The following is a 57,671-nucleotide window of genomic DNA, read 5'->3' as shown; positions in this document are numbered from 1 at the left end:
AGGACCTGCGCACCAAGGACCTCACCGATGACCAGCTCACTCATCTGCGTGACTACATCGAAGCCAACCTGAAGGTGGAGGGTGACCTGCGCCGCGAGGTACAGGCCGACATCCGTCGCAAAATCGAGATCGGCTGCTACCAGGGCCTGCGGCACCGCCGCGGTCTGCCGGTGCGCGGCCAACGGACTAAGACCAATGCGCGGACCCGCAAAGGCCCCAAGCGCACCATCGCAGGCAAGAAGAAGGCCAGGTAGAACCCGATGCCACCAGCAAAAAAGGGGCAATCTGCGTCCGCTAAGAAGGGCCAGAAGACCCGCCGCAGGGAAAAGAAGAACGTCCCGCACGGCGCCGCGCACATCAAGAGCACGTTCAACAACACGATCGTGACGATCACCGACCCGCAGGGCAACGTCATCGCCTGGGCGTCGTCGGGTCACGTCGGGTTCAAGGGATCCCGTAAGTCGACTCCGTTCGCCGCTCAGCTGGCTGCCGAGAACGCCGCGCGCAAAGCCCAGGAGCACGGTGTGAAAAAGGTCGACGTGTTCGTCAAGGGCCCCGGCTCCGGCCGCGAGACCGCGATCCGTTCGCTGCAGGCTGCCGGCCTTGAGGTCGGCGCGATCTCCGACGTCACCCCCCAGCCGCACAACGGCGTCCGTCCGCCCAAGCGCAGAAGGGTCTAGAAAACATGGCTCGTTACACAGGACCCGTCACTCGCAAGTCGCGTCGGCTGGGCACCGACCTCGTCGGTGGCGACCAGTCGTATGAGAAGCGGCCTTACCCGCCCGGCCAGCATGGCCGCGCCCGGGTCAAGGACAGCGAGTACCGCCAGCAGCTGCAGGAGAAGCAGAAGGCTCGCTTCACCTACGGCGTGATGGAAAAGCAGTTCCGCCGCTATTACGAAGAGGCCGTTCGTCACTCGGGCAAGACCGGTGAGGAACTGCTGCGCATCCTGGAAAGCCGGCTTGACAACGTCGTGTACCGCGCCGGGCTGGCGCGCACCCGCCGGATGGCCCGTCAGCTGGTCAGCCACGGCCACTTCACCGTCAACGGCGTGCACGTCAACGTCCCCAGCTACCGGGTGTCGCAGTACGACATCATCGACGTCCGGGACAACTCGCTGAACACGGTGCCGTTCCAGATCGCGCGGGAGACCGCCGGTGACCGCCCGATCCCGAGCTGGATCCAGGTCGTCGGTGAGCGCCAGCGCATCCTGATCCACCAATTGCCCGAGCGTGCTCAGATCGATGTGCCGCTCACCGAGCAGCTGATCGTCGAGTACTACTCGAAGTAACCAGACTTCCCGCACCATCCGGGGCGGGATACCTGAGCGGCATCAAATAGCGGGTGCCGAGAAGGAGAAGAAGAAACACCATGCTGATTTCTCAGCGGCCCACCCTGTCCGAGGACATTCTCACCGACAACCGGTCCCAGTTCGTCATCGAGCCGTTGGAGCCCGGATTCGGCTACACCCTGGGCAATTCGCTGCGGCGCACGCTGCTGTCGTCGATCCCCGGCGCGGCCGTCACCAGCATTCGCATCGACGGCGTGCTGCACGAGTTCACCACCGTGCCCGGCGTCAAAGAGGATGTCACCGACATCATCCTGAACCTCAAGGGCCTGGTCGTCTCGTCCGAGGAGGACGAGCCCGTCACCATGTACCTGCGTAAGCAGGGCCCGGGCGAGGTCACCGCGGGCGACATCGTGCCTCCCGCGGGTGTCACCGTGCACAACCCCGGCATGCACATCGCGACCCTGAACGACAAGGGCAAGCTCGAGGTCGAGCTCGTCGTCGAGCGGGGCCGCGGTTACGTCCCGGCCGTGCAGAACCGCGCGTCGGGCGCCGAAATCGGCCGCATCCCAGTCGATTCCATCTACTCGCCGGTGCTCAAGGTGACCTACAAGGTGGACGCCACCCGGGTCGAGCAGCGCACCGACTTCGACAAGCTGATCCTGGACGTGGAGACCAAGAGCTCGATCACCCCGCGCGACGCGCTGGCTTCCGCCGGTAAGACGCTGGTCGAATTGTTCGGTCTGGCACGCGAACTCAACGTCGAAGCCGAAGGCATCGAGATCGGGCCGTCACCGGCCGAGGCCGACCACATCGCGTCGTTCGCGCTGCCCATCGACGACCTGGACCTGACCGTGCGGTCCTACAACTGCCTCAAGCGCGAGGGTGTGCACACCGTCGGCGAGCTGGTCTCGCGCACCGAGTCCGACCTGCTCGACATCCGCAACTTCGGCCAGAAGTCCATCGACGAGGTCAAGGTCAAGCTGCACCAGCTCGGTCTGTCGCTCAAGGACAGCCCGCCCAGCTTCGACCCGTCCGAGGTCGCCGGCTACGACGTCGCCACCGGTACCTGGTCCACCGAGGGCGCCTACGACGACCAGGACTACGCCGAAACCGAACAGCTCTAATTTCGCTTTGCACATCTAGACAGGAGCGCCTCCAATGCCTAAGCCCACCAAGGGCCCTCGCCTCGGCGGGTCGTCTTCGCACCAGAAGGCGATTTTGGCCAACCTGGCCACGTCGTTGTTCGAACACGGCCGGATCAAGACCACCGAGCCGAAGGCCCGGGCATTGCGGCCGTACGCGGAGAAGCTGATCACCCACGCCAAGAAAGGCACGCTGCACAACCGGCGTGAGGTGCTCAAGAAGATTCGCGACAAGGATGTGGTGCACGCCCTGTTCGCCGAGATCGGGCCGTTCTTCGCCGACCGCAACGGCGGCTACACCCGCATCATCAAGGTCGAGGCACGCAAGGGCGACAATGCCCCGATGGCCGTGATCGAGCTGGTGCGGGAGAAGACGGTGACGTCCGAGGCGGATCGGGCGCGCCGGGTGAAGGCGTCGCAGAAGGATGCCCCGGTGGCAGCTGCGGCGGCGCCGCAGGCGACCGTCGAGCCGGAAGCCGCTGAAGGTCCGACGGCTGAAGAGGCTGCTGAGGCGCCCGAAGAGACCACGGAGGCTGCTGAGGCCACTGAAGAAGCCGCCGGAGAGGCTCCGGAAGAGGCCCCCGAGAATTAGCGGGGACGTCCGTCTGCGGCTCGACATCGCCTATGACGGAACCGATTTCGCGGGCTGGGCGGCACAAGCCGGACAGCGAACGGTCGCCGGTGTTCTCGATGAGGCGCTGACGACCGTTTTCCGTGCGCCGATCCGGCTGCGGGCGGCCGGTCGCACCGACGCCGGAGTGCACGCCACCGGCCAGGTGGCCCACGCCGACGTGCCCATCGAGGCGTTGCCGAACGCCTACTCACGCGCGCAGCGCGCCGGCGATCCGGAATTCGTGCCGCTGCTGCGCCGACTGGGCAGATTTCTGCCCAGCGACGTCCGGGTCGTCGACATCGCCCGTGCGCCAAGCGGATTCGACGCCCGGTTTTCGGCGCTGCGCCGCCACTACGCCTACCGGTTGTCGACGGCTCCCTACGGTGTGCGGCCGCAGCTGGCGCGTTACATTACCGCGTGGCCGCGAACCCTGGACCTATCCGCGATGAACTCAGCCTCTCAAGACTTGTTGGGACTGCACGATTTCGCGGCGTTCTGCCGTCATCGCGACGGCGCCACCACCATCCGGGAGCTGCAGCGGCTGGACTGGTCGGGCGACGGCGACCTGATTACCGCACACGTCAGCGCCGACGCGTTCTGCTGGTCAATGGTGCGCTCACTGGTCGGAGCGCTGCTGGCCGTCGGCGAGCACCGGCGCACCGCGGCTTGGTGTCGCGAATTGCTCAGTGCGCCAGCACGATCCAGCGACTTCGCGGCCGCACCGGCGCGTGGACTGACCATGATCGGAGTTGACTACCCGCCCGATGATCAGCTCGCCTCCCGCACCTTGATCACGCGCGACCTGCGCTCGCGCTAGCCCGCACAGGGCGGCCGGGCCATCACGGTGAGACGAACCCCGTAGCGGGGACTGGTACCGGCCGGGCCGGCGCCGGCGCCCGCCAGCGGCATGCCGCCCAGCAGGTTACCGGGCACGCCCGCCTCCGGTGGCTCGATGACATTGCTGACGCGCAGGGGCGCCGCGAGCGGACGTACCGCCGGGCCGGCTTCTGCCCACGGGGTGGGCACCGACAACTTGCCGATCGCGGGCGCGCTACCCATGGCGGCCGAGACATGCCCGCCACTCAGCAGCGCTCCCAAGTCGTTAGCGGACGCGGCCGCGGCCGCGCCCGCCCCGGCGGCCGCCGACGGGATGAGACCCTGCAGTGCGTTCGCCGACGACAGGGCGCTGTTGGCCATACCCAAACCGAAGTAGGGCAGCCCGATCGTGTCGTAGAGAAAGGATTCGAACGGTTCGTACCAGGTCAGCCATCGCTCTAGCGGTCTCTTCGGCGTCGACGACGTGCCGCTGCTCATCGGCCGCGAGACCGGCGAAGCCATGCCTCGCAGCGCTTGCGGCACTTGGGAAATCACCCGTCCCAAGTTGCTCTGCGCCGCGCCGGCGGCCGCGCCGGCGGCCGCGGTGGCGGCCGGGTTGGCGATCGGGGGCGGCTCGGCGAACGGCGCCACCGTGGCGGCGGTCGCCGACGCGCCGGCGTACTGGTACATGGCCGCCACATCCTGGGCCCACATTTCGCCGTACCTGGCCTCGACGGCCGCGATGGCCGCCGTGTTTTGGCCGAGCACGTTGGTGGCAACCAGCGACATCAGCTGCGCGCGGTTGGCCGCGACAAGCGGCGGGGGTACGACGGCGGCGAAGGCGGTCTCGTAGGCGGTGGCCGCTAGGCGTGCGTGGGTGGCAGCCTGTTCAGCCTGGACCGCAGTGGCACGCAGCCACGCCGCGTACGGTGCGACCGCGTCGGCCATCGATGTCGACGCGGGGCCCACCCAGTCGTCGCGGTGCAGCCTGGTGACTACGGTGTGGAAATCGCCTGCGGTCGAACGTAATTCGGCGGCCAGTCCGTTCCAGGCCGATGCGGCGGCCAACATCGATGAGGCGCCAGGACCGGAATACATCCGGGTGGAGTGAATCTCGGGGGGTAGCGCTCCAAAATCGAAATGCATTGCAGCAGATTCCTTAACCTAGTGCCGGGCTATCCACCGGCCGGCGGCCGGGGTACCACGCTGACGGGGAAGCCGTATTGGCGATGGGCATAGTGCGTCGCGGGAGCCCCGCGCCGCGTTGGTATCCCGCGAAGCAGCCCGCTCGCATCACCCTTCGGGGCGGCGGCGAACACGGAGCGTGAAACCGTCGTGATGTTCGCCTTGGGTGCTGACGGCGGGCCCGTCCAACTCGGCGGCGTCGACATCAGGCCGACCCGGGCCGCCGTGCCGATACCTGCCGACACCGCGATCGGCCCAGGCCCTTGGCCGGCGCGCACCAGACTCGGCAGTGCTGTGGCGGCTGCCGGTGCCGGCGCCGGGGGGAAGATCATGGCCTGCGCTACCTGCCCGGCATTCAGGACAAAGCCCGTCGCGTCGTAAAACAACGACTCGAAGGTCGACAGGGCTTCCCAGGCTGTGGTCGAAAGAAGCGGGAAATGCTCGCCGAGAGTGTGGTTTCTCGACGGCGGCGTGGTCGGCGGGGGCGGTGGCGCGAACGGCGTCAACTGCGCAGCGATCGCCGAGGAGCCGGCATAGCCGTACATGGCGGCGGCGTCCTGGGCCCAGAACTCCGCGTACTGGGCCTCGGTTGCCGCGATTGCCGGTGTGTTCTGACCGAAGAAGTTGGTGGCGATCAGGGCCATCAACAGTGCCCGGTTGGCCGCGATTACCGGCGGCGGCACCGTCATCGCGAACGCTGTCTCATACGCCGCGGCCGCCGCCCTGGCGTGCAGGCCGGTCTGCTCGCACCGTGCCGCCGTCGCACCGAGCCACGCGACATATGGCGCGACCGCGGCGACCATCGACGCCGACGAGGGCCCGGACCAGGCCGAGCTGACCAGCCCCGAAATCACCGACTGGCAGCCGTTTGCCGCCGAAGCGACTTCCGCGGCCAGCCCTTCCCAGGCTGCCGCGGCGGCCAGCAGCGGGCCCGAACCCGCGCCCGAATACATGCGGCCGGAATTGACCTCGGGTGGCATTGCTCCGAAGTTCATTGCCGGGAGAATGTGTGGCTTTTCGGTTGCGCCGATGGCAATAGCGGAAATTCGACTATTGCGCCCAATGTCAATTCTCTTTACACGGAGGGGGTTACCGGGCGTCGTCGCCGCATCTAGCTGGCATTTCAATTGATCTGCGGCGCAACTCATTTGGGCCGGGACGGCCGTGAATGCACCATGGCGGGTCGGCATGTCAACCGTCATCGAAACCGTCCTGAGCAAAGCGGAATTGTTCGACTACCGACAACAAGCATGCCTACTGCGATAGTATGAATAAGAAATAATCCATACCGTCAATAGTTGTCAATTGTTATGAGCGTTACATACGCCCCGAAAATGTGTCGTGCGTCAAACTACCCGGCGGACGGCGGCCGGGTCATCACCGTCAGACGTACGCCGTAGCGCGGACCCGCACCGGCTGCGCTTCTGCCCGAACCGCCAACCGGCATGCCGCCCACCACGTTTCCGGCCGGAGCGAACTCGGCCGGTTCGACCACATCGCTGACGTACTGGGTGTCCGGCATGGGAGTCGCTGCCGGGCTCGCGCCGGCCCAGGTGGGGGGTACGGACAATTTGCCGCCGATGTTGGCCGCGCTTCCCGTCGCCGCGGCGACGGGCCCGCTGCTGACTACCTGGGCGGCGCCGGTCGCGCCGACTGCGGCGGCGGCGGCCTCGGGTGCGGCAGCCGCCGGCAGCATCCCCATGGTCTTGGCGGTTGAGGCGAAGAAGCTGGCGATGCCGGCGCCGAAGAACGGCAGCCCGAGCGTGTCGTAGAAGAAGTTCGCAAACGGCGCATACCACTCGAGGAACTTCTCGATTGGCCCGAAGGGGTCGACCATCGGCGAGGTGAGGCCGCGCAACACGCCCGGTACCTCAGAGAGCAGCCGGGACAGCGTGGACTGCGTCGCGCCGGCGGTGCTGGCCGCGGCATGGGCGACCGCGCCGGCCTGGGTGGCCAACGCGCTGGGGCTACTGGTCTGCGGCGGGGGAGCATAGGGCGTCACCGTCGCCGCGGCCGCCGAAGCTGCGGCGTAGCTGTACATGGCTACGGCGTCCTGCGCCCACATTTCGCCGTAATGGGCTTCGGTGGCCGCGATGGCGGCGGTGTTGAGGCCCAAGAGATTGGTATTGACCAGTGACGTCAGCTGGGCGCGGTTGGCCGCGATCAGCGGCGGTGGCACCGTTGCTGCGAAGGCGGTCTCGTACGCCGCCGCGGCCAGACGCGCCTTGCTCGCCGATTGTTCGGCTTGGGCGGCGGTAGCGCGCAGCCATGCCACATACGGCGCCACCGAGTCGGCCATGGCCGCCGACGAGGGGCCCACCCACTCCTCGGAGCGCAGCGTATCGATCACGCCCTCGTATGCCGTTGTCGCCGAGTTCAATTCGGCGGCCAGGCCACTCCAGGATGACGCGGCGGTCAACATCGATGTCGATCCCGGCCCGGAATACATTCGCATGGAGTTGATCTCCGGTGGCAACGCTCCGAAATCCATTGTTTTTCTCCTCTTTCAGCCCGCAGCCGGCGGCCGTGACATCACCCGGAAGCGGCGGCCGTAGCGGCGCCGGGCGAAGGTGTTCGGGCGGCCCCCGCCCGTCAGCGGCGCCCCTGGAAGCAGGGGCCCTGGTCCATTGGTGGCGGCGGCGGGCAGGACTGTCTCCGAAATCTCCGCGGTCGCACCGGTTAACGTCGCCGGCGTTGCGCTCCAGCTCGGCGGTACCGACATCGGGCCGATCTTCTCCGCCTCGCCCAAACCCGCCGAAACCGGGCCCGACACCGCACTCACCAGACTCGGCGCCAGCCCAACGGCCGCACCGCCGGCACCGGCCGCGGCCGGCGCGGAGTCCGGGATCACTTGTTGGGCAAACAGAGTGGCCAGCTGAACGATGCCGATGCCGAAATACGACAAACCCCAAGTGTTTACCAGGGTGTTCCACACGCTGGTCGGAATTATGGGAAACCACGGCGGTTTGACCGGGGCCAGCGGTGTCAGCTTGACGACCAGCTGCGCGGCGTTTTCGGGGTTGGTGGTGTCCGGTGGCGGCGCGAAGGGAGTCAAGACCGAGGCGGCCGCCGAGGCGCCGGCGTATTCGTACATGGCTGCGGCGTCTTGGGCCCAGAACGCGGCGTATTCGGCTTCGGTGGCTGCGATCGCCGGCGTGTTCTGCCCGAAGAAGTTCGTTGCGACCAGGGCCATCAACAGAACTCGATTTGCGGTGATGAGCGGCGGTGGCACCGTCATCGTGAACGCGGCTTCGTAGGCCGCGGCCGCGGCCCTGGCCTGCATGCCCGTCTGCTCGGCTTGGCCGGCCATCGCGTTCAGCCACGCCACATACGGCGTGACGGCGCCGATCATGGACGCCGACGCGGGCCCCTGCCACGGCATCCCGGTCAGCTCGGACAGCACCGAGCTGTAGCCCGTCGCCGTGGCGCTGAGGTCATGTGCCAGCCCGTCCCAGGCGGCTGCGGCCGCCATCAGGGGACCCGAGCCAACACCGGCATACATGCGGCCGGAGTTGATCTCGGGCGGTAACGCCCCGAAGAAGTTAGGGTCGATCGGCATGGCAATAGGGGACAAAGCTTTCGTGAGCAGGGAAAACATCTCAGGCACAAAGACGGCCTAAGGAAATAATAGCCTAATGCAACATTAATTGCAGGCTATTGTATTCCCGCGACTACACGTGGGCCGGAAGCAAATGCTCGGCGTCTCGATCCGTGGACAGGCACAGTGAGCAGATATGTGCCTCGTGGCTTTGGCAGATCAACATGTCGGGCCGCTCGAAATTGTGCGAGCAGACATGGCAGTTCAACTGCTCGGCCGAGGGATTGCCGTGCTCGTCGTACATGGGCAGATCGATGCCGTCGTGGGTGCGCCGCAGGTAGTACTTACCTTTGGTGACGATTGCCAGGATGGGCGGCATCACCAACGCGATGACGATCGCCACCAACGGCGAATAGGGCCGTAGCGCGGCACCTAGGCCGCCGAAAAAGGCGAGGATGGACAGGCCCGCCGCCAGCAGCATCGAGCCGAAGCCGACCGGGTTGATGGCATAGAGCATGCCCCGGCGGAATTCGGGGGTGCGCGGCGACAGCCCGAGCAGGTACTTGTTGAAGACGATGTCGGAGGCCACCGTCACCACCCAGGCCATGCCGCAGTTGGCGTAGAAACCGAGAATGGTGTTGAGGAAGTCAAACATGTTGGCTTCCATCAGGATCAGCGCGATGCCGAGGTTCACTCCCAGGAACACCACCCGCCCCGGGTAGTGCTTGGTGACGCGGGTGAACGAGTTGGTCCACGCCAGCGAGCCCGAATAGGCGTTGGTCACATTGATTTTGATCTGGCTGAGCACCACCAGAACCACCGCCAGGGTGAGCGCCAGCCAACCCGGCATGAAGTTGCGGTAAATCTGCATGAACTGGTGCACCGGCACATTGGCGAATGCGCTGGCGCCGGCGACGTTGGAGATCAGATACACCGCCAGGAACAGCCCGATGACTTGTTTGAGCGCACCGAAAATCACCCAGCCGGGTCCGGCGAGCACCATCCACGTCCACCACTTGCGCGAATTCTCCGGCGTGCGCGGCGGCATGAAACGCAGATAGTCGATCTGCTCGGCGATTTGAGCGATCAGTGAGAGGCAGACGCCCGCGGCCAGCAGGACAGAGCCGACCGTGACGCCGCCCCTGCCGTCCTTACCGGCGTAGGAAAAGAACTGCGAGATCGAATCGGGATGGCTGATCACCAAGTAGGCGAACGGCGCCACCATCAGGGCCAGCCACAGCGGGGTGGTCCAAAGCTGAAGCTGGGAAAGCACTTTCATGCCGTACATCACCAGCGGAAAGATCAGCAGCGTCGAGCAGGCATAGCCCAGCCACAGTGGAACGTGCAGACCCAGGTTGAGGCCCTGGGCCATGATCGAACCCTCGAGGGCAAAGAAGATGAAGGTGAACGTCGCAAAGATCACGTTGGTTACCACCGACCCGTAGTAGCCGAAACCGCTGCCGCGGGTGATCAGATCCAAGTCGATGTTGTAGCGGGCCGCGTAGTAGGCCAGGGGAAAGCCGGTGGCCAACACCACCAGGGCGAAGATCCCGATGCCCCACAGGGCGTTGGCGGTGCCCCAGCTGATGCCGACGTTGGCGCCGATGGCGAAGTCCGCAAGGTAGGCGATGCCGCCGAGCGCGGAGATGCCCACCACCGCCGGTGACCATCGCCGGTAGCTGCGGGGTGCGAAGCGCAGGGTGTAGTCCTCGAGTGTCTCACCGGCGGCCTTCGTGGTGGGCAGCTCGGTCGCGTCCTCGAGCTGTGTCTCGATGGCTTGCATCAATCCTCCCGAACGCGCGAACCTGTCAAGTGACTGCGAAAACCCTTGGGAATTCCTGGAACTGGTCAGCATCGTTGGTGAGGTCGGCAAATCCTAACCTCGCATGTGGCGGCCTGCCAATTTTCGCTAGAGCTTGCCGACGACGAAACTCGCGGCCTCATTGGTCAGGCCGGGCACGTAGCCCATGTGTGCCTTCCACTGATTGCCGTCCGAACAGATGGGATCGCCCTCGTTGCACAGGTTGTCGATCTTGCCCGCGAATTGCGGGCTGAGCGCGGTCAGCAGGCCGCCGGCCCGGCCGGACGGATTCCCGAAAAGGGTGACCGCGGCGACGTGTTGCGCGGCTTCGGGCGGTAATGGCTGGGTGAAGCCGAGCCCGGGTAACGGTGCCGCGGTGACGATGTCGATGACCGCGGCGCCCTGGGAGTATCCGCCGAGTACGAGCTTGGTGTCGGGGCAGTTGTTGGCCATCTGCTGGACGTGGTCGCTGGCGTCGTTGGCGCCCTCGGCCGCGGCCAGGAAGTCTTTGTTCGCCGGGTAGTTCACCCCGTACGCGCCGACGTTGCGGCCGGTCTGCTGATGCAGTGAGTTGATCAGGGCCTGGCCCACCCGGCCGACGCCGGGCGGCTCACCGGTTCCCCGGGCGAACACCACCTCGATGTCCGGGCAGCCGGCCGCCGATGCTTTAGGGGCCAGCGGCGTTGCCAGTAACAACGCGGCCGCCGCGATTGCGACGGCCGCCAGACTGGCGAGGCGGTGTGCCGAACATCGTGCGCCACTGGGGATGGATCTCATGGCGCAATGTTACGGGCTTACTGACGGTGCGTCAGTGGACCTGCACGACGTTGGTGCTGGGCACCTGCGCGCCGGGCACTTGCTGAATGGGCACCTGCTGGCCGGGTATCTGCGGGCCGGGGCCCGGCGCCAGTTGTGGACCCGGCGCCTGCGGGACCGTACCCGGGATCTGCACGATGGGGGCGCCCATCAACTTCGTCGCGACGAAACTGGCCGCCTGCGTGGTGTACACGGGCACATAGCCGTCGGTGTGCCCGCTCCACTCGTTGCCGGGGCCGGCGTGACAGATCGGGTCGCTGGGGTTGCACAGGTCAATTGCCTTGGAGCCCAACAGTGCGCTCTGGGTGGTCAGCGATCCGCCGCTGCGGTTGGCCACATTTCCGAAAACCGCTACCGCCGCGATGTTGTCCGCGTATTCGGGCGGCAGCGGGCTGCCAAAACTGATGCCGCCCAACGGAACTCCGGCCACGATGTCGATGACGTCGGCCCCCTGCGAGTAGCCGCCCAGGACGATCTTGGTGTTGGGGCAGGACGCGGCCATGGACTTGATGTGAGAGATGGCGTCGTTGGCGCCGTCGCCGGTGTGCAGCTGCAGGCGGCTGGCGGCGTAGTTCACCGCGTACACGCCGATGTTCTTGCCGGTCTGCTGGCGCAGCGAGTCGACGAAGGCGTCGCCGACGCGGCCGATGCCGGGCGGCTCGCTGGTACCCCGGGCGAAGGTGACTTCGGCGTCCGGGCAGTCGGTGGCGGAGGCGATCGGAGCGGCGGCCTTGACGGCGATCGGGGTGGCTAACAGAGCGCCGGCGGCGACCACCCCGATGGCAGCGCGGCGCAAGAGGTCATAATTCACCCCGAAATTTTACCCGCGCCCAGGCGGCGTGAAACCTTGCAGCCTGTGGATGAACAGTGCGGAAAGCCCCGGTCGGCGGCCTACGGTAGGCGCAACGACGTACATGTCTGGGGGGCCGATGACAGCCTGGCTGCACGCGAGCGGCTATCGATTTCTGGTTCGGCGTCTCGAGCGGGCATTGCTGCACAAGGATCTGGTCACTGTCGACGAACCCCTGCGCAGGCCGTTGGCGCTGGGGTGCGTGGTGACAGCCGTCGCGGTGGCAGGGTGCGCGTTTGTTGGGTTGCTGCGGCCGCAGCCCGTGCTCGGTGATGCACAAATCGCGATGGGCCGCGAATCCGGTGCGCTTTACGTGCGGGTGGGCGATACGTGGCATCCGGTTTTGAACCTGGCCTCGGCGCGACTGATCGCGGCGACGCCGGCCAATCCGCGCCCGGTTGCCGAATCGGCATTGAACCGCGCCAAACATGGCCCGCTGCTTGGGATTCCGGGTGCCCCCGCAGTCCTCGCGGCACCGTTGGCGGCGGCCGAATCGATCTGGACGATCTGTGATTCGGACCGCGGTGCGGCGACGACGGTGATCGTCGGTCCCGGTTCCGTGCCGTCGCTGGCCGCTGGGCAGGCCGCGCTGGTTACCGCCGGCGCCGGTTCGCCGGCCCAGCTGCTCTACCGCGGCCGGCGCGCGGTGGTAGAACTCGGCGATCCTTCGGTGCTGCGCGCGTTGCGGCTGGAGGGGCGGGTCCCGCAAGTCGTCTCGCCGGCTTTGCTCAACGCCGTGCCGGAGGCACCGCCGATCGTCGTCCCCCGGATCCGCGGCGCGGGCGGACCCGGGCCGGCCGGGCTGCGATTCGCCGTGGGCAGTGTGCTGAGGATCACACGCACCGGCGGCGACGAGTACTACGCCGTGCTGGCCGGTGGGGTGCAGCGCATCGGCCAGGTCGCCGCCGATCTGCTGCGGTTCAGTGACTCGCGCGGCAGCGCGACCGTCAACACGCTGGCCCCCGATGTGATCGGTGCGGTGCCGATCGTCGACAGCCTGCCGGTGTCCACCTTCCCGGATCGGGCGCCGGTCGTCGTGGATGGCGCCACGGTGTGCGCGTCGTGGACCGCCGCGTCAGGGCCGGTCGATATTTCGGTGGGCATTTCGGTGGGCATTTCGGTGGGCAGGGACCTGCCGGTGCCGGCCGGGCAGGCCCCCGCGAGCCTGGCACAGGCCGACGGGCGCGGCCCCGCGCTGGATGCGTTCTATCTGTCACCGGGACGCAGTGCCTACGTGTCGGATGGCGCCCGCGGGCACACGCGCTATCTGGTCACCGATAGCGGTGTGCGGTTCGCCATCGGCGACGAGGAGGCGGCACATGACCTCGGATTGCCCGCGGTCGCGGTGCCGGCGCCGTGGCCGGTGCTGGCGTTGCTGCCGTCGGGACCGGAACTGGACCGGCGGCGGGCGTCAGTCGCGCGTGATGTCGGGCTGCCTTAGCCGGCGCGACACCGCGCCGCTGACGATCGCCACCACCAGGACCACCAGACAGATCACTGCCCCACCCAACGCCGTGTTTCGAGATCCGTCGTCGGCCGGCGTGGAGGTGGGCGATGCGGAGATGGGTGCCGGAACATCGTGTGGCTGCTGGGGTTTCGGACCGGGGTCGGTGCTGACCGCCGCCAGGATGTCGACAGTGCCACAGCCCACCAGCGGATCCCAACCCGCGGATGGGTGGTGGGCGGTCGACTCGATGCGCTGCATCACCTGCCGCGCGGTCAACGACGGGAACCGTGACCGGATCAGCGCGGCCAGCCCGCTCACCACCGGCGCGGCATAACTCGTTCCGGACAATGGTGCCGAACCCTGTTGTCCGGCCGAACTATTCACGATGCCGTCGCCGACGGGGCTCAGCGAAGTCACGCGCTCGCCGGTCGCGGCGACATCCACCCACGGGCCGGCCAGCGTGAAGGCCGATGGCGTGCCGTCGGCGTTGACGGACCCGACGGTCAGCACGTAGTCGTCATACCAGGCCGGACTGACCGCAACCGTCACGGTGTCGCGGGTTGCGTCGGAGGGCTGGGCCGGACACTGTGCGCTGCCCACGGAATTACCGGCGGCGGTCACTACGACGGTGTTCTTGACTTCGACGGCATAGGCCAGCGCGGCGCCCAGCGCGCGGTCGTCGAGCGCATCGGTGGCGGGGACACAGGCAACCGAGGAAATGTTGATCACCGACGCGCCCAGGTCAGCGGCGGTCCGGACGGCTCTGGCCATGGTGTCGACGTCGCCGACCCCCGAGCCGGCCCGGTCGCCGGCTGGGCCGAATTTCGTGCTCGACTGACGAATGCTTATCACGGTGACATCGGGCGCCAGGCCGCTGAATTTGTCCGAGGCGGGATCGGCTGCGGCAGCAATGATTCCAGCGACCAGCGTGCCGTGCGCGTCGCAATCCTGGGTACCGTCGCCGGCCGACACGTAGTCGCCGCCGGGCACCAGGTTGGGCAGCCGGCGGTGTCGTGAGACCCCGGTGTCGATGACTGCCACCCGTTGGCCCGCGCCGCGGGTGAGTTCCCAGATCTGCGGCAGGTCGAGATCGGCCAGTTGTGCGGGCAGTTCGGGTTGGGCGGCATCGGTAGTGGCGGCCGTACACACCTCGCGTTGCACGGTTGGGCGTTGCGGTGCCGGGCGTGCCGGGGCGGGCAGCCGCTTTTCGTCGATCGGCGGTGGCGAGACCGCGCGCGCCGACGGCGTCGCGCATTGGGACAGCACGGTCAGGGCCGCAACCACCAGCAGTCGCAGCAGATTTGAGGTCTTCGTCCTCATATCAGGTCCAGCCCGAAAACCGCGCTGAAGACCCCGCACACCCAGCAGGTCAGCGGGACTACCGCAACCAGCGCCAGACATTCCAGTATCTCGACGCCGCGGCGTGCGACCGGGGAGAGCGGCATGGTGGGAGCGACGAAACCGAGGTAGAACGCCGCTGCGGCCAGCACCGCGGTCACCGCCGTAATCCACGGCCCGTGTTTGACCCAGCCGGTCATGGCGGCGGCGAAAGTCGCTGCGCCAGTGGCAATCCCGGCGGCGGCAAACGTGAGTGCCCGGTTCGGCGGGCCCGAGCGTGCACGCAACAGCAGTAGCGCGGCTGTGACGGTCGATTCCGCGACGGCGTGGCGATCGGCTAGCGCGGCGGCGATGGCGCCGATGGCTGCCGACGCCGCGCAGCCGGCGAGCAGACCGGTCAGCCAGGCTTCGGCGCCGCGGGCCTTGGCGCCTAGCAGATCCGCGGTGGGCAGTGCGTCCTCTCGTGGTGAAAGCCCGGCCATTTTGATCGATATCCGCGGCGATAACTCCATCACGCCCACCGCCGTCAGCGTGGCAAGGCAACCGATGGTGCCCGGTGGTGCGGCGGCGAGCACGCCGATCAGCGTGGCGAAGGCGACGACCGCCGCAGCACAGGTGATCGCCGTCAATGTGATTGCGCTGCCACCGGTTAGGCGCATTACGGCTACGGAGGTCGCGGCTACCGTCGTCGCGGTCAGCAACAGGTGCGCAGACCCCGGGCAGCCGGGCACGGTGAACCAGCCGGCAACGGCGGCGAACACGATCGCAACGAGCCCGAGCGTCAGTGCGGCCAGCTGGTCTCGATATGCCCGACGGGCAAACGCCGCGCCCGCTATTGCACCGACTGAGGCTGCCGCTGCGACACCTGCCGTCGCCTTGTCGCCCGGCCCGTTCGTGACCAGCACCAGGACGCCGACGATGCTCAGGCACAACGCGGCGATCGCGCCGGTGCGGCGGGTCGTGCGGCGGTCTACCGCGCTGGATAGCGCGGCCGACACCGCTTCGGCCGTGTCGTCGCAGTGGCGGACGGGTGGCTCGGCGGCTGCCTGGCTCAAGACCAGTACGGCGCCGTCACGAATCCCGTTCTGCGCCAGGGTCGTCGAATTCGGCAGCGCTGGTGCCCCGAGGAGTGACAGCTGGTAGCGCGACGCGCTACTTGGGGTGCCCAGGATGTCGATGATCGACGGGATCAGCGTGGCGACGGGTATCCCGGCGGGTAGTGACAGGTCGAGTGCAGTGGTGCCGGCATGAACGGCGACGCGCCGCAACCCGGGTTCTGATGTGGACATCATTGGGACGTTAACCAGTTCTCCTCCGGCCGGTATTCGCCTGTGCACAAGCGACTTGCGGCTCGATGCCGGGCTGTTTACCGTCGCCCAACTGTGAACACCGCCATCGAGATTGCCGCGCCACCCGAGGTGCCGGCATCGGCGACGTCGGGACTCATGGCGCGGGCGGTGCCGGTGCTCATATCCGTTGCGGGACTGGGCGTCATGGCCGCGGCGGCACTGTCCGGGTCCCCCATCGCCCGCAATCCGCTCTTCCTGGCGTTTCCACTGCTGATGGCGGTCTCGGCGGTTGCGACCGGGGTGACCGGACGAGGGCGTAACCGGGGTGCTGAGATCGGATCTGCCCGTGGCGATTACCTTGCCTACCTGAGCCGCCTGCGCGACACCGTTACCGAAACAGCCGCGGCGCAACGCTTGTCGCTACACCGGGCTCATCCAGATCCGGAAACCCTGTGGACCATAGTGGGCGGCTCGCGGATGTGGGAGCGGCGGCCGACCGGCCCGGACTTCGGACGTATCCGCGTTGGACTCGGAAGTGTGTCGCTTGCAACGCCTTTGGTGGCCCCGCAGATCCCGCCGGAGCGCCGCGTGGATCCGGTCAACCGTGCGGCACTGCAGCGCTTTCTGCGCGCGCACGCGGCGCTTGCCGACGCGCCCGTCTCGATACCGCTGTGGCAAGCCGGGACCATAACGCTCGACGGCGAGGTGGGCCGGGTTCGGGGGCTGCTCCGCGCCATGGTCTGCCAACTGGCCGTATGGCACCCCCCGGACCAAGTGCGGATCACCGCCGCTGTCGGCGAGGCGAACCGGGCTGACTGGGATTGGCTGAAATGGTTGCCGCACAACCAGGTCCAAGACGCCACGCATGTGGTGATGATCGTGGACGGCGCCGCGGCCCCGATGGCAGATGCGGTCACGCTGCGGGTGGGTGCCGGCCGCGGGCCGATCGCGGTCAGATGCGATGGGCGCGAGCTGATATTGCCGAACCCGGATTGCCTGGGACTTGCCGAGGCGACGGTGTGTGCGCGCCGCTTGGCCGCGCACCAAAAGCCCCGGCGCGGTGCAGGTTGCGGCTGGCCAAGCCTGCTGGACATCGATGAAGTCACCGGCTTCGACCCGCACCGGCTGTGGCACGGTCAGGATCACCGTCACCGCCTGCGTGTGCCGATCGGATACACACCCGACGGCACACCCGTGGAGCTGGACATCAAGGAATCCGCCGAGCAGGGCATGGGTCCGCACGGACTCTGTGTGGGTGCGACGGGGTCAGGCAAGTCGGAGCTGCTGCGCACCATTGCATTGGGCATGATGGCGCGAAACTCCCCGGAGGTGCTCAACCTGCTGCTGGTCGACTTCAAAGGTGGCGCAACGTTTCTGGACCTGGCACGAGCCCCGCACGTAGCCGCCGTTATCACCAACCTCGCCGACGAGGCGCCGCTTGTAGCCCGCATGCGCGACGCGCTGGCCGGTGAGATGAATCGTCGTCAGCAGCTGCTGCGGGCGGCGGGAAACTTCGTCAGCGTTGCGACCTACGAGCGAGCGCGTCGCGGCGGCGCGCAATTGACCGCACTGCCAACGTTGTTCATCATCGTCGACGAGTTTTCCGAACTGCTCAGTCAGCACCCGGATTTCGCGGACACCTTCGTGGCGATCGGCCGACTCGGGCGGTCGCTGGGAATGCACTTGCTGCTGGCAAGTCAGCGGCTCGACGAGGGCCGGCTGCGCGGGCTGGAGGCCCACCTGTCTTATCGGATATGTCTGAAGACATTGTCGGCGGCCGAGTCACGCACTGTCCTGGGTACGCTCGACGGCTACGAGCTGCCGAATACGCCGGGCGCGGGATTTCTGCGTACCGCCACCGCAGAGCTGGTCCGGTTTCAGACGGCATTCGTGTCCGGACCGCTGATGGTCCAGCCGCCCGAAGACACCGCAGTGCGGTCGTTCACTCGTGCGGATGGGTTGAGTCGCGCGGATGTGGTTGCTGCGCCGAGCCTCTTGCACGCGGTTCTGGATCGGCTGTCGGGCCACGGGCCGCCCGCGCACCAAGTCTGGCTGCCGCCGCTGGCCGGCGGACCACCATTGGACACACTGCTGGACGCCGCGACTGCGGGTGAGTTGGTGGCCCCGATCGGCATCGTCGACCGGCCGTTCGATCAGTGCCGGGTGCCGTTGGTCGTCGAGTTGTCCGGAGCCGCGGGCAATGTCGCGGTGGTGGGAGCGCCCCGGTCGGGAAAGTCAACGACGTTGTGCACGCTGATCACGGCGCTGGCCGCAACCCACGATCCCGGCCAGGTGCAGTTCTACTGCTTGGATTTCGGCGGCGGCGCACTGGCCGTGCTGCGCGAGTTGCCCCATGTGGGCGCCGTCGCCGGCCGGGCCGAGCCACAGCTGGTGTGCCGCATGATTGCCGAATTGGAATCCGTGTTGCGATCACGAGAAGATTCCGTGTCCGAGAAGCGGGTCGACTCGCTTGCCCACGTGTTTCTCGTCATCGACGGTTGGGCTACCCTGCGGCATGACTTCGAACAACTTGAGGAGTCGATTACTGCCCTTGCCGCGCAAGGACTTTCGTTCGGCATACACGTGGTGTTGTCGGCCTCGCGCTGGGCCGAAATCAGACCGTCGCTGAAAGATCAGATCGGCTCGCGCATCGAGTTACGTCTCGGCGACCCAGCGGATTCCGAGTTGGACCGTAGGCAGGCTCTCCACGTTCCGCGCGACCGGCCGGGCCGGGGCCTTACCCGAGACGGGCTGCACATGCACGTCGCCCTGCCTGAGATGGAATCGCCAATCCGGCGCGGCGACACGGCGGCGCCACCCATACCATTGCTGCCCGCGCAGGTAGACGCAGGATCCGTCATCCGCCAAGCGGGTGAGGAACAGGGCGGGTGCGTTCTGCTTGGCCTCGAAGAGCGTCGATTGCGCTCGATTGCAGTCGATTTCGAGTGCCAGCCGCATCTGCTGGTGCTCGGTGACAACGAGTGCGGAAAGACCGCAACCCTGCGAATGCTGTGTCGTGAGATCGCGCGGACCAGGACTCCGCAACAGGCCCGGCTGCTGATCGTGGACTTCCGCCGGACTCTACTGGGTGCCGTCGAGTCCGAACATGTCGGTGGCTATGCCGTGTCGCCGGCGTCGCTCGGTGCGCTATTGCCGGATCTGCTCGATCTGTTGGGCGAAAGGATGCCGCCGCCACATGTGACCCAGTCCCAATTGCGTGCGCATTCCTGGTGGACCGGCCCGGATGTCCATCTCGTAGTGGACGACTACGACTTGGTCGCCACCTCGTCCGGTAACCCGCTACTTGGCCTGCTTGAATATCTGCCGCACGCACGGGATCTCGGCTTGCATGTCATTGTGGCCCGGCGCAGTGGGGGTGCGGCGCGGGCCATGTTCGAGCCGCTGCTCGCGGGTCTGCGTGACTTCGGTTGCATGGCGCTGATGATGAGTGGGCGCCCCGAGGAGGGCACCCTGTTCGGCAGCCGGCCCGCGCTACCGCTGCCGCCGGGCCGCGGGATTCTGATCGCCCGGCCCGGCGACGAGCAGGTGGTGCAGGTGGCCTGGAGTCCGTGAACACACATCGCGCCGTGATCGAGGCGGGTCCTGGGGCCATCCGCCGATTATGTTGCCCCACAAGCGATATCGGCGATGCCGAGTTGGTGTCGGGCGCGCTGGGTGCGATAGACGACGCGGTGGCGCTGGTGAATCAACGCCCCGTCGCCGTCGATTCGCTGTGGTCGGCCGCGCTGAGGTCGGTGGTGTGTGAGCACTGCGACGGCGTGGTCGTGGTGTATCCGTCGTGGTGGTCGGGCCGACGCATGTCCGTGGTAACGGCCGCGGCGCAGACCTTGCCCGGCGATGTGGTGGTGCGGCCTCGCTCGTGGCTACTGGGACAGGCTTCGCCGGACACCGCGGCGGTGGTGGTGGAGATCGCCGGGCAATTGGTGCTGGTCGGGGGCGAGAAAGCCGTCGGCATAGCGCGCGTGGGGGAGCCGCGGCTGGTTGCCGAAGAGGTGGCTGGCGCTATCGCCGGACCGCCTCGCGGGATGGTGTTGATCGACGGACCGGGAACCGTCGCCGCTGCGCCGGAACTGGCCAGGTTGATCGCCGACGCGGTGTGCCAGGGCGGCCGTACCGCGGTGCTGATCGACGAGTCCCGGCTGGCCCGGCTGGCAGCGTCTTGCACGCCTGTCGCGGCCCCGCCTGTTCCCCGGCTGCGTCCCCGGGCGGTCGGGCGGTTCGCCGCCGTCGGCACCGGCTTGATAGTCGTGATGCTGGCCGCGCTGAGGGTGCCTGCGCTTGAGCCGCACCGGGTGACCGCCCTGGAAGCGACGACCTCTCTGGTCGAGGGCCGGGTGGCACTCACCATCCCCGCGAACTGGCCGACCGAGCGCGTGGTGTCCGGGCCGGGTTCGGCGCGGGTGCAGGTCACCTCGCCGTCGGACCCCGAGGTGGCGCTGCACGTAACGCAATCGGCGGTAGCCGAGGAAACGCTGGCCGCAACCGCAGAACGACTGAAGCGGGCCATCGACGCCGAACCCGCCGGCGTATTCGTCGACTTCAACGCCAGCGGCATCAGCGCCGGCCGGACCGCGGTGACCTATCGCGAAGTGCGCACCGGCCACGACGTGCGGTGGACGGTGCTGCTCGACGGTGGGGTCCGGATCAGCATCGGATGTCAGAGCAGACCCACCGCATTGGATGCCGTACGCGATGCCTGTGAACAGGCGGTGCGGTCGGCGCATGCGCTGGCGTGAAATCCAGGAAATTGGGTGGAACCCAGGGCCATTCGCTGCCGTCGTAGTTGGTATGAGCACACTGAGCACCGATTTCGATCTGATGCGCTCGGTCGCGGCCACTACCGACAGCCGCAACGAGGAGATCCGGGCGATGTTGCAGGCATTCATCGGCCGGATGGGCGCCGTTCCGCCGTCGGCGTGGGGCGGGCTTGCGGCCGTGCGTTTCAAGGACGTGGTCGATCGCTGGAACGCCGAGTCGATGCGGCTCTACCACGTCCTGCATGCGATCGCCGAGACCATTCGGCATAACGAGGCCGTGCTGCGGGAGGCCGGCCAGGATCATGCACACCACATCGCGGCCGCCGGCGGAGATCTGTAAGAGGAGGAGGGACCTATGAACACAGACCCGGTGCTGTCATACGACTTCGATGCCATCGAATACTCCGTCCGTCAGGAGATTCACACCACATCGGCACGCTTCAATGCCGCGCTCGAGGAGCTGAGGTCACACATCGCGCCGCTGCAGCAACTGTGGACCCGCGAGGCGGCGGCCGCCTACCAGGCCGAGCAGCAGAAGTGGCATCAAGCGGCGACCGCACTCAACGAAATACTGGTCGACCTGGGCAATGCGGTCCGTGACGGCGCCGCCGACGTGGCCGAGGCTGATCGCCGGGCCGCCGGCACCTGGGCGCGGTAGCGGCGATGAGACTCTGTGCGGTCCCGGCGGAAGGAGAGCCGCCGGGACCGCACAGTCATTTTGACCTGCGGGGATGCGCGTCGGTAAGCTGCTCGGTTGGCGTGCGGGTACGCCGGGGCCTCGGGTCAATGTCGGTCGCCGAGACCAGCCCCACCGTTCACGCCTGACCGGCACCCGGGTCACCGGGATTCACCCGAGAGAAAGTGTGGTAAGCGCTGTGCCTACATACGCGCCCAAGGCGGGTGACACCACGAGGTCGTGGTATGTCATCGACGCCACGGACGTGGTGCTTGGCCGCCTTGCCGTCGCAGCTGCAAACCTGCTGCGCGGTAAGCACAAGCCGACGTTCGCACCCAATGTCGATGGCGGCGACTTCGTCATCGTCATCAACGCCGACAAGGTCGCCATCAGCGGCGACAAACTGCGCAGCAAGATGGCTTACAGCCACTCGGGGTATCCCGGCGGCCTGCACAAGCGCAGCATCGGCGAGCTGATGCAAAAGCACCCCGACCGCGTGGTGGAGAAGGCGATCGTCGGCATGCTGCCCAAGAACAAGCTCAGCCGTCAGATTCAGAAGAAGCTTCGCGTGTACGCCGGTCCGGAGCATCCACACACTGCACAGCAGCCGGTGCCCTTCGAGATCAAGCAGGTAGCGCAATGACCGAAACCCAAGAGACGTTAGAGGCCCCGGCCGCCCCGGCCGCCACGCACAGCGATTCATTCGTGCTGGAGCGGCCCATCCAGACCGTCGGCCGGCGCAAAGAAGCCGTGGTGCGGGTTCGGCTGGTGCCCGGCACCGGCAAGTTCGACCTCAACGGCCGCAGCCTGGAGGACTACTTCCCCAACAAGGTGCACCAGCAGCTGATCAAGGCGCCGCTGGTCACCGTCGACCGGGTGGAGAGCTTCGACATCTTCGCTCTTCTGCATGGCGGCGGGCCGTCCGGCCAGGCCGGCGCGTTGCGCCTGGGAATCGCCCGGGCGTTGATTCTGGCGCAGCCCGAGGACCGGCCGGCCCTGAAGAAGGCCGGCTTCCTCACCCGCGACCCGCGGGCCACCGAGCGCAAGAAGTACGGCCTGAAGAAGGCCCGCAAGGCGCCTCAGTACAGCAAGCGCTGATATCACTTTTGGGCCGCGAGCCTGCGGCTATATCGACGCATCGGCGTGTCGAGCGGCTAATTTGCAGGCTCGCGGCCAAAAGTGGGTATGTGCACGGCTGTCAACTGTGAAAGGTTTGTCCGTATGGGTCGACTATTCGGCACCGACGGTGTCCGCGGGGTCGCCAATCGTGAGTTGACCGCGGAGTTGGCCCTGGCGCTGGGCGCCGCGGCCGCGCGGCATCTGACAAACTCGGGCGCTCCCGGCCGGCGGGTCGCCGTCATCGGCCGCGACCCGCGGGCCAGCGGAGAAATGCTGGAGGCCGCCGTGATTGCCGGCCTGACCAGCGAAGGCGTTGACGCGTTGCGGGTCGGCGTGCTGCCGACGCCCGCGGTGGCGTATCTGACCGGCGCCTATGACGCGGACTTCGGGATCATGATTTCGGCGTCGCACAACCCGATGCCCGACAACGGCATCAAAATCTTCGGTCCCGGCGGCCACAAGCTCGACGACGACACCGAGGACCAGATTGAGGACTTGGTTGCGGCCGGACCCGGGCTGCGTCCGATCGGCGCGGATATCGGCCGCGTCGTCGACGCCGAGGACGCCGCCGAGCGCTACCTGCGTCAAGTGAGCAAGGCCAGCACCAACCGGCTCGAGGGTCTGACGGTGGTTGTCGATTGCGCCCATGGCGCGGCGTCATGGGTGGCCCCGGCCGCCTACCGCGCGGCAGGTGCCCGGGTGATCGCGATAAACGCCGACCCCAACGGCTTGAACATCAACGACGGTTGCGGATCGACGCACCTGGACCCGCTGCGCGCCGCCGTGCTCGCTCACCGAGCCGATCTCGGACTCGCGCATGACGGCGACGCCGACCGCTGCCTGGCCGTCGACGCCGACGGCGAGCTCGTCGACGGCGACGCGATCATGGTGGTCCTTGCGCTGGCCATGAAAGACGCCGGCGAGCTGGTCTCCGACACGTTGGTGACCACGGTGATGAGCAACCTCGGCCTGCACCTGGCCATGCGCTCGGCCGGTGTCTCGGTGCGCACCACCGGTGTCGGCGACCGCTATGTGCTGGAGGAGTTGCGGGCCGGCGATTACAGCCTGGGTGGCGAGCAATCCGGCCACATCGTGATGCCGGCGCTGGGCTCGACCGGCGACGGAATCGTGACCGGGCTGCGGTTGATGACGCGCATGGTGCAGACCGGTTCGTCGCTGGCCACGCTGGCCTCGGCAATGCAGACGCTGCCCCAGGTGCTGATCAACGTCGAGGTCGCCGACAAGGCCACCGCCGCCGTGGCGCCGACGGTCCAGACGGCGGTCGACGAGGCCGAGGCGGAGCTGGGTGACACCGGCCGAATCTTGTTGCGCCCCTCGGGAACCGAGCCCATGATCCGGGTGATGGTGGAAGCGGCCGACGAGGACGTCGCCCACCGGTTGGCCACTACGGTTGCGGACGCGGTGAGCGCCGCGCGCTGATCGGCGAAAAGCCGGAACCTCGACGCCGTATGCGGCGTCGAAGTAGGTATGAGATCCGATAGCGCCAGTATCGACGGGGTGGCGGTGTACGCGGTTGCCGACCGGTTCAACACCGCCGCCGAACTTATCGACAACGCGGTAGCCGACCACTTGGCCAGGCTGACTTTCGACGGGCCCCGGGCCGGCCGAGCGCACACCGCGCGCGGCGACGCGTTGCGCGCCGGGATGGACCGGTTGACAGACGAGTTGTCGCGATGGTCGCGCGCCGCCGTTGAGATCGCGATAGCGCTGCGAACCGGCGCCGACCGCTATGCCGACGCCGACCGGTATGCCGCGGCGCGGATCGCCTGATCATGGCGGATCGGTTGGATGTCGCCGAGCGCCTCGCTGAGGGCCGGCCTGCCGTCGACCACACAGAGAGATATGTGCGGGCTTGCCAACAGGCCGGGATCGCGGCTCCCGACCTCGAAGTCCGCGACTGCTACGAGAGCGAGGACGGACTCGATCTGCGCGCGCTCGACGGCGACTGTGCCCAGCTACGGGCAGCGGGTGTCGCGGTCACCGAAGCGCTGCGGCTGCAGCGTGCCCAGATCACCGAGCTGACGTCCGCATGGACGGGTCCGGGCGCCGAGGCCGCGGTTCGCTTTCTGCAACGGCATTGCGACGCGGCAAATGAGGTGGCCACCGAAATCCGCGCGGCGGCCCAGCGCTGCGAGTCGCTGCGAGACAACCTGTGGCAGCTGGTCGATTCAAAGGTCGCGACGGCCATCGCCATCGACGACCGTACGGTGGCGCAGCGGCCGGTGTGGCTGGCCGCGGCCGACACGGTGACGAGCGGCGTGGGCGATCGGCCGGCGGCTGAAGAAGTTCTTCGCCAACAGGTAAAGCCCTACGTGGACAACGACGTTCGCGATGACTGGCTCGCCTTCATGCGGTCGGCGCGGGCCGCGGTTGCGGCGGCCTATGACATGGTCATCGATCGGATGGCCACCGCGTCGCGCGGATACTTCGAGATTCCCGGAGATCTGGGACCCATGCGACAACCCTTGGGGCCGACGGCGACGTTGGCCTATCTCCCGCAAAATCCTGCGGCCGCGACAGCTGCCAGGCCCGCGGCCATTGCACCCGCCGCAGTGTCGCCGGCACCCGCCGCAGTGTCGCCGGCCCTGCCGCCGGATCCTGCGGCGGCGATGGCGCCGCCGCTTGGCACGACATCTGCGGTGCCGGCCGATGGTGGTGGCTTGGGTGGGATCGGGGGCACCAGTGGGCTCGGGGGCCCCAGTGGACTCGGGGGCCCCAGTGGGCTCAATGGACTCGGTGGGCTTGGGGCGCTTGCCGGCCGGATCGTGGACGCGATGGGCGGCGCGCTGGGTTCAGCGGGCGACGAGTTCGCCGGGGATCCCTTCAACGAAGAGATCGCCGATGACGACCCGAACGAAGAGGGGGCCGACGAGCCGGAGCCGGGTGAGAAGGCAGCAAAGGCGGACAAGGTAGAGGAGGCTGCTGCCGACGAACCCCAGCCGGCTGAGCAGGCCGCCGGCGTCGCCGTGCCGCGGGTTGCCGAGCCGCCGCCGACAGGCGAGGTGCCGGCCGCTGAGCCGCCGGCCGCCGAACCGCTGCCGGTCGCCCAGCCGGGCCAGCCGGATCCTCCGGTCAAGGGATCGACTCCGTGTGAGATCGCCGCGGATGAACTTCCCAAGGCGGGGCAATGACGGGTCAGCAGGTCCGCAGCGCCAGCAGCTCCTCGACATACCGCACAGCCTCGCCGCCATCAGCGGTGACCGGCCTGACCAACAGCGTGGTCACACCCGCCTCGGCGTACGCGGCCAGCCGGTCGGCTATGAACCCGCGTGGGCCGATCAGCGACATGCCGCGCACCAACTCGTCGGGCACCGTCTCGATGGCCTCACGCTTGCGGCCGGAAAGGTAGAGCTTCTGAATCCGATCAGCGACAGCGCCGAACCCGTACCGGGTGGCCAAGCTGTGGTAGAAGTTGCGGCCCTCGGCGCCCATCCCGCCGAGGTAGAGGGCCAGCTGCGGTTTGGTCCATGCCAGCCGGTCCTCGACGCCCTCGCCGATGGCCAGCGACGTGCCCACCATCACGTCCAGCGAACCCAGCGCGGCATCGCGTTTGGCGGCGCCGGCCGCCAGCGCCTCGCCCCACACCATCCCGGCCTTATCCGGGTAGAAGAAGGCCGGCTGCCAGCCCTCGGCGATCTCCGCGGTCAGCTCGACGTTCTTGGGGCCCAGCGCCGCTATCGATATCGGAATACGTTGGCGCACCGGATGATTGATGAGTTGCAGCGCTTTGCCCAACCCTGTCCCGCGATCTGGCGGCAGCGGGATCTGGTAGTGCTTGCCGTCGTAGCGCACCCGTTCGCGACGCCACACCTGCCGGCAGATCTCCACGACTTCGCGGGTCCGGCCCAGCGGGGCGTCGAACTCCACACCGTGGAACCCCTCCATGACCTGCGGTCCGGAGGTGCCAATCCCGAGATGGAATCGCCCGCCGGAGACGAAATCCAGACCCGCGGCGGTCATCGCCAGCAGCGAGGGCGTGCGGATGTAGATGGGAAGCACACCGGAGGCCAACTCGACGCGGGTTGTCTTGGCCGCCAGATACCCCAACTGGCTGATCGCGTCGTAGGAATACGCTTCGGCCACCACGGCGATGTCGATGCCGGATTTCTCGAGTTCGACGACGCGCTCGACGGCTTCGTGGAATCCACCGGAGTAGTCGAGCGCGACCCCGATACGCATCACTTCAGCAGCGCCACGATCTTTTCTTCGGGTGTGACCGGCTCCGCCTCGGGGTCCGGTGTGTCGGTCTTGGGCAGCCGCGCCTCGGGATCGGCGAACTCCCGATAGGTCTTGTCGCCGCTCAGCGTGTAGAGCAGATACCCGGTCAACAGCGCGCGCACCGCACGCTGGGTCTTGCGGTGCGGGCCGGGCAGACCCACCACCTGCGTCAGTCGCCGGCCCTCCACGAGCCCGCCTGCTTCGGCCTTGCTGACGATGCGCAGCGTGGCGCTGTCCCAGACACGCGACAGCGTGAGGGCATTGGAGTTCAGCGTGGTGGGATCTCCGGGCGCGGTCAGGATCAGCCCCGGGACGTCCAGGGTGGCCGCCGGTTGCTCGGCCGGGGGAGCGGTCACCGTGGGAAATATCGCCGCCACCGCGGCCGGCTTGCTGGGCATACCCGCCGCGGCGAACACCGCCGCCGAACCGCCGAAGCCGTGGCCGGCCAGCCCCAGCTTGGCGGGGTGCACGCTGATATTGCCCGGTCCCAGTCGCACGCCCGCCAGGATGTCGAGCGCGACGCCCAGGTCGAAGGCCAGGTTGAGCGCCGATGGCGCCAGCCCGCGGTGGGTGTCGGGAGCCCCGGCCACGATGCCCCACGACGCCAGATGCTCGAGCAGCCCCGAATACCGCGCGGCGCCGGTGAGCCAGTCGTGGCCGAAGGCGACGCCGGGCAGGTTCAGCCCGGACTCTGGGGTGTACACCACTCCGGGGAGGCCGGCAAAGGCCAGGTCACCGCGCAAAACCCGGTGTGGACCACGACGGCTGAGGGCGGCGAAGAGCTTGCGGGTGCGGGCCACCCGTCGACGTTAGCGGTGACTCGGCGGATGGGTCCAGTGGGTCCACCCGGCGCCGTCCCAATAGCGCTGCCCCGGAAAACCGGACGGGTCGGCGTACCAGCCCGGGGGCACAGGCGCCGGCAACGGCGCCGGCACAGCCGCCGGTATGGCCGCTGCCCGCGGCTGCCCCGCCATGGCGCGCAGCCTGCGCATCGCACTCATATTGGAAAACAGCGCTATCCAGTTCATCACCAGGATCGACACCAGGCTCCACCACCCGGCGAGCAGGTTCTGGGTTTGCGCGCGGCGGTATGCCGCTTCGCATTGCTGCAGTGTCCCGGTGACCGTATAGCTGCGCTGCTGCCAGAAGATCACCGCACCGATGTGCTCGATCAGCCTCAGCTGGAAAACTTCGGCTGAAGCGGGATAGCCGGACGAGCCGGACGGCTGATACGGATACGACAAAGCGGGCCTTTCGCGCAGGTGAGCAGGTAAACGATACCGTCGGCTCCGTTGTCGGGCTCGCGGCTGCACTACCCTGTTCAGAATGTGCGGAATTGTCGGCTACGTCGGGCAGCGCCCTGCCTGCGACGTCGTCATGGACGCGCTGCGCCGCATGGAGTACCGCGGCTACGACTCGTCGGGCATCGCATTGGTCGACGACAGCGGTCATCTCACCGTGCGCCGCCGCGCCGGCCGGCTGGCCAACCTGGAGGCGGCCGTCGCCGACATGACGCAGGCCGAGCTGGCCGGCACCACCGGACTGGGCCACACCCGCTGGGCCACCCATGGCCGCCCCACCGACCGCAATGCGCACCCGCACCGCGACGCCGCCGGCAAGATCGCCGTCGTCCACAACGGCATCATCGAGAACTTCGCCGGCCTGCGTCAGGAGCTGGAGAGCGCCGGTGTGGAGTTCGTCAGCGACACCGACACCGAGGTCGCGGTGCACCTGGTGGCGCAAGCCTTTCACCAGGGCGAGACCGCCGGGGACTTCCCCGCGTCGGTGCTCTCGGTGCTACGCCGGCTTGAGGGCCACTTCACTCTGGTATTCGCCAACGCCGACGACCCCGGCACCATCGTGGCCGCGCGCCGCTCGACGCCGCTGGTGCTCGGGATCGGCGATGGCGAGATGTTCGTCGGCTCCGACGTGGCCGCCTTCATCGAACACACCCGCGACGCGGTCGAACTGGGCCAGGACCAGGCGGTCGTCATCACCGCCGACGGCTACCGGATCACCGATTTCCACGGCAACGACGACACCGCAAACGCCCGCGAGTTTCACATCGACTGGGACCTGGCCGCTGCCGAAAAGGGCGGCTACGAGTACTTCATGCTCAAGGAGATCGCCGAACAGCCCACCGCAGTGGCCGACACGCTGCTCGGTCACTTCGTGGGCAACCGGATCGTGCTCGACGAGCAACGGCTCTCGGATCAGGAACTGCGCGAGATTGACAAGGTCTTCGTGGTGGCCTGCGGCACGGCGTATCACTCCGGGCTGCTGGCCAAGTATGCGATCGAGCACTGGACAAGACTGCCGGTCGAAGTAGAACTGGCGAGCGAATTCCGTTATCGCGACCCGGTTTTGGACCGCAGCACCCTGGTCGTGGCGATCTCACAGTCCGGGGAAACCGCCGACACCCTGGAAGCCGTCCGGCACGCCAAGGAGCAGAAGGCCAAGGTGCTGGCGATCTGCAACACCAACGGCTCCCAGATCCCGCGCGAATGCGACGCGGTGCTCTACACCCGCGCCGGCCCGGAGATCGGCGTGGCCTCCACGAAAACCTTCCTCGCACAGGTAGCCGCCAACTACCTGCTCGGCTTGGCATTGGCGCAGGCCCGCGGCACCAAGTACCCCGACGAGGTACAGCGCGAATACCGCGAACTGGAGGCGATGCCGGACCTGGTGGCCCGCGTGATCGCCGGCGTCAAGCCGGTCGCGGACCTGGCGTACCGGTTCGCGCAGTCGTCGACGGTGCTGTTCCTGGGCCGCCACGTCGGCTACCCGGTGGCGCTGGAAGGTGCGCTCAAACTCAAGGAATTGGCGTATATGCACGCCGAGGGATTCGCCGCCGGGGAACTCAAGCACGGCCCGATCGCGCTGATCGAGGACGACCTGCCGGTGATCGTCGTGATGCCCTCACCCAAGGGATCGGCCACGCTGCACGCCAAGCTGATGTCCAACATCCGCGAGATCCAGACCCGCGGCGCGGTGACCATCGTGATCGCCGAGGAGGGCGACGAAACCGTGCGGCCCTACGCCGACCACCTCATCGAAATCCCAGCGGTATCAACGCTTTTGCAGCCGCTGCTGTCGACCATTCCGCTGCAGGTGTTCGCCGCTTCGGTGGCCCGGGCCCGCGGCTATGACGTCGACAAACCACGAAACCTGGCCAAGTCCGTCACCGTCGAATAAGTGGGCACACGCGGGCGCAGGTTCGGCATCATCGGTGTCGTCGTCTTCTTTACGGCATACATCGGCTCGATCGTGCTGTACGTCAACAGCGGAATGGGTCACCCGCACCAAATCACCGACGGTGCGCCGTCGGGCGACGGCACAAAAGTGACCGTCGACATCGAAGACATCCAATCCAACAGCGGCGTGCTCAGCGCCAACCTCACCGTCACCCCCGGGCCCATGCTGCTGGACCGGCAAACCGGCACTCTCAAAGACGACCTCACCGTGGTGGCCAGCTCGGTGCTACTGGCCAGCAAGCGCACCTGGGCCAGGGGCACCCTGCCCGACGTCTTCCGGGTCTCCATCAGCCTGTCCGGTGACGTCGCGAATTGGCCTTTCGACACCTACCAGTCCGGGCCGATCAACGTCCAACTCTTCTCCGGCGCTTCGCAAGTGCCCGAACCGGCGACGGTGACCCTGGTCGACCGGCTGCTCGGCTGGAAGATCGAGGTGGCCCGCGTGGACAAAGGCAGCGCCTACGCACCCTACCGGCTGGAACTGTACCGATCGCAGAGCACCGCGGCCTTTGCCGTGCTGATCCTCGGTGTGCTCATTGCGCTTGCCGCCCTTGCCCTTTTCGTCGCGGTGCAGACGGTGCGGGACCGGCGAAAGTTCCAGCCGCCGATGACGACGTGGTATGCCGCGATGCTGTTCGCGGTGATGCCGCTGCGCAATGCGCTGCCGGACTCGCCGCCGTTCGGCAGCTGGATGGATGTCACGATTGTGCTCTGGGTGATCGTCGTGTTGGCGATCTCGTTGGTGCTCTACATCTCGTGCTGGTGGCGGCACCTCAAACCCGAGGGGGAGAGCCGCCGCTCATGAAACTGGGCATTGCCGGTCTGCTGCTGTTCATCCTGGATCGACATCCGGGTGGTGCTGTGGGTGGTCGTCGTGCTGGTGTACATCACCTGCTGGTGGCGGCATACCGCACCAGACCAGCATTGAGCTGTACGGCGCGACGGCGGCCGTGCGAGAGTTGAGGGCGTGGCAAAGTCGGCGCGACTGCGCGGGTGGGCGCTCGCGATCTGGCATTTCGTCAGCAGCGCGCCGCTGACCTATCTCTGGCTGTGCGGGTTGGTAGCCACGACCATTGCTCAACACGTGCTCACCGGCTACCAATTGCACACGGTGCTACTGCATCGGTCCACCAACATCCACGCCCTGGCAACCGATCCGCTGGGCGTGCTGTTCTCCAGCCTGCTGTGGATCGACGGCCGGAGTCTGGAACCCTACCTGTTGTTGTTCACCCTGTTTCTCGCACCGGCCGAGCAATGGCTGGGCCACTTACGTTGGCTCACTGTGGGTTTGACGTCCCACATCGTTGCCACCTACGCCAGCGAAGGTCTGCTGTATCTGGCTATCGAACTGCATGACGCGTCGGAAAGGTTTGTGCGCGCGCACGATATCGGGGTCAGCTACTTTCTGGTCGGGGTGATGGGGGTGCTCACCTATCACATCGCGCGACCGTGGCGTTGGATCTATCTTGCAGTGCTGTTCATCGTCTTTGGGTTTCCGGTGATCGCCATGGACCGCATCGAGCTGAGCTTCACCGCGATCGGTCACTTCGCCGCGCTGCTGATCGGACTGGCCTTCTATCCCATGGCCCGAGAACGCAGATCCCCGTCGTTGAGTCCAGCGCGAATCAGAGCCGCTTTACAGCGGTCCGGTTCGCCGGAGGCGTCTACCTGACGTAGCGCGGTGGGCATGCAATGGTGGACTCCGTGGAAAAGCCCTCCGGCCACCTGCGCCCGACGGCCTGGCTGGCCGCGGCACTGCGTTTCGTGGCCAGTGCCCCGCTGACATACCTGTGGGTGACCGTTCTGCTGGTCACCACGATCATTGCCCGTCACCTGACCAGGCGGCAGTACCACACCGTGGTCGTCGACGGTTCCACCAACATCCACGATTTGAGCAGGGATCCGCTCGATGTGCTCTTCTACAGCCTGCTGTGGATCGACGGCCGCTACTGGACGCCGTATCTGGTGCTGTTCACCCTCTTCCTTGCCCCGGCCGAGCAGTGGCTGGGCCAATTGCGTTGGCTCACAGTCGGATTGACCTCTCACATCGCCGCCACCTATATCAGCGAAGGACTGCTGTATTTGGCGATCCAGCATCACCTGGAACCGCAGCGGCTGGTCCACGCCCGCGACATCGGGGTCAGTTACTTCCTGGTGGGAGTGACGGCCGTGCTTGCGTACCGAATACCGCCGCCGTGGCGATGGGCCTACCTGGCCGTACTGATCACGACCTTTGCCGTGCCGCTGATCATCAAGCTGAACTTCACCGCGATCGGGCACTTCTCGGCGATATTCATCGGATTGTGTTTCTATCCGATGGCCCGAAATCGCCGACCAGCGCCTAGCCCCGGGTAGCCGCGGGACACGTAGTGTCAGGCACATGCGCCACTACTACTCGGCCGAGGTGATCCGCGAAGCCGAGGCCCCACTGCTGGCCAGTCTGCCCGAGGGCGCGCTGATGAGGCGGGCGGCTTTCGGCCTGGCCAGCCAGATCATCGGGGAGCTGACCGCGCGAACCGGCGGGGTGGCCGGGCGCCGGGTCTGCGCGGTCGTCGGATCCGGTGACAACGGCGGCGACGCGCTGTGGGCGGCCACGTTCCTGCGTCGCCGCGGTGCGGCCGCCGACGCGGTACTGCTCAAACCCGAACACACCCACCGCAACGGGCTGGCCGCTTTCCGCAAGGTCGGTGGCCGGGTAGTCGAAAGAGTCTCGGCAGCAACGGATCTCGTCATCGACGGCGTGGTCGGCATCTCGGGCTCGGGCCCGCTGCGGCCGGCGGCGGCCGAGGTATTCGACGCCGCGGCCGGCATTCCGGTGGTTGCCGTCGACATCCCCAGCGGCATCGACGTGGCGACCGGGGCGATCACCGGCCCCGCCGTCCATGCCGCACTGACCGTCACCTTCGGCGGGCTCAAACCCGTGCATGCGCTCGCCGATTGCGGCCGGGTCAAGTTGGTCGATATCGGGCTGGATCTGCCTGACACGGACGTGTTGGGGTTCGAGGCCGCCGACGTTGCCGCGCGCTGGCCGGTGCCGGGCGCCCGCGACGACAAATACACCCAGGGTGTGACGGGCGTGCTGGCCGGCTCGTCGACCTACCCGGGCGCGGCCGTGCTGTGTACCGGCGCTGCCGTCGCGGCCACCTCCGGGATGGTCCGCTACGCCGGAAGTGCCCACGCCGAGGTGCTTTCGCATTGGCCCGAGGTCATCGCGTCACCGACGCCGGCGGCGGCCGGGCGGGTGCAGTCCTGGGTGGTCGGGCCCGGGCTGGGCACCGACGAAGCGGGGGCTGCGGCGTTGTGGTTCGCGCTGGAAACCGACCTGCCGGTGATCGTCGATGCCGACGGCCTGACCATGCTGGCGGCCCATCCCGACCTGGTGGCCAACCGCGACGCGCCTACCGTGCTGACGCCGCACGCCGGTGAATTCGCCCGGCTGGCCGGATCGCCGCCCGGCGACGACCGCGTCGGCGCCTGCCGCCGACTGGCCGACGCGGTCGGCGCGACCGTGCTACTCAAGGGCAACGTCACCGTCATCGCCGACCCCGGCGGCCCCGTCTATCTGAATCCCGCCGGACAGGCCTGGGCGGCCACCGCCGGATCCGGCGACGTGCTGTCCGGGATGATCGGCGCGCTGCTGGCCTCCGGGGTGCCGGCCGCCGAGGCGGCCGCCATGGCCGCGTTCGCCCACGCCCGAGCCGCGGCGCTGTCGGCGGCCGCCCCGGGGCCCGGCGAGGCGCCCACGTCGTCGTCGCGAATCCTGCACCACATCCGGGCCGCCCTGGCCACCATCTAGCCGAAAGGATCCGTTGTGCCACAACACCATCCGTCTGTGCCCGCGCATTCGATCGCCCCGGCCTACACCGGTCGCATGTTCACCGCACCGGTGCCGGCATTGCGGCTGCCGGATGAGTCGATGGATCCCGAAGCCGCCTACCGGTTCATTCACGACGAACTGATGCTCGACGGCAGCTCACGGCTGAACCTGGCCACCTTCGTCACCACCTGGATGGACCCCCAGGCCGGGCGGCTGATGGCCGAAACGTTCGACAAGAACATGATCGACAAGGACGAATACCCCGCGACCGCGGCCATCGAGCAGCGCTGCGTGGCCATGGTGGCCGACCTGTTCCACGCCGAACACCTGCGCGACGACGACCCGTCCAGCGCCGTCGGGGTCTCGACGATCGGGTCGAGCGAGGCGGTGATGCTAGGCGGGCTGGCGCTGAAATGGCGGTGGCGCGAGAAGGTCGGTTCCAACAAGGAAAGCTGGGAGAAGCGCACGCCCAACCTGGTGATGGGCTCCAACGTCCAGGTGGTGTGGGAAAAGTTCTGCCGCTACTTCGATGTCGAGCCCCGCTACCTGCCGATGGAAGAGGGCCGCTACGTCATCACCCCCGAACAGGTGGTGGACGCCGTCGACGAGAACACCATCGGCGTGGTGGGGATCCTGGGCACCACCTACACCGGCGAACTCGAGCCCATCGCCGAGATCTGCGCGGCGCTGGACAAGCTTGCCGCGAGCGGCGGGGTAGACGTCCCGGTGCACGTCGACGCCGCCAGCGGTGGTTTCGTGGTGCCGTTCCTGCATCCCGAGCTGGTTTGGGATTTCCGGCTGCCCAGGGTGGTGTCGATCAACGTCAGCGGGCACAAGTACGGGCTGACCTATCCCGGCGTCGGGTTCGTGGTGTGGCGCAGCGCCGAGTACCTGCCCGACGATCTGGTCTTCCGGGTGAACTACCTGGGCGGCGATATGCCGACGTTCACGCTGAACTTCTCCCGCCCGGGCAACCAGGTGGTCGGCCAGTACTACAACTTCCTGCGGCTGGGCCGCGACGGCTATACCAAGGTCATGCAGGCCCTGTCGCAGACCGCGCGGTGGCTGGCGGAGCAGTTGCGCACCGGAGACCATTGCGAGCTCATCTCGGACGGCTCGGCGATCCCGGTGGTCAGCTTCCGCCTCGCCAGGGATCGCGGGTACACCGAGTTCGACGTGTCCCACGAGTTGCGGACTTTCGGCTGGCAGGTGCCTGCCTACACCATGCCCGACAACGCCACCGACGTGTCGGTGCTGCGCATCGTGGTGCGCGAAGGACTATCTGCCGACCTGGCCAGGGCCCTGCACGACGACGCCGTCACCGCGCTGAGCACGCTCGACAAGCTCAAGCCGGGCGGACACTATGAGGCTCAGCACTTCGCGCACTGACGATCGCGGTTTGTGCTCGGACCGCGGGGGTACAAGGTATCGCGAATTGCGGAACGAGAGGAGACGCTCGTGAGCCGCGCAAGCAGTGACGACCGGGACGCGGTCCAGCGGGTGAACTGGCCGGGAACCACCGCGACTTCCGCAGAATCTTCGGAATCCACCCAACTCAAAGAGGTGGAACTCGTCGAGCTGGCGCTGGAGTCCTATAGCGCCGAGATCCATCCCGCCCACGACCAGATCGATCTGCAGACTTACGGCGGCGGATTCGACCTCAGCAGGCGCGCCACCGCGCCCAAGCTACGGGTGGGCCAGGACAAGTGGTTCAACCTGCTGTGGCTGCTGCCCATCGGCTTCGCCCTGCTGGTCGCGGCGGTGGCGATCGGCAAGGGCCTGCACAACATGCCGGCGGTGCAGTCGTTCATCCAGCGCTATCCCGGCACCGACACCCGCGGTGTGCCGACCGGCATGCATGCCTGGGAGGGCTGGACCCACTTCTTCAACCTTTTCCTGATGACGTTCATCATCCGGTCGGGGATTCAGATCCTCTGCGACCACCCGCGGCTGTACTTCAGCCGCAACTGCACGCCGGGCAAGGATGAGTGGCTGCGGGTGGGCCCGCCGGTACCGGAGGGCTACTGGACCGCCAACGACGACACCGTCGCCCTGCCCGGACAGTTCGGGCTTCCGGGTTTCCGGCACTCCATCGGGCTGGCCCGCTGGTGGCATCTGGGCGCCGACGTGCTGTGGCTGGTCAACGGGTTGGTGTTCTACGTGCTGCTGTTCGTCACCGGGCAGTGGCGGCACCTGGTGCCGATGAGTTGGGACGTCTTCCCCAACGCCGCATCGGTCGCGATTCAGTACCTGTCGCTGGACTGGCCGACCAACGACAACGGCTGGATCGCCTACAACGGTCTGCAGTTGCTGGCCTACTTCACGGTGGTGTTCATCGCGGCGCCGGCCGCGCTGATCACCGGTCTGGGCATGTCCCCGGCGCTGTCGATGCGCCTCACCGTGATCAGCAAGCGGCTCAGCATTCAAGTCGCGCGCTCGCTGCACTTCCTGGTGCTGGTGTTCTTCGTTTTCTTCATCCTCGTGCACGTCACGCTGGTGTTTGCCACCGCCGCGCTGCGCAACCTCAACCACATGTTCGCCACCCGCGACGACGCCAGTTGGGTGGGCTTCGTGGTCTTTGCCGTGGCGATGGTGATAACGGTGGTGGGCTGGGTGGCGGCCACCCCGCTCACCATCCGGCACCCCCGCGTCGTGCAGCGCACCGGGGACGCGCTGATCGGGCCGCTGCAACGGTTGCTGGAACGGATGAATCCGGAGCCGGGCGCGTTCACCGAGAAGGACATCTCGCCGTACTTCTGGCACAACGGCCGTTTACCGGACAGCGTCGAGTACAAGGAGCTGGAGAACAGCGGCTTTCGCGATTGGCGGTTGCGGGTCTACGGTCTCGTCGAAAATCCGACCGACTTCTCACTCGAGCAGTTGAAGGCGCTGGGCTACCACGAGCAGATCACCCAGCACTTCTGCATTCAGGCCTGGTCGGGTGTCGCCAAATGGGGCGGGGTGTCCATGCAGGCCATCATGGACATCGTCAAACCGTTGCCGCAAGCCAAATGGGTGGCGTTCTACTCGTTGGGCCTGGGCGCCACCGGCGGGATCTACTACAACGTGCACCCCATCGATCAGATGAGCCACCATCTGAGCATGCTGGCCTACGACATGAACGGCGAACCGCTGAGCTACGGCCACGGCGCGCCGCTGCGGCTGCGCAACGAACTCCAGCATGGCTTCAAGCAGGTCAAGTGGATCAAAGGCATCGAGTTTCTGGCCCACTACTCCGAGATAGGCAGCGGTTACGGCGGCTACAGCGAGGACCACAAGTACTTCGGGCGCCACCAGACCATCTGAACGTTCTGGGACAATGGCGGCCATGAAGGGGTGGGCCGTTACGCCGCTATCGCTGACACCGGGAGTCCTCGCCGAGGCCGTGGTGGATCTCGATGCAATCGCGCACAACGTGCGGGTGTTGCGCGAGCACGCCGGCAATGCCGGGGTCATGGCCGTGGTCAAGGCCGACGGCTATGGCCATGGTGCGGTTCGGGTCGCCCACACCGCGCTGGCCGCCGGAGCCGCCGAACTCGGTGTGGCCACCGTCGACGAGGCGCTGGCCTTACGCGCCGACGGCATCACCGCGCCGGTGCTGGCCTGGCTGCACCCGCCCGGCCTGGACTTCGCGCCTGCCCTGCTGGGCAATGTGGAGATCGCCGTGTCGTCGGTGCGCCAACTCGACGAGGTGCTGGACGCGGCACGACGGACCGGCCGCGCGGCAACGGTGACCGTCAAGGTCGACACCGGGCTCAACCGCAACGGCGTGAGCCCGGACCAGTACCCGGCGATGCTGGCCGCGCTGCGCCAGGCCGTCGCCGAGGAAGCGATCCGGTTGCGCGCCCTGATGTCGCACATGGTTTTCGCCGACAAACCCGACGATCCGATCAACGACCTTCAGGCCGCGCGATTCCGCGACCTGCTGGCCCAGGCCCGCGAGCAAGGGGTGAGCTTCGAGCTGGCGCACCTGTCGAATTCGTCGGCCACCATGACCCGGCCCGATCTGGCCTTCGACCTGGTGCGCCCGGGTATCGCCGTGTACGGGCTGAGCCCGGTCCCTAAGCTGGGCGACATGGGTCTGGTGCCGGCGATGACCGTGAAATGTGCTGTTGCGCTGGTGAAGTCGATTCGCGCCGGCGAGGGCGTGTCGTACGCTCACACCTGGGTCGCGCCACGCGACACCAACCTGGCGCTGATCCCGGTGGGCTACGCCGACGGCGTGGTCCGCGCGTTGGGCGGGCGGCTGGAGGTGTTGATCAACGGCCGGCGCCGGCCCGGCGTCGGGCGGATCTGCATGGACCAGTTCGTCGTCGACCTGGGGCCCGGGCCGCTCGACGTGGCCGAAGGCGACGAGGCGATCCTGTTCGGGCCCGGCAATAGCGGCGAGCCCACCGCGCAGGACTGGGCCGATCTCCTGGGCACCATCCACTACGAAGTGGTCACCGGTCCGCGGGGACGCATCGTCAGAAGCTATCGCGAGGCTGAAGGACCCGAACGACCTTGAGTGACAGCGAAACCCGTAAACGCCAGAAGGCCTGGCTTGCGGGCGGCGCCGGGCTGACTGCGGTCGCCACCCTGGTAGGAGCCTCGGCCCGCCGGTCGATGGCCGACCGCGCCCTGCTCGAAGATCCCTGGGCCGATGAGGATTTCGATCGACTCGACAGCGATCGCAGCCAGGAAGTGGTGACCACCGACGGCGTTACGTTGACGGTGCGCGAGGCCGGCCCGGTGGATGCGCCGCTGACCGTGGTGTTCGCCCACGGATTCTGTCTACGCATGGGCGCCTTCCACTTTCAGCGGATAAGGCTGGCCGAGCGATGGGGTTCGGACGTGCGCATGGTCTTCTACGACCAGCGCGGACACGGCCAGTCCGGGGAAGGCGCCCCGGAGTCCTACACCCTGACCCAGCTCGGCCAGGATCTGGAAGCCGTCGTGCAGGCAGCCGCGCCGCGCGGGCTGATCGTGTTGGTCGGCCACTCGATGGGCGGCATGACCGTGCTGTCGCATGCCCGCCAATTCCCGGAGCAGTACGGCCAGCGGATCATCGGCGCTGCGTTGATTTCCTCGGCCGCCGAAGGGGTTACCCGCTCGCCGCTGGGTGAGTTTCTGAAGAACCCGGCCCTGGACGCCGTGCGCTTTGCGGCCAAGTCCGCGCCCAAGCTCGTGCACCGCGGCCGCAACGTGTCCCGGTCGCTGATCGGGCCGATTCTGCGTGCCGCCTCCTACAGTGACCTGCAGGTCAGCCGCAGCCTGGACGCGTTCTCGCAGCGCATGATGAACGCCACCCCGATCGCCACGCTGATGGGCTTTTTGAGCGCGCTGGAAACGCACGACGAAACGGCCGGACTGTGGACGCTGCTGCGGATCCCGACTCTGATCGCCTGCGGTGACCATGACCTGCTCACCCCCGACGAATACTCGCGAAAGATGGCCGCCTCGCTGCCGTTGTCCGAACTCGTCATCGTCGAAGGGGCCAGCCACCTGGCGCTGCTGGACAAGCCCGAGGCCATCAACGACGGGCTTATCCGGCTCGTCGAGCGGGCCGTCCCGGGCAAGATGACGTTGCGCTTGCGCCGGTTACGCGAACGGTTCCGGCGTGGATAGGCAGGGCAGCGCCACATGTGAGCGCGTGGAGGACACCGTGGCGCTGGGATCACGGCTGGGCGAACAGCTGCGCGCGGGCGACGTCGTCGTGCTTTCCGGGCCGCTCGGTGCCGGAAAAACCGTGCTGGCCAAGGGGATTGCTGCGGCGATGGATGTCGACGGTCCCGTCACCTCACCGACCTACGTGTTGGCGCGGGTGCACCCGTCGCGCCGGTCCGGGCGTCCGGCGATGATCCACGTCGACGTCTACCGGCTGCTGGATCACCGGGGTGCGGACCTACTGGGCGAACTGGACTCGCTGGACCTCGACACCGATCTGCAGGATGCGGTCGTCGTGGTGGAGTGGGGCGAGGGCCTGGCCGAGCGCCTCTCGGAGCGCCACCTCGACGTTCGGCTCGAGCGAATCAGCCACTCCGACACCAGGATTGCCACGTGGGAGTGGGGATCGTACATCGACGACGATGCAGAGCGCAGCGATGAGGAGGAGCGGTGCAAATAGGCACGATTCTCGCGCTCGACACTTCCACACCGGCGGTGACGGCGGGGATTGTCCGGCTTGAGGATTCAGCCGTGCTGGCGCAGCGGGTAACCATCGACGCCCGTGCCCACGCCGAACGGCTGACACCGAATGTGGTTGCCGCACTTGGCGATGCCGGGCTGACGATGGCCGACCTGGACGCCGTCGTGGTGGGCTGCGGTCCCGGCCCGTTCACCGGCCTGCGGGCCGGCATGGCCACCGCCGCCGCTTACGGGCATGCGCTGGACATCCCCGTGCACGGCGTGTGCAGCCTGGACGCCATCGGCGGGCAAACCAGCGGCGAGGTGCTGGTGGTCACCGATGCACGCCGTCGCGAGGTCTACTGGGCGCGCTACCGCGACGGAATTCGCACCGGCGGTCCGGGAGTCGACGCCGCGGCCGACGTCGACCCCGGCCCGGCGCGGGCGGTCGCCGGTTCTCCGGAGCATGCGGCGCTGTTCGGCCTGCCGTGCATCGAGCCGGTCTGCCCCACCCCGGCCGGCCTGGTCGCCGCGGTACCTGACTGGTCCGCGCAGCCGGCGCCGCTGGTGGCGCTGTATCTGCGCCGTCCGGACGCCAAACCCCTGGCGGAGCGCTTATGACCGCTCCCGTCGAGCCCGTCACCCTCGGCGCGCTGACCCGCGCGGACGCCGACCGCTGCGCCGAACTGGAAGCCCAGCTCTTCGACGGCGACGACCCATGGCCGGCCGTCGCATTCGAACGCGAACTGGCCAGCGTCCGCAACCACTATGTGGGCGCCCGCAGCGCGGGGCTGCTGGTCGGCTATGCCGGCATCTCGCGGCTGGGCCGCACCCCGCCTTTCGAGTACGAGGTGCACACCATCGGCGTGGACCCGGACTATCAAGGGCGGGGCATCGGCCGTCGGCTACTGGACGAACTGCTGGACTTCGCCGAGGGCGGCGTCGTCTTCTTGGAGGTCCGCACCGACAACGAGGCCGCCCTCGGCCTGTACCGCAGCGTGGGATTCGAGCAGATAGGTTTGCGCAAGCGCTACTACCGGGTCAGCGGCGCTGACGCCTACACCATGCGACGGGTACCGCAGTGACCCGCGCCGGCGACGATGCAGAACGCAGTGATGAGGAGGAGCGGCGCGGATGACCGTCATCCTGGCCATCGAAACGTCTTGTGACGAGACAGGTGTCGGGATCGCGCGCCTCGACGCTGACGGCAGCGTGACACTGCTGGCCGACGAGGTGGCGTCCAGCGTCGACGAGCACGTGCGGTTCGGCGGGGTGGTGCCCGAGATCGCCTCCCGCGCCCACTTGGAAGCCCTGGGTCCGGCGATGCGTCGCGCCTTGGCCACGGCCGGCCTGACCCAGCCCGACGTCGTCGCCGCCACCATCGGCCCCGGGTTGGCCGGCGCGCTACTGGTGGGCGTGGCCGCGGCCAAAGCGTATGCGGCCGCCTGGGGCGCGCCCTTTTACGCCGTCAACCACCTGGGCGGGCATCTGGCCGCCGACGTCTACGAGCACGGGCCGCTACCCGAATGTGTGGCGCTGCTGGTGTCCGGGGGTCACACCCACCTGCTGCACGTGCGTTCGCTGGGCGAGCCGATCGTCGAACTCGGCAGCACGGTTGACGACGCCGCGGGCGAGGCCTACGACAAGGTGGCGCGGTTACTCGGCCTCGGCTATCCCGGCGGCAGAGTGCTCGACGAGCTGGCCCGCACCGGGGATCCGCAGGCCGTCTTTTTCCCGCGCGGCATGACCGGCCCCAACGACGACCCGCACGCGTTCAGTTTCTCCGGGCTCAAGACCGCTGTGGCCCGCTACGTCGAGAGCCACCCGGACTTCCGGACCGCCGATGTCGCGGCCGGTTTCCAGGAGGCCGTCGCCGACGTGCTGACCAAGAAGGCGGTCCGGGCGGCCGTTGAGCTGGGTGTGTCTACGCTGCTGATCGCCGGGGGAGTGGCCGCCAATTCCAGGCTGCGCGAGCTGGCCACCCAACGGTGTGCCGCGGCGGGGCTGACGTTGCGAATACCCAGACCCCGGTTGTGCACCGATAACGGAGCGATGATCGCCGCGTTCGCCGCGCAACTGGTTGCCGCCGGGGCACCGCCGTCACCGCTGGATGTACCCAGCGATCCCGGTTTACCGGTGGTAACGGGACAGGTTGCCGGGAAGCAGCGGGCCCCCCTTGAGTGCTAGCACTCGCATGTATAGAGTGCTAGGTGGCAATCGGACAGCTCCTGCGCCGGCACCCGCGACGACGACGTGAGGGTTGAGAAGAATGCCATCACCTGGTAATTCGGACGGTCCCGGGGCGTGCCCCGGACCGACCGCCAACTCTAACTAGTGGAGGCTCCAAATCGTGGCGAAGGTGAACATCAAGCCACTCGAGGACAAGATTCTCGTGCAGGCCAACGAGGCCGAGACCACGACCGCGTCCGGTCTGGTCATCCCCGACACCGCCAAGGAGAAGCCCCAGGAGGGCACCGTCGTCGCAGTCGGCCCCGGCCGGTGGGACGAGGACGGCGAGAAGCGGATCCCGCTGGACGTTGCCGAGGGTGACACCGTCATCTACAGCAAGTACGGCGGCACCGAGATCAAGTACGGCGGCGAGGAATACCTGATCCTGTCGGCACGCGACGTGCTGGCTGTCGTTTCCAAGTAACCCGTGTCCCGCCCCGGCGATCCCCGTGTTGAACCGCGGGTGATTTCCGGGGCGGCTCGCGTTGAAGGGGATCCTTAATGAGCAAACTTATCGAGTACGACGAAACCGCGCGTCGTGCCATGGAGGCGGGCATGGACAAGCTCGCCGACACGGTGCGGGTGACGCTGGGGCCGCGCGGCCGGCACGTGGTGCTGGCCAAGTCATTCGGCGGGCCGACCGTGACCAACGACGGCGTCACCGTGGCCCGCGAGATCGACCTGGAAGACCCGTTCGAGAACCTCGGTGCCCAGCTGGTGAAGTCGGTGGCCACCAAGACCAACGACGTCGCCGGCGACGGCACCACCACCGCGACCGTGCTGGCGCAAGCGCTGGTGAAGGGCGGGCTGCGGCTGGTCGCGGCCGGGGTCAACCCGATCGCGCTCGGCGCGGGGATCGCCAAGGCCGCCGACGCGGTGTCCGAGGCACTGCTGGCCGCGGCCACGCCGGTGTCCGGCAAAGAGGCAATCGCCCAGGTGGCGACGGTCTCCTCGCGTGACGAGCAGATCGGCGAGTTGGTCGGCGAGGCGATGAGCAAGGTCGGCCACGACGGCGTGGTGAGCGTCGAGGAGTCGTCGACACTGAGCACCGAGCTGGAGTTCACCGAGGGCATCGGCTGGGACAAGGGCTTCCTGTCCGCGTACTTCGTCACCGATTTCGACTCCCAGCAGGCCATGCTCGAGGACCCGCTGATTCTGTTGCACCAGGACAAGATCGGCTCGCTGCCCGACCTGCTGCCGCTGCTGGAGAAGGTCGCCGAGGCGGGCCGGCCGCTGGTGATCATCGCCGAGGACGTCGAGGGCGAGGCCCTGGCGACCCTGGTCGTCAACTCCATCCGCAAGACGCTGAAAGCGGTCGCGGTCAAGTCGCCGTACTTCGGCGACCGGCGCAAGGCGTTCCTGCAGGACCTGGCGGCGGTCACCGGTGCCGAGGTGGTCAACCCCGACGCCGGTCTGGTGCTGCGTGAGGTGGGCCTCGAGGTGATGGGCTCGGCGCGTCGCGTCGTGGTCACCAAGGACGACACCATCATCGTCGACGGTGGCGGCACTCCGGAGGCCGTCGCTGCGCGAGTCAACCTGCTGCGCACCGAGATCGACAACAGCGACTCGGAGTGGGATCGCGAGAAGCTGGGCGAGCGGCTGGCCAAGCTGGCCGGGGGGGTAGCCGTCATCAAGGTCGGTGCGGCCACCGAGACCGCGCTCAAGGAGCGTAAGGAAAGCGTCGAGGATGCGGTTGCGGCCGCCAAGGCGGCTGTCGAAGAGGGCACCGTCGCAGGCGGTGGCTCGGCGCTCATCCAGGCTCGCGAGGTGCTGAAGTCGCTGCGTGGCGAGCTCTCCGGCGACGAGGCCCTGGGTGTAGACGTGTTCTCCGAGGCCCTTGCCGCACCGCTGTACTGGATCGCCGCCAATGCCGGGCTGGACGGCGCGGTAGTGATCAGCAAGGTCAGCGAGCTGCCCGCTGGACACGGGCTGAACGCGAGCACCCTGAACTACGGCGACCTGGCTGCCGACGGTATCGTCGACCCGGTCAAGGTGACCCGGTCCGCGGTGCTCAACGCCTCGTCGGTGGCCCGGATGGTGCTCACCACCGAGACGGTGGTGGTCGACAAGCCTGCCCACGCAGACGACGACCATGGCCACGGCCACAGTCACGGCCACAGTCACAGCCACCATCACTAGAAGCGCTGGCAAGGAAACACCCCCGGTTTGGCGACCGGGGGTGTTTCGGTTTTACGAGGCCCTCCTCGAGAAATAAGCCAGGCACACGGATCGCGGCGGGTCGTGTGCCTGGTGTATGTGTCGCGTTGGGCTGCAACCGAAACCACCGAGCCGTCCGCGACGTGATAGACCTCCACCATGGGCGAACGCGTCACGTTCCAAAGCTCGACGGGCCCGGAACTGGCCGGGATCATCGAGGTGCCGGCGGGATCGGTGCGCGGCTGGGGCGTATTCGCGCACGGCTTCACCCTCGGTAAGGACTCGCCGGCCGCGGCGCGAATCTGCAAGCAGCTGGCCTCCGACGGCATCGGCATGCTGCGCTTCGACGCGCTGGGTCTCGGCGGATCAGCGGGCGACTGGGGTGACGGGTCGTTCACCGTGAAGGTCGACGACATCGTCAAGGCATGCGAGTTCATGGCCGACCGCGGCACCCCGGCCGACATCCTGGTCGGGCACTCGTGGGGCGGAGCCGCGGTGCTGGCCGCGGCGCGGCAGTCGCCGGGCGTGCGGTCGGTGGTTACGGTGGCGGCGCCGATTGACGTCGGGCATGTCGAGAAGCATTACGACGCGGTGGTCGACCGCTGCCTGTCCGAGGGCAGCGCCGAGTGGATGGTCGGCGGGCGCACGCTGACCCTGAAGAAGGCATTCGTCGAGGATGTCCGCGCGGCCCACCTGCACGACAAGATCAAGACCTTGCGCCTGCCGCTGCTCATCCTGCATTCGCCCACCGACAACACGGTCGGCATCCAAAACGCGACTGACATCTTCCGCTTGGCCCGCCACCCGCGCAGCTTCGTTTCGCTCGAGGGTTCCGATCACCTGCTTACCGCACGGGGCCAGGCTCATCGGGCAGGCCGCATCATCGGCGCTTGGGCCGACGCATACCTGGACGAGTGAGCCTAGAAGTGGCTGGTGAGCCGCTTCGACACCTCTTCTGCCGCGGCTTTGACTGCCGCGGCGATCGTCGGCAGCAGGTCGCCCAGGCGGGTGGTGGGGCCGGCCACGCACAGCACTCCCACCACGCGGCCGTTGATCAGGACGGGTGCGCCCACCCCGGAAACATCCGGCAGCGTCTTGCCATCGTTCAGGGCCACGCCGTCGGCCCGTACCGCCTCGAGTTCGGTTCGGACCAGTGTCCGCTGCTCGACGTCGTCGAACCGCTCGGCAAGGAAAGCCTCCCGCTCCGGTTCGGGACCAAAGGCCAAGAAGCAGCTGCCCGCGCTGGTGGGGTAAAGCGGGCGGCGCGTATGCAGCGGTGCGGAGTACCGGATCGACTGGGTTGACTCCACGGCGTCGGTATAGACGACCGAGTCCCCCACCCGCGAAGCAAGCATGACGGTCTCGTCGAAGCGCCGGTGTAGGGCCTCCATCGCCGGCCGGGCTACCGGGTCGATGCTGGGCGGTGCAGTCATGAGCAGCGCCCCGATCGCGGGACCGATCCAGTAGGTTCCCCCCTTTTCCTGCAGGTACCCGGTGGCAACGAGGCCCTTGACCAGATCGTGCACCGAGGAACGCGGTGCATCGAGCGCGGCGGTGAGTTCGGTGAGTCGGACGCCGTTACGGCCGGCCGCGACCCGTTCGAGGATCGTCGTGACGCGCGAAACCGTGCGATGTTCTTTGGCGGTCGCGCTCGCGGGTACCGCCGCTTCGTGCTCTGACATCAGGCCTTTCGTCCGGATATACGTCACCCATTCCGTTGCCGACGATACTGCCTAATCGGCCATATATCCCTATGCGAGCACTGTGTTGCCCGGATCACCTTGACCAGTGTCCGGATATGCGGAACTATATGTTCGCATATCCAATCTAATGTCCGTATATACGAACAGGAGTCACCCCGTGCGAACGCAAAGACGGGACGAGCCGCCGGCCGGCCCCTTGGCCGGGGTGCGGGTGATCGAGCTGGCCGGAGTGGTGATGGGTCCCTTGGCCGGTCAGTTACTGGGTGATCTCGGCGCTGACGTCATCAAGATCGAGACCACCGCGGGCGATGTCACCCGGCAGTACCAGCCGTGGCGCCACAAGAACATGGGCTGGATGGGACTGAACCTCAACCGCAACAAGCGCAGCGTCGTACTCGACCTGAAATCGGCAGCTGGGCGCGCCGCGCTCGAGCAGATGCTGGCCGCTGCCGATGTGTTCCTGACGAATCTGCGCCCCGCCTCGTTGGCCCGGCTCGGATTGGCTGCCGACAAGGTGACCGCCGAGTATCCGAGGCTCGTCTACGCCAGCGCACACGGCTTCCGCAGCGGCACCGCCGAGCAGAATCGCGCGGCCTACGACGACGTCGTCCAGGCGGCATCGGGAATGGTGTGGCTGAACCAGCAGAGCACCGGTACGCCTTACCTGCCGCCGACGATACTGGCCGACAAGGTGTGCGGGCTGGTGCTGACACAGTCCATCCTGGCCGCCCTGTACTACCGCGCCGAACATGGGCGCGGCCAACACGTCGAAGTCCCGATGCTCGACACCATGCTGACGTTCAACCTCGTCGAACATATCGGCGGCGCGGCCTACCAACCACCGGCCGCGGAATTCGGCTACCAGCGCGCAATGAGTCGATATCACAAGGCTTTTCGGGCTCGCGACGGCTGGATGTGCGTGCTCCCGTACGGGGACCGCAACTGGCGCGACTTCTTTGCGATCCTGGGGCGTCCCGAGTTGGCGCGCGATTGCCGGTTCCAGGACCGGGCGGCCCGGGCACGCCACGTCGACGAGCTCTATGCCCTGGTCGAGGAACTCACCGCGACCTATTCGATGGACGAGTTGCAAACCGCCTGTGATGCCCGTGGGGTCGCCGCGGCCCCAGTCAAGAGCTTGGCCGAGGCGACGGACAGCGATTACGTGCGCGACGGCGAGCTGTTCGAAATCGCCGAACACCCCAGCGAGGGCGCATACCGCGTAATCGGTTCTCCGGTGCGGTATTCGGCAACGCCGCCCACCCTGCGACGGCATTGCCCACACATCGGCGAGCACACCGCCGAAATCCTCGCCGAGTTCGGCATCACCGAGTAAACGGAAGGCAACCGCCATGGCTACCGAAGAACTTGTGCGCGTCGATCGTCATGCCGACGGCGTCGTAGTGCTCACGCTGAACGATCCGGACAGGTGCAACCCGATGTCGAAAGCGATGACGGCCCAGTGGCGTGCGGTGGTGCATGAGTTGCAAGCCGACCTTGACCTGCGTGCGGTGGTCGTCACCGGTGCGGGCCGCGCTTTCTGTGCCGGTGCCGACCTGGCCGAACTGGACGAGCTCCGTACCGCCGGCCTGCTGGAAAGCCGCCGCCGACTCACCCAGCTCTACCGCGATTGGTTGTCCGTGCGTGAGCTGCCGGTGCCGACGATCGCCGCGATCAACGGTCACGCCATCGGCGGCGGGCTGGCTTTGGCCCTGGCCTGCGAATTGCGTTATTGCGCAACGGAAGCCAAGCTCGGCTCCCCGTTCGTCAAACTGGGCCTGCACTCGGGCATGGCGACCATGGCCGAGCTGGTGGCGGCCGTCGGTACCCAACGCGCCAGCGAGCTGCTGTACACCGGCCGGCTCGTCGACGGTGCCGAGGCCGCCGACATCGGTCTCGTGTTAGCGGCATCGCCGGCCGAATATGTGTTGGATCGGGCGTTGTCGACCGCACACGCGATCGCCGAGGGTGCCCCCGCCGCGGTGCGGCTCACCCGCAGCGGGCTGCTCAACGGCCCGTTCACCGTCGAGGCGTCGCTGGCATGGGAATCGGTGGCCCAGCCGCTGACCGCCATGACCGCGGACTTCGCCGAAGGTATTGCCGCGGCCAGGCAACACCGCACACCTGCGTTCTCCGGCCGGTGACCCGATGACGCTTTTCGTTTTCGATCTGCCCGAGGCCAAGCTCCCGCCCGGAGCCGCCGAATTACGCAGGCGAGTAAGGGAATTCATCGACGAGGAACGTGCCGCGGGCACGGTCCTGGGGCGTCCCGCCGCGTGGCTGCACACCCGCGACGCGGAGTTCAGCCGCCGGCTGGCCCAACGCGGGTGGATCGGTATGTGGTTGCCTCCCGAGTACGGTGGCAACGGCGACGGCTGGCTCAAGCGGTACGTGGTGCTCGAAGAGCTCGTCGTGGCCGGAGCCCCGGTGGCCGCGCATTGGCTGGCCGACCGGCAGTCCGGCCCCTCAATCCTCAAGCACGGCAACGAAGAACAACGCCGGCGCTACCTGCCGGCCATCGCCGCGGGGCGGTGCTTCTTCTCCATCGGCATGAGCGAAAAGGACGCCGGTTCCGATCTGGCCGCCGTGCAGACCAGGGCCGAACGCACCGAGGACGGTTGGCGGATCACGGGCACGAAGATGTGGACCGGCGGTGCGCACGTCAACGACTACGCGATCGTGCTGGCCCGCACCGACCCAGACGCCGAGGACCGCCACCAAGGGCTCAGCCAATTCATCGTCGACCTGAAAGCGCCGGGCGTGCACACCAAGCCGATCCGCTTTCTCACCGGAGAACACCGGTTCAACGAGTTTCACATGGACGGGGTCCAGGGCGGCCCGGACATGCTGCTCGGCGAAGAGGGCAAGGGATGGCAACAGGTGACCGCGGAGCTGGCCTTCGAGCGCAGCGGGCCCGAACGCGTGCTTGCCACCACTCCGCTGCTGGTCGCGCTGGTGGGGGAGCTGTCGCGGGGTCCGGTCAGCCCGGAGCAGCAGCGCCGGCTCGGCCGGCTCGTCGCCCGGCTTGTCGCGTTGCGCCACATGTCATTGGGCGTGGCCGCCATTCTGGAATCCGGTGGTTCCACCGAAGTGCAGGCCGCGCTGGTCAAAGACCTCGGTACCCGGTTCCAGGGCGAGCTGGTCAATACGGCCAGGGAGCTATTGCCGGTAGCGCCGCGCGCCGATGCCACCATCGGCTCCTTCGCCGAGGTGCTCAGCTGCGCCATCCGCTACAGCCCCACCTACACCCTGGGCGGGGGCGCCAACGAGATCCTGCGCGGCGTGGTGATCAAAGGCATGGAGAAGGCGAGAGCCGGTGCCGGCCGTGCACCCTGGGACGCCGATCTGCTGCCGAGAGTGGCCGATGTCGCCACGCGCGCCGCGCTGGTCCGCGACGCCGGATACCACGGCGCCCCAGGGCCCTTCGCGGAGACGTTGCTGGTGGCTCATCCGCTGCTGGCCGAAATCGGAATGGCAGTGCCGGCCGGCCCGGTAGCGGTCGCGATAGACACCGATGCGCGGCTCAACGTTCGCTTCGCCCACCCGCACGCCGTGGTGGTCAGCGGCACGCTGCCCGATGTGGGCTGGGCGGTCGCGGTCCAGCAGATCCTGGTCGTCACCCGCGGCCCACACGGTCCGGTCGCGCTGTTGCTCGACCGCGCGCAGTGCGTGCTGCACGAGGGGACGAACCTGGCCGGAGAACCCCGCGACGGCGTGGTATTGCTCGATGTCCAGGTGGCGGCGGAGCGGATTCACCCGCTGACCGAGCGGATGGTCGAGCAAGCCCGGGCCGGTGCTGCCCTCGCCAAGGCATGCCTTATCGCGGGTGCCGCGCAGCGGTGCGTCGAGCTGACCGTCGCCCATACCGCCACCCGGCACCAGTTCGGCCGGCCGTTGAGCCGGTTCCAGGCGGTCCGCCAGGAGGAAGCTCAGTTGATCGGCGAGGTCGCGGTGGTGTCCTCGGCCGTCGCTTGCGCGGTCAACGCGATGGCGGCCGGCCGGGACGCCGACTTCGTCATCGGCTGTGCGAAGGCGCAGGCCAGCGCATCGGTCGCCGAGATCACCCGCATCGCGCATCAGCTGCACGGTGCCGTGGGCTTCACCGAACTCAGCCCCTTGCACCAGAGCACACTGCGGCTGTGGGCGTGGCGGGAAGAGGACGGCGCCGAGCATGCGTGGGCAGGTGCGGTGGGCCGCAGGGTGCTGGCCGCGGGCGCGCGGGATTTCTGGCAGCTGATCACCGCCACCACGGAGGACGACTGACCGGGTTCTGCTGAGCCTTAGGTCCTGCTCGCACTGCGCGGTAGGAGTAGCCAGACGGCGACCGCGGCGGCCAGCGGTACCAGTGCCATGGCCAGGCTGGTGGCGCGCAGTGCCGAGGCAATGACCTCCTGGGTATCTGCCAAAACGCGATGCGCCAGCTCCGGGTTGAGTGTGGCGAGTCTGCCGAAATGGCCTCCGCCGTTCGAGCGCGATGCCTCCAAAGCGTTGGCCGCTTGAGCGGGAGAGATACCAACGCCGGCGAGCCGCTCCCGCGCTCGTGCGGTGTAGAAAGTGCTGGCCAGCAGGGTGACTATGGTGGGCCCGAGAGAGTAGGCGGACTGGCCGACGCCGGGTTTGACCGCCGATATCGAGCCTTCCAGCCCCGGCGGAGCGTAGCTCATCATGATGCTGGCCTGCGGGGGCTCAACCATGGCAACGCCGACGCTCAGCGTCACGACCCCCAAGCCGATCACCGGTAGCGATGTGCTCACCCCGAAGGTGGCGAACATGCAGCTGGCCAGCGTGAGCAGTCCCAGGCCCCACAGCATGGTGGTACGCGCCGAGGTACGCATCATCATGCGACCGCCCAGTACGGCGGCGGGTGCTTGCACGGCGGCGGCCAGCACCAGCAGTAGGCCCAGCACCGTCGGTGAAAACCCGCGGACGACGGCGGTGTAGTAGCCCAGCAGCAGCACGCGCCCGGCCAGCAGGAAGTTGAAGGCCAGTCCGGCGATGACCGCGGCATTGAACGGTCCAGCCCGAAAGATTCGCAGGTCCAGCGCCGGCTGCTCGGTGTGTTGTTCCCACCAGACGAAGAAGGCTCCGGCGACCAGGCCGATCAGCAGCGGCGGCATGGCCTCCCCGAGACCGTGAGCGAGGCGGGACAGTCCGTAGACCAGGCTGACCAGCATGAGACCGGCTGCACTGATACCGGGGTAGTCGATTCGGCGGCCCTGGATGCGGAATGTCTCGGGCACGAACCGCAGCGTGATGGGGATGGTGATCAATGCCGCGACCGGGGCAACGACCAACGCCCAGCGCCACCCCAGCGACTCGACCAGAACGTTGCCGATCAATGGCAGCGGCGCCCCGGCCAAGAATGCCGTCGCGAGGAAAAAGCTGATGGCTTTGCCTCGCTGCGCCGGCGGGAAGACGGCGTTGACGATCGCCAGGGAAAGGCCCAGCAGAAAAGCGAAGCAGATACCGGTCAATGCACGGGAGATCATCAGCATCATCGCGTTGGGTGAGGCCGCGGCGAGCAGGCCGCTGACGATCACGCCGACCAGGCCCAGGAGATACATCCGGCGTTTGCCGTAGATGTCGCCCAGCGTGCCGGCGCCCAGGATGGTTGCGGCCAGGGTCAGTGTGGCCAGACTCGCGGCGAATCCGCCGGCAGCGGTGCTCATGTGCAGGCCCTCGCGCACGGCCACCAGGCTGCTGGAGAAGATGGCTGGGTCGGCGCCGGTGATGGCGAAGCCCAGACCCACGGGGAGCACGATCATCCATTGGGCGAACGTCAGCTTGTTTTCGGCCGACTGGGTTGGTGCGTCGAGCAGGGCCATGGGGGTGTTCCTCCGTCGTAACATGTGCAGGGTCCGGTTATCCGGCGGCGGGCGAGCCGACCACGATGCGACGCGGAGCGCGGTATCGGGTTGGGCTGGCGCTGCTTTGACCGGCAGCGGCGGCTGCGCTCAACGGCGGCAGACCGCCCAGCATGGGGGCGGCTGCTTCCGGAGCAGCCAGCGAACTGGGTGCCAGCCCGGTGTTCGGCAATGCCGCGGCGGCGTGGCTGACGCTCGGGGCTGCGGCGCCCCAACTATGCGGTACCGACAACGCCCCGATCGAACCGGCTCGACCCAGACTCGCCGATACCATCCCCCTGCCCAAGCCCGGCATCTTGAGGCCAAAGTTAGTTGTCGCGGACGCCAACGGCGCAACAGCCTCGGCGGCGGTCTGCCCCACCGACGCGAACGACCTCAGGACCGAGGTTATGGACATCGTCGCCGACGTACTACCCGCGCCGACCTCCATGGGCGTCATCAGCCCTTCTTCCATCGTGACCACCCCGGTGACTATCGGACGGGTGCTGACGAACTTCAGCAAACCCGGCACCGTGATAATCAGCTGTGACAACCTCACCGCGGTGCTGGTGGCCGCCGCGGTGCCGGCCAATTGACCGGCCGCGTGCGCGACCTGCGTTGGCGCGGTGAATGGGGTCAATCGGGTGGCGGCCGCCGCGGTGCCGGCGTAGCCATACATTGTGGTGGCGTCTTGTGCCCACATGAGGGCGTAGTGCGCCTCGGTCGCCGCGATCGCCGGAGTGTTCTGGCCCAGGTAGTTGGTCGCTACCAATGCCATTAACAGCGTGCGATTGGCCGCGATCTCTGCCGGTGGCACCGTCATCGCGAACGCCGCCTGGTAAGCGGCCGCGGCTGCCCTGGCCTGGCCGGCGGTCTCCTCGGCCTGCCCGGCCGTGACGTTCAGCCACGCCAGGTAGGGCGCGGCCGCGGCCGCCATCGCCACCGATGCCGCACCCTGCCACGGCCCGCCGACCAGCGCGGAGACGGTCGACCAGCACTTGGCGGCGGTGCAGTACAGATCGGCGGATAGCCAATCCCAGGCCGCCGCCGCGCCGAGCAGTGGCCCGGCGCCGGCCCCGGCATACATGCGCGCGGAGTTGATCTCCGGCGGCAACATTCCGTAGTCCACCGCTGTACTCCCGCTCAGCCGACCGCTGCGGCGTTGGCGGCCTCGGCGGCCGCATACGAGGCGGAGCTGCTGCCCAGCGTGGTAACCAACTCGTCGTGGATGGCCGCAGCGTAGGCGCTGACCTCCTGGTACAGGGCGGCATGCGCCGCGAACTGCGCCGCGATGAGCGAGGACACCTCGTCGGCAGCGGGTGGCACGATCGCGGTGGTCGTGGCCGTCGCGACCGCGTTGTGCGCGGTCATCGCCGAGCCGATACCCAGCAAATCTGCGGCCGCTGCCACCAGCGCCCGCGGCTGAGTAGTCACGAAAGACATGGGTTAACTCCCTCTGAGTTGACTTGTGAGCTGGTCTCTGAAGTGGTCGTGTGCCGGCCAACTGCTCTTATGATCGAGACCGCAGCGCCGCCGCCCAAGGGCGGAAATCACTCAATGAAACCCAGCAGGTGGTGCAAAAATGTGCACTTGCCGGCAACGCGATGTGGGTGCCTGGCGACGCTTGGCGCGCAGCTTCGACAACGTGAATCGATTGTTGTCGACGTCGTAGAAGAACCGCACCGGCCGAAACGTCAGATACACCAGCAGCAGGATGACCATCGCCAGCATCGCCGTCCAGCTCGTGACGCCGTGCGCCTTGGTTGTCCTGGTATACCGCGTGATGTACCGGTAAAAGTCGCGCACCGAGGAGTCCAACCGCCGGCCCGATATGCCAGCAACCATTGCCGGTTCGTAGGCAATCTCGAAATCGGTCTTGAACAGGGTCAGGGCAAGGTCGATATCCTCGTGCAGTTGGTCTTCGGCATCCAGATGGGCCAGATGACGGATCGCCCGCCACGCCGAGTTCCGGATTGCCATGTTGGCGCCGAGGAGAAACCGCTGATCTGTTGAGTGGCGCTGTAAGTAGCTGCGAATGCGGTGGTCTCCCCAGAAACCCACCCTGCGCAGGGGCATGTCGTAGTAAAAAACCGGGCCGGTTGCCGCGCCGACGGCAGGGTCGACAAATCGGCTGCGAATCGTCTCCACCCAGTCACTGGCGATGCGAGTATCAGCGTCGATGCGGCCGATGACATCGCTGCGCGCGTGGTCGAATCCACGGTTGCGCGTCGGGATGAGCCCTTGATGCTCATTCTGCTCAAGCAGGCGAATGTTTAGCTGAGGGTTTAATTCTTGGAACCGGCGCACTACCGCCACGGTATCGTCGGTCGATTTGTTGTTCACGATTATTATCTCGTCAGGCCTGGATGTCTGAGTGACGCATGATTCCAGACATCTGCCAATAAAGCGCTCCTCATTGTAAGCCGGGATAACAATTGCCACACTCGGTATCCGTGATATGACGGTGGACCGAATTTTCCGGGTGTACGGACGTCGCAATGCGGACAACGTAGCGTTCACGACATTTCCCAACTAGACGATAATTTTGCGGCGACAGATCAAACTACTGGTGGTTTCCAGGAATTGGTCATTTTCATGAGGCAATCCAGGTGAAACTTGTAGGTAGTGTGGTAAACCGATGTCGCCTAACAAGATCCCCGCACTTGCATAGGTCTCCCAGACTGCGCGTGTGTCTTCGAACTGTCCGATAAGGAAGAAGTTCGTGTCGCTGTGCGGAATGTCGAATCCTTCGAACCGAAGATAGGTGACCATCCGGTCACGCTCCAGCAGAAGTTCGGGGACTCTTACCAGAATCTCGTCGGCGCGAGCGATGATCACAGCTGCTGCGGCTTGTGTTATCGATGGCACGAAATGGGGAAGTCTCGTTGCAAGCAGCGCATTAATAACGTTCGGCGCGGCAATCATGTAGCCCAATCTGCCACCGGCAAAAGTAAGCGCCGTGCTCAAGGTGCGGCAGATCGCAACCTTCTCTGGGTGGCGGCGTATGAGCTGTAACGCACTGTCTACTGTCGACATTTCGATGAATGCCTCGTCGATGACGAGTATGCCCGAACCCATGCGACACAGCACTTCCTCGAAAATGTCCGGGCTAATACTGTCGCCAGTGGGATTGTTCGGGCTTTGGATAACCACGACATCCGGTTGTTGCTTTTCTATCGCGGTAATGGCCGTGTCGATGTCACGATGTGGAAAAGCGCGCGACGGCACACTCATCCATTGTGTCCCTGTCGCTTCGGCGATTACCCGAAAATATGTGTACGATGGTTCTAGACCCAGTGCGGTCTTGCCTGGCCCGGCGAACGTCCGAAATATCTGGTGCAGCATTTCGTTGCAACCATTGGCTACACAGATGTTTTCAGCCGTCACGTCGGTACGCTCGCGATTGCAGATGTATTCGGCCAATTTCTTCCGTAACGCTGTCGCGTCGAGGTCGGGGTAGGTGTTGATGGTCGCGATTTGTACTCTGACTGCTTCGATAACCGCGTTCTGGATGTGCGGTGCTAACGGATACGGGTTAACCGGGCAGTGCAACTCGATCCCGCCATATCCGAGTGGAGCCGCCGGCAAGGGCAGGGTCAGTGTTCGAGACCGGTCCGGCGGGTTTGTGAAACCGCCGGACCGGTGTGGCGGAAGTGAGGTGGTGTTCATTTTCCCCATTGGAATGCTCGGCGGCGGCCGGGAATAGGTTTCGGTTGCGGGGCGGCCGCCATCACAATGCGCATGCGGCGTCGTGACCATTCCCGGCAAGTTGCTCATCACCGCAGCAGACGCCTATGGCTGCCGACGATCTGTCATCCATGATCGTTATCGCGCCGCTGCGGCCCAAGGGGCTGAACCTACCAATCAGGCCGGAAAATGGTGCGAAAGTGTGCACCGCCGGTTTAGGGTGAGTGGGTGGTATGGCAAAGACCGTCGCCGCAGGTGTGTGAGCTGATCCGGCAGGGAGCGCGGATCGTCCTCAACACTCCTCAGGAGTGGCTTGACGAATACGACCGGGACACGATGGCGGCCAACCCGTCCATCGCCGAGGATCCCGTATTGGCGGCGGCCACCCGTCGCAGCATCCAGTCGAGCCTGATGCACTGGGCCGCGGCGAATGTCAGTAATCCCGGGGCCCCGGTGCCGGCCAATCTGGGGCCCGAGCCGCTCAGCATCGCCCGCGACATGGCGCGCCGCGGCCTGGCGCCGTTCACTTTCCGTCCGGCCCAGACCGTGGGCTGGCGGCTCTGGATGGATACCGCCTTTGATCTGACGTCTGATCCCGACGAACTGCGCGAACTGCTCGACGTGTCGTTCCGGTCGATCAGCGACTTCATCGATGCAACGGCGGCCGGCATCGCGGCCCAGATGGAGCGGGAACGCGACGAATTGGTCCGCGGTACCCACGCCGAACGTCGCGAAGTCACTGCTCTGATCCTCGAAGGCGCCCCGATCAGTCGGCAGCGCGCCGAAGCGCGATTGGGCTACGCCCTCAACCGCAACCACACAGCCGCCGTTGTCTGGAGTCCCGAGCCCGACGGCGACGTGAGCCAGCTCGATCAGCTCGCCGAATCGTTCGGTCACGCCGCTGGGTTTGCCCGGCCACTGACCGTCGTCGCCAGTGCCGCCACCCGTTGGGTATGGGTGGCCGACGCAACCCTCGACGTCGAGCGGATTCACCGGGCGGTCAAAGACGCTCCCGGGGCACGGATCGCCATCGGAACCCCGGCCAAAGGAATTGAAGGGTTCCGGCGCAGCCACCTAGAGGCCCTCACCGCGCAGCGCATGGTGGCCGCGTTACGGTCTGTTCAGCAGGTGGCATTTTTCGCCGAGGTTCAGCTGATCGCTCTGATCACCCAAAACCCGGAAGCCGCAGACGATTTCATCAAGAACACGTTAGGCCGGTTTGAGTCGGCGAGCCCGGAGCTGCACAACACCGTGCTGACGTTCGTCAACCAACAATGCAGCATCGGGCGCACCACCAAACTGCTCTACACACACCGCAACACCCTGCTGCGCCGGCTCGACCGCGCTCAGCAGCTGCTCCCGCGACCGCTCGCGGACAGCAGCGTGCATGTCGCCATCGCACTTGAGGCGTTGCAGTGGCGGGGCAAGTCAATCGCCTAGGGTTGCCTAAAGTCTCGGAAGTCCCGGACCTCCGTTTGGAATCATCCGCTGTGGTGGATGGCTGGCAGAAAGCTTCCGAACCCCTTTGTTTGCCCGAGATCCTCTGCGTATCCCGATGTTCGGGTGTAGGCGACACGGCCGTTGATGAGCACGGCGTCCACGGCGTCGTCGTTGCGGTTGACCACACGGTCGACGCCGAAGGCGTCGGGGGCGGGCGCCTCGGTGGTCTCGAATACCTGGTCGGTGAGACCGTCGGGATTGATCACCACTACGTCAGCGCGGCTACCGACGCCGATGCGGCCCGCCTCGACACCCCACCAGTCAGCCAGATCGGAGGTCAGCTTGCGCACCATCTCGCCGACGGTGATCTTCGGACGGGCGGACCGCTCGGCTCGCTTGGCCAGTGTCAACGCGCGCATCCCGAAGTTGTAGTTGGCCAGGCTGCGCAGGTGCGCCCCGGAGTCGGCGAATCCGACCTGGGTGCCGGGGCTGGCCAGCAGT

At 67.1% G+C, this 57,671-nt stretch carries 55 protein-coding genes (2 of these 55 cut by a window edge); 36 read left to right on the top strand and 19 right to left on the bottom strand.

All coding sequences use genetic code 11. From position 1 onward, the window contains the following. From rpsM to truA, 6 genes are all read left to right on the top strand, one after another. A protein-coding gene (gene rpsM / locus BST12_RS10380; RefSeq protein ID WP_036352829.1) for a 30S ribosomal protein S13 crosses the window boundary here: on the top strand, window positions 1-254 show its 3' portion. 121 nt of this gene lie to the left of the window's left edge; 254 of the gene's 375 nt are visible here — the last part of the coding sequence; its start codon lies off the left edge, out of view; its stop codon occupies window positions 252-254. A gap of 6 nt (window positions 255-260) precedes the next feature. Then, window positions 261-680: a 30S ribosomal protein S11 gene (gene rpsK / locus BST12_RS10375; protein ID WP_083113013.1), complete on the top strand. Its 420-nt coding sequence runs from the start codon at window positions 261-263 to the stop codon at window positions 678-680. A 5-nt stretch (window positions 681-685) separates the two neighbouring features. Continuing rightward, the gene (gene rpsD, locus BST12_RS10370) at window positions 686-1,291 is read left to right on the top strand and encodes a 30S ribosomal protein S4 (RefSeq protein WP_083113012.1); all 606 of its coding nucleotides are present in this window, start codon (window positions 686-688) and stop codon (window positions 1,289-1,291) included. An 80-nt stretch (window positions 1,292-1,371) separates the two neighbouring features. Next, window positions 1,372-2,415: a DNA-directed RNA polymerase subunit alpha gene (locus BST12_RS10365; RefSeq protein ID WP_083113011.1), complete on the top strand. Its 1,044-nt coding sequence runs from the start codon at window positions 1,372-1,374 to the stop codon at window positions 2,413-2,415. Between the two features lie 34 nt (window positions 2,416-2,449). After that, window positions 2,450-3,025, top strand: coding sequence for a 50S ribosomal protein L17 (gene rplQ, locus BST12_RS10360; RefSeq protein ID WP_083113010.1), 576 nt, complete (start codon window positions 2,450-2,452; stop codon window positions 3,023-3,025). Further along, window positions 2,913-3,863: a tRNA pseudouridine(38-40) synthase TruA gene (truA, locus tag BST12_RS10355; protein ID WP_372511100.1), complete on the top strand. Its 951-nt coding sequence runs from the start codon at window positions 2,913-2,915 to the stop codon at window positions 3,861-3,863. Before rplQ ends, truA begins: the two co-directional genes overlap by 113 nt. Here truA and BST12_RS10350 read toward each other — a convergent pair. From BST12_RS10350 to BST12_RS10320, 7 genes are all read right to left on the bottom strand, one after another. After that, window positions 3,860-5,008, bottom strand: a complete 1,149-nt coding sequence (locus tag BST12_RS10350) for a PPE family protein (protein ID WP_083113009.1) — start codon at window positions 5,006-5,008, stop codon at window positions 3,860-3,862. The genes truA and BST12_RS10350 overlap by 4 nt on opposite strands. Window positions 5,009-5,037: 29 nt before the next feature. Further along, window positions 5,038-6,042, bottom strand: coding sequence for a PPE family protein (locus BST12_RS10345; RefSeq protein WP_083113008.1), 1,005 nt, complete (start codon window positions 6,040-6,042; stop codon window positions 5,038-5,040). A gap of 356 nt (window positions 6,043-6,398) precedes the next feature. Next, complete coding sequence (locus BST12_RS10340; RefSeq protein ID WP_083113007.1) at window positions 6,399-7,538, bottom strand: PPE family protein; 1,140 nt, start codon at window positions 7,536-7,538, stop codon at window positions 6,399-6,401. 15 nt (window positions 7,539-7,553) lie between these two features. After that, window positions 7,554-8,606 (bottom strand): PPE family protein, encoded by a 1,053-nt coding sequence (locus tag BST12_RS10335; protein ID WP_211281246.1) that lies wholly within the window; start codon window positions 8,604-8,606, stop codon window positions 7,554-7,556. Window positions 8,607-8,718: 112 nt separating this feature from the next. Then, on the bottom strand, window positions 8,719-10,368 hold the full coding sequence (locus BST12_RS10330) for a purine-cytosine permease family protein (protein WP_083113005.1): 1,650 nt from the start codon (window positions 10,366-10,368) through the stop codon (window positions 8,719-8,721). A 126-nt stretch (window positions 10,369-10,494) separates the two neighbouring features. Next, complete coding sequence (locus BST12_RS10325) at window positions 10,495-11,163, bottom strand: cutinase family protein (protein ID WP_083113004.1); 669 nt, start codon at window positions 11,161-11,163, stop codon at window positions 10,495-10,497. Window positions 11,164-11,194: 31 nt separating this feature from the next. Next, on the bottom strand, window positions 11,195-12,013 hold the full coding sequence (locus BST12_RS10320; protein ID WP_083113003.1) for a cutinase family protein: 819 nt from the start codon (window positions 12,011-12,013) through the stop codon (window positions 11,195-11,197). Window positions 12,014-12,131: 118 nt separating this feature from the next. Between BST12_RS10320 and eccB the strand changes: the two genes are divergently transcribed. After that, window positions 12,132-13,493: a type VII secretion protein EccB gene (gene eccB / locus BST12_RS10315; RefSeq protein ID WP_372511097.1), complete on the top strand. Its 1,362-nt coding sequence runs from the start codon at window positions 12,132-12,134 to the stop codon at window positions 13,491-13,493. On the opposite strand, the gene mycP is transcribed toward eccB, so the two are convergent. Both mycP and eccD read right to left on the bottom strand, forming a co-directional pair. Then, the gene (gene mycP / locus BST12_RS10310; RefSeq protein WP_083113001.1) at window positions 13,464-14,819 is read right to left on the bottom strand and encodes a type VII secretion-associated serine protease mycosin; all 1,356 of its coding nucleotides are present in this window, start codon (window positions 14,817-14,819) and stop codon (window positions 13,464-13,466) included. The genes eccB and mycP overlap by 30 nt on opposite strands. Then, entirely contained in the window at window positions 14,816-16,126 is a 1,311-nt protein-coding gene (eccD, locus tag BST12_RS10305; RefSeq protein ID WP_083113048.1) for a type VII secretion integral membrane protein EccD, read from the bottom strand. Before eccD ends, mycP begins: the two co-directional genes overlap by 4 nt. A 93-nt stretch (window positions 16,127-16,219) precedes the next feature. On the opposite strand from eccD, the gene eccCa reads away from it, so the two are divergent. The 9 genes from eccCa (at window position 16,220) to BST12_RS10260 (ending at window position 25,851) form a co-directional block, all read left to right on the top strand. After that, window positions 16,220-19,699, top strand: coding sequence for a type VII secretion protein EccCa (eccCa, locus tag BST12_RS10300; protein ID WP_245850211.1), 3,480 nt, complete (start codon window positions 16,220-16,222; stop codon window positions 19,697-19,699). After that, window positions 19,696-20,883, top strand: coding sequence for a type VII secretion-associated protein (locus tag BST12_RS10295; protein ID WP_083113000.1), 1,188 nt, complete (start codon window positions 19,696-19,698; stop codon window positions 20,881-20,883). The genes eccCa and BST12_RS10295 overlap by 4 nt, the downstream gene beginning before the upstream one ends. A 52-nt stretch (window positions 20,884-20,935) precedes the next feature. After that, the gene (locus BST12_RS10290; RefSeq protein ID WP_083112999.1) at window positions 20,936-21,244 is read left to right on the top strand and encodes a WXG100 family type VII secretion target; all 309 of its coding nucleotides are present in this window, start codon (window positions 20,936-20,938) and stop codon (window positions 21,242-21,244) included. A gap of 15 nt (window positions 21,245-21,259) precedes the next feature. Next, entirely contained in the window at window positions 21,260-21,562 is a 303-nt protein-coding gene (locus BST12_RS10285) for a WXG100 family type VII secretion target (RefSeq protein ID WP_083112998.1), read from the top strand. A gap of 217 nt (window positions 21,563-21,779) precedes the next feature. Beyond that, window positions 21,780-22,223: a 50S ribosomal protein L13 gene (rplM, locus tag BST12_RS10280; protein ID WP_083112997.1), complete on the top strand. Its 444-nt coding sequence runs from the start codon at window positions 21,780-21,782 to the stop codon at window positions 22,221-22,223. Then, window positions 22,220-22,678: a 30S ribosomal protein S9 gene (gene rpsI, locus BST12_RS10275; RefSeq protein ID WP_083112996.1), complete on the top strand. Its 459-nt coding sequence runs from the start codon at window positions 22,220-22,222 to the stop codon at window positions 22,676-22,678. Before rplM ends, rpsI begins: the two co-directional genes overlap by 4 nt. A 123-nt stretch (window positions 22,679-22,801) precedes the next feature. Next, window positions 22,802-24,139: a phosphoglucosamine mutase gene (glmM, locus tag BST12_RS10270; protein ID WP_083112995.1), complete on the top strand. Its 1,338-nt coding sequence runs from the start codon at window positions 22,802-22,804 to the stop codon at window positions 24,137-24,139. 48 nt (window positions 24,140-24,187) lie between these two features. After that, window positions 24,188-24,490, top strand: a complete 303-nt coding sequence (locus tag BST12_RS10265) for a type VII secretion target (RefSeq protein ID WP_083112994.1) — start codon at window positions 24,188-24,190, stop codon at window positions 24,488-24,490. A gap of 2 nt (window positions 24,491-24,492) precedes the next feature. Continuing rightward, on the top strand, window positions 24,493-25,851 hold the full coding sequence (locus BST12_RS10260) for a hypothetical protein (RefSeq protein ID WP_083112993.1): 1,359 nt from the start codon (window positions 24,493-24,495) through the stop codon (window positions 25,849-25,851). Window positions 25,852-25,855: 4 nt separating this feature from the next. On the opposite strand, the gene BST12_RS10255 is transcribed toward BST12_RS10260, so the two are convergent. From BST12_RS10255 to BST12_RS10245, 3 genes are read right to left on the bottom strand one after another with little or no spacing between them, the layout of a single operon-like run. Then, window positions 25,856-26,899 carry an LLM class F420-dependent oxidoreductase gene (locus BST12_RS10255; RefSeq protein ID WP_083112992.1) on the bottom strand — a complete coding sequence of 348 codons (1,044 nt, stop codon included), beginning with the start codon at window positions 26,897-26,899 and terminating at the stop codon, window positions 25,856-25,858. After that, window positions 26,899-27,738: a dienelactone hydrolase family protein gene (locus BST12_RS10250; RefSeq protein WP_083112991.1), complete on the bottom strand. Its 840-nt coding sequence runs from the start codon at window positions 27,736-27,738 to the stop codon at window positions 26,899-26,901. Before BST12_RS10250 ends, BST12_RS10255 begins: the two co-directional genes overlap by 1 nt. A gap of 9 nt (window positions 27,739-27,747) precedes the next feature. After that, a complete protein-coding gene (locus tag BST12_RS10245; RefSeq protein ID WP_245850210.1) occupies window positions 27,748-28,182 on the bottom strand; it encodes a DUF2510 domain-containing protein in 435 nt (144 codons plus the stop codon). A gap of 82 nt (window positions 28,183-28,264) precedes the next feature. Between BST12_RS10245 and glmS the strand changes: the two genes are divergently transcribed. From glmS to BST12_RS10165, 16 genes are all read left to right on the top strand, one after another. After that, window positions 28,265-30,133, top strand: a complete 1,869-nt coding sequence (glmS, locus tag BST12_RS10240; protein ID WP_083112990.1) for a glutamine--fructose-6-phosphate transaminase (isomerizing) — start codon at window positions 28,265-28,267, stop codon at window positions 30,131-30,133. Continuing rightward, on the top strand, window positions 30,134-30,997 hold the full coding sequence (locus tag BST12_RS10235) for a DUF4436 domain-containing protein (RefSeq protein WP_245850209.1): 864 nt from the start codon (window positions 30,134-30,136) through the stop codon (window positions 30,995-30,997). It abuts the gene before it with no gap. Between the two features lie 162 nt (window positions 30,998-31,159). Next, window positions 31,160-31,864: a rhomboid-like protein gene (locus BST12_RS10230; RefSeq protein ID WP_139801588.1), complete on the top strand. Its 705-nt coding sequence runs from the start codon at window positions 31,160-31,162 to the stop codon at window positions 31,862-31,864. 20 nt (window positions 31,865-31,884) lie between these two features. Next, complete coding sequence (locus tag BST12_RS10225) at window positions 31,885-32,547, top strand: rhomboid-like protein (RefSeq protein WP_245850208.1); 663 nt, start codon at window positions 31,885-31,887, stop codon at window positions 32,545-32,547. A 25-nt stretch (window positions 32,548-32,572) separates the two neighbouring features. Then, window positions 32,573-33,988, top strand: a complete 1,416-nt coding sequence (locus BST12_RS10220) for an NAD(P)H-hydrate dehydratase (RefSeq protein WP_083112989.1) — start codon at window positions 32,573-32,575, stop codon at window positions 33,986-33,988. Window positions 33,989-34,003: 15 nt separating this feature from the next. Continuing rightward, a complete protein-coding gene (gene gad, locus BST12_RS10215; protein WP_083112988.1) occupies window positions 34,004-35,398 on the top strand; it encodes a glutamate decarboxylase in 1,395 nt (464 codons plus the stop codon). Window positions 35,399-35,572: 174 nt separating this feature from the next. Continuing rightward, window positions 35,573-37,315, top strand: a complete 1,743-nt coding sequence (locus BST12_RS10210) for a molybdopterin-dependent oxidoreductase (protein ID WP_139801595.1) — start codon at window positions 35,573-35,575, stop codon at window positions 37,313-37,315. 22 nt (window positions 37,316-37,337) lie between these two features. After that, window positions 37,338-38,516 (top strand): alanine racemase, encoded by a 1,179-nt coding sequence (alr, locus tag BST12_RS10205; protein WP_083113041.1) that lies wholly within the window; start codon window positions 37,338-37,340, stop codon window positions 38,514-38,516. Then, complete coding sequence (locus tag BST12_RS10200; RefSeq protein ID WP_083112987.1) at window positions 38,513-39,616, top strand: alpha/beta fold hydrolase; 1,104 nt, start codon at window positions 38,513-38,515, stop codon at window positions 39,614-39,616. The genes alr and BST12_RS10200 overlap by 4 nt, the downstream gene beginning before the upstream one ends. Then, complete coding sequence (tsaE, locus tag BST12_RS10195) at window positions 39,609-40,115, top strand: tRNA (adenosine(37)-N6)-threonylcarbamoyltransferase complex ATPase subunit type 1 TsaE (RefSeq protein WP_083112986.1); 507 nt, start codon at window positions 39,609-39,611, stop codon at window positions 40,113-40,115. Before BST12_RS10200 ends, tsaE begins: the two co-directional genes overlap by 8 nt. Then, complete coding sequence (gene tsaB, locus BST12_RS10190; RefSeq protein WP_083112985.1) at window positions 40,106-40,735, top strand: tRNA (adenosine(37)-N6)-threonylcarbamoyltransferase complex dimerization subunit type 1 TsaB; 630 nt, start codon at window positions 40,106-40,108, stop codon at window positions 40,733-40,735. Before tsaE ends, tsaB begins: the two co-directional genes overlap by 10 nt. After that, window positions 40,732-41,199 (top strand): ribosomal protein S18-alanine N-acetyltransferase, encoded by a 468-nt coding sequence (gene rimI / locus BST12_RS10185; protein ID WP_083112984.1) that lies wholly within the window; start codon window positions 40,732-40,734, stop codon window positions 41,197-41,199. Before tsaB ends, rimI begins: the two co-directional genes overlap by 4 nt. Window positions 41,200-41,248: 49 nt before the next feature. Then, complete coding sequence (gene tsaD / locus BST12_RS10180; RefSeq protein WP_083112983.1) at window positions 41,249-42,301, top strand: tRNA (adenosine(37)-N6)-threonylcarbamoyltransferase complex transferase subunit TsaD; 1,053 nt, start codon at window positions 41,249-41,251, stop codon at window positions 42,299-42,301. A 163-nt stretch (window positions 42,302-42,464) separates the two neighbouring features. After that, window positions 42,465-42,767, top strand: coding sequence for a co-chaperone GroES (gene groES, locus BST12_RS10175; RefSeq protein WP_011739140.1), 303 nt, complete (start codon window positions 42,465-42,467; stop codon window positions 42,765-42,767). A gap of 77 nt (window positions 42,768-42,844) precedes the next feature. After that, window positions 42,845-44,482: a chaperonin GroEL gene (groL, locus tag BST12_RS10170; protein WP_083112982.1), complete on the top strand. Its 1,638-nt coding sequence runs from the start codon at window positions 42,845-42,847 to the stop codon at window positions 44,480-44,482. 177 nt (window positions 44,483-44,659) lie between these two features. Then, window positions 44,660-45,418, top strand: a complete 759-nt coding sequence (locus tag BST12_RS10165) for an alpha/beta hydrolase family protein (protein WP_083112981.1) — start codon at window positions 44,660-44,662, stop codon at window positions 45,416-45,418. Between the two features lie 2 nt (window positions 45,419-45,420). Here the strand turns inward: BST12_RS10165 and BST12_RS10160 are convergent, their stop codons facing one another. Next, window positions 45,421-46,182: an IclR family transcriptional regulator gene (locus tag BST12_RS10160; RefSeq protein WP_083113040.1), complete on the bottom strand. Its 762-nt coding sequence runs from the start codon at window positions 46,180-46,182 to the stop codon at window positions 45,421-45,423. 178 nt (window positions 46,183-46,360) lie between these two features. Here BST12_RS10160 and BST12_RS10155 point away from each other — a divergent pair, with 178 nt between their 5' ends. The 3 genes from BST12_RS10155 to BST12_RS34610 are packed head-to-tail and all read left to right on the top strand — an operon-like array spanning window position 46,361 to window position 50,463. Continuing rightward, window positions 46,361-47,536, top strand: a complete 1,176-nt coding sequence (locus BST12_RS10155; RefSeq protein WP_245850207.1) for a CaiB/BaiF CoA transferase family protein — start codon at window positions 46,361-46,363, stop codon at window positions 47,534-47,536. Between the two features lie 16 nt (window positions 47,537-47,552). Then, window positions 47,553-48,344, top strand: coding sequence for an enoyl-CoA hydratase/isomerase family protein (locus BST12_RS10150; protein ID WP_083112979.1), 792 nt, complete (start codon window positions 47,553-47,555; stop codon window positions 48,342-48,344). Window positions 48,345-48,348: 4 nt separating this feature from the next. Next, entirely contained in the window at window positions 48,349-50,463 is a 2,115-nt protein-coding gene (locus tag BST12_RS34610) for an acyl-CoA dehydrogenase family protein (RefSeq protein WP_139801587.1), read from the top strand. 17 nt (window positions 50,464-50,480) lie between these two features. Here the strand turns inward: BST12_RS34610 and BST12_RS10140 are convergent, their stop codons facing one another. From BST12_RS10140 to BST12_RS10120, 5 genes are all read right to left on the bottom strand, one after another. Further along, the gene (locus tag BST12_RS10140) at window positions 50,481-52,025 is read right to left on the bottom strand and encodes an MFS transporter (protein WP_170062094.1); all 1,545 of its coding nucleotides are present in this window, start codon (window positions 52,023-52,025) and stop codon (window positions 50,481-50,483) included. Between the two features lie 37 nt (window positions 52,026-52,062). Next, window positions 52,063-53,172 (bottom strand): PPE family protein, encoded by a 1,110-nt coding sequence (locus BST12_RS10135; RefSeq protein WP_083112976.1) that lies wholly within the window; start codon window positions 53,170-53,172, stop codon window positions 52,063-52,065. Between the two features lie 14 nt (window positions 53,173-53,186). Continuing rightward, entirely contained in the window at window positions 53,187-53,486 is a 300-nt protein-coding gene (locus BST12_RS10130) for a PE family protein (RefSeq protein WP_083112975.1), read from the bottom strand. A 111-nt stretch (window positions 53,487-53,597) separates the two neighbouring features. Further along, on the bottom strand, window positions 53,598-54,485 hold the full coding sequence (locus tag BST12_RS10125) for a glycosyltransferase family 2 protein (RefSeq protein WP_170062093.1): 888 nt from the start codon (window positions 54,483-54,485) through the stop codon (window positions 53,598-53,600). Between the two features lie 90 nt (window positions 54,486-54,575). Continuing rightward, window positions 54,576-55,820, bottom strand: a complete 1,245-nt coding sequence (locus BST12_RS10120; protein WP_083112973.1) for an aminotransferase class I/II-fold pyridoxal phosphate-dependent enzyme — start codon at window positions 55,818-55,820, stop codon at window positions 54,576-54,578. Window positions 55,821-55,958: 138 nt separating this feature from the next. On the opposite strand from BST12_RS10120, the gene BST12_RS10115 reads away from it, so the two are divergent. Beyond that, window positions 55,959-57,170, top strand: coding sequence for an Rv1453 family transcriptional regulator (locus BST12_RS10115; protein WP_083112972.1), 1,212 nt, complete (start codon window positions 55,959-55,961; stop codon window positions 57,168-57,170). A gap of 41 nt (window positions 57,171-57,211) precedes the next feature. Here BST12_RS10115 and BST12_RS10110 read toward each other — a convergent pair whose 3' ends face one another. Next, window positions 57,212-57,671, bottom strand: the 3' end of a protein-coding gene (locus BST12_RS10110; protein WP_083112971.1) for an N-acyl-D-amino-acid deacylase family protein. Its footprint extends 1,319 nt past the window's final position; the window shows 460 of its 1,779 coding nt (coding positions 1,320-1,779); its start codon lies beyond the right edge, outside the window; the stop codon is at window positions 57,212-57,214.

The organism is Mycobacterium angelicum (genome assembly GCF_002086155.1).
GTDB lineage: Bacteria > Actinomycetota > Actinomycetes > Mycobacteriales > Mycobacteriaceae > Mycobacterium > Mycobacterium angelicum.
This window is presented reverse-complemented; position numbering and strand designations above follow the sequence as displayed.

Excerpts from the sequence above, each read along its gene's own strand:
- rpsK (WP_083113013.1), top strand. The coding sequence starts at position 261 with ATGCCACCAGCAAAAAAGGGGCAATCTGCGTCCGCTAAGAAGGGCCAG.
- rpsD (WP_083113012.1), top strand. The coding sequence starts at position 686 with ATGGCTCGTTACACAGGACCCGTCACTCGCAAGTCGCGTCGGCTGGGC.
- BST12_RS10365 (WP_083113011.1), top strand. The coding sequence starts at position 1,372 with ATGCTGATTTCTCAGCGGCCCACCCTGTCCGAGGACATTCTCACCGAC.
- rplQ (WP_083113010.1), top strand. The coding sequence starts at position 2,450 with ATGCCTAAGCCCACCAAGGGCCCTCGCCTCGGCGGGTCGTCTTCGCAC.
- BST12_RS10350 (WP_083113009.1), bottom strand. The coding sequence starts at position 5,008 with ATGCATTTCGATTTTGGAGCGCTACCCCCCGAGATTCACTCCACCCGG.
- BST12_RS10345 (WP_083113008.1), bottom strand. The coding sequence starts at position 6,042 with ATGAACTTCGGAGCAATGCCACCCGAGGTCAATTCCGGCCGCATGTAT.
- BST12_RS10340 (WP_083113007.1), bottom strand. The coding sequence starts at position 7,538 with ATGGATTTCGGAGCGTTGCCACCGGAGATCAACTCCATGCGAATGTAT.
- BST12_RS10335 (WP_211281246.1), bottom strand. The coding sequence starts at position 8,606 with ATGCCGATCGACCCTAACTTCTTCGGGGCGTTACCGCCCGAGATCAAC.
- BST12_RS10330 (WP_083113005.1), bottom strand. The coding sequence starts at position 10,368 with ATGCAAGCCATCGAGACACAGCTCGAGGACGCGACCGAGCTGCCCACC.
- BST12_RS10325 (WP_083113004.1), bottom strand. The coding sequence starts at position 11,163 with ATGAGATCCATCCCCAGTGGCGCACGATGTTCGGCACACCGCCTCGCC.
- eccB (WP_372511097.1), top strand. The coding sequence starts at position 12,132 with ATGACAGCCTGGCTGCACGCGAGCGGCTATCGATTTCTGGTTCGGCGT.
- mycP (WP_083113001.1), bottom strand. The coding sequence starts at position 14,819 with ATGAGGACGAAGACCTCAAATCTGCTGCGACTGCTGGTGGTTGCGGCC.
- eccD (WP_083113048.1), bottom strand. The coding sequence starts at position 16,126 with ATGTCCACATCAGAACCCGGGTTGCGGCGCGTCGCCGTTCATGCCGGC.
- BST12_RS10290 (WP_083112999.1), top strand. The coding sequence starts at position 20,936 with ATGAGCACACTGAGCACCGATTTCGATCTGATGCGCTCGGTCGCGGCC.
- BST12_RS10285 (WP_083112998.1), top strand. The coding sequence starts at position 21,260 with ATGAACACAGACCCGGTGCTGTCATACGACTTCGATGCCATCGAATAC.
- rpsI (WP_083112996.1), top strand. The coding sequence starts at position 22,220 with ATGACCGAAACCCAAGAGACGTTAGAGGCCCCGGCCGCCCCGGCCGCC.
- glmM (WP_083112995.1), top strand. The coding sequence starts at position 22,802 with ATGGGTCGACTATTCGGCACCGACGGTGTCCGCGGGGTCGCCAATCGT.
- BST12_RS10265 (WP_083112994.1), top strand. The coding sequence starts at position 24,188 with ATGAGATCCGATAGCGCCAGTATCGACGGGGTGGCGGTGTACGCGGTT.
- BST12_RS10260 (WP_083112993.1), top strand. The coding sequence starts at position 24,493 with ATGGCGGATCGGTTGGATGTCGCCGAGCGCCTCGCTGAGGGCCGGCCT.
- BST12_RS10255 (WP_083112992.1), bottom strand. The coding sequence starts at position 26,899 with ATGCGTATCGGGGTCGCGCTCGACTACTCCGGTGGATTCCACGAAGCC.
- glmS (WP_083112990.1), top strand. The coding sequence starts at position 28,265 with ATGTGCGGAATTGTCGGCTACGTCGGGCAGCGCCCTGCCTGCGACGTC.
- BST12_RS10225 (WP_245850208.1), top strand. The coding sequence starts at position 31,885 with ATGGTGGACTCCGTGGAAAAGCCCTCCGGCCACCTGCGCCCGACGGCC.
- BST12_RS10220 (WP_083112989.1), top strand. The coding sequence starts at position 32,573 with ATGCGCCACTACTACTCGGCCGAGGTGATCCGCGAAGCCGAGGCCCCA.
- alr (WP_083113041.1), top strand. The coding sequence starts at position 37,338 with ATGAAGGGGTGGGCCGTTACGCCGCTATCGCTGACACCGGGAGTCCTC.
- rimI (WP_083112984.1), top strand. The coding sequence starts at position 40,732 with ATGACCGCTCCCGTCGAGCCCGTCACCCTCGGCGCGCTGACCCGCGCG.
- tsaD (WP_083112983.1), top strand. The coding sequence starts at position 41,249 with ATGACCGTCATCCTGGCCATCGAAACGTCTTGTGACGAGACAGGTGTC.
- groL (WP_083112982.1), top strand. The coding sequence starts at position 42,845 with ATGAGCAAACTTATCGAGTACGACGAAACCGCGCGTCGTGCCATGGAG.
- BST12_RS10165 (WP_083112981.1), top strand. The coding sequence starts at position 44,660 with ATGGGCGAACGCGTCACGTTCCAAAGCTCGACGGGCCCGGAACTGGCC.
- BST12_RS10160 (WP_083113040.1), bottom strand. The coding sequence starts at position 46,182 with ATGTCAGAGCACGAAGCGGCGGTACCCGCGAGCGCGACCGCCAAAGAA.
- BST12_RS10150 (WP_083112979.1), top strand. The coding sequence starts at position 47,553 with ATGGCTACCGAAGAACTTGTGCGCGTCGATCGTCATGCCGACGGCGTC.
- BST12_RS34610 (WP_139801587.1), top strand. The coding sequence starts at position 48,349 with ATGACGCTTTTCGTTTTCGATCTGCCCGAGGCCAAGCTCCCGCCCGGA.
- BST12_RS10140 (WP_170062094.1), bottom strand. The coding sequence starts at position 52,025 with ATGGCCCTGCTCGACGCACCAACCCAGTCGGCCGAAAACAAGCTGACG.
- BST12_RS10130 (WP_083112975.1), bottom strand. The coding sequence starts at position 53,486 with ATGTCTTTCGTGACTACTCAGCCGCGGGCGCTGGTGGCAGCGGCCGCA.
- BST12_RS10120 (WP_083112973.1), bottom strand. The coding sequence starts at position 55,820 with ATGAGCAACTTGCCGGGAATGGTCACGACGCCGCATGCGCATTGTGAT.